The 57115-nt window shown below is 74.9% G+C and carries 44 protein-coding genes; 17 read left to right on the forward strand and 27 right to left on the reverse strand.

Annotated features, from left to right (window positions below; genetic code table 11):
- Positions 1-118: 118 nt before the first annotated feature.
- From coaE to SH587_RS21440, 3 genes are all read right to left on the reverse strand, one after another.
- The gene (gene coaE, locus SH587_RS21430; RefSeq protein WP_320672695.1) at positions 119-715 is read right to left on the reverse strand and encodes a dephospho-CoA kinase; all 597 of its coding nucleotides are present in this window, start codon (positions 713-715) and stop codon (positions 119-121) included.
- 139 nt (positions 716-854) lie between these two features.
- The gene (rpsA, locus tag SH587_RS21435) at positions 855-2252 is read right to left on the reverse strand and encodes a 30S ribosomal protein S1 (RefSeq protein ID WP_320672696.1); all 1398 of its coding nucleotides are present in this window, start codon (positions 2250-2252) and stop codon (positions 855-857) included.
- 172 nt (positions 2253-2424) lie between these two features.
- Entirely contained in the window at positions 2425-3339 is a 915-nt protein-coding gene (locus SH587_RS21440) for a DUF559 domain-containing protein (RefSeq protein WP_320672697.1), read from the reverse strand.
- Between the two features lie 256 nt (positions 3340-3595).
- Here SH587_RS21440 and SH587_RS21445 point away from each other — a divergent pair, with 256 nt between their 5' ends.
- The 3 genes from SH587_RS21445 to SH587_RS21455 all read left to right on the forward strand — a co-directional run bounded on the left by SH587_RS21445 (position 3596) and on the right by SH587_RS21455 (position 5674).
- The gene (locus SH587_RS21445; protein WP_320672698.1) at positions 3596-4849 is read left to right on the forward strand and encodes an NAD(P)/FAD-dependent oxidoreductase; all 1254 of its coding nucleotides are present in this window, start codon (positions 3596-3598) and stop codon (positions 4847-4849) included.
- A 67-nt stretch (positions 4850-4916) separates the two neighbouring features.
- Entirely contained in the window at positions 4917-5273 is a 357-nt protein-coding gene (locus SH587_RS21450; RefSeq protein WP_375341797.1) for a GNAT family N-acetyltransferase, read from the forward strand.
- Positions 5270-5674: a (4Fe-4S)-binding protein gene (locus tag SH587_RS21455; protein ID WP_320672700.1), complete on the forward strand. Its 405-nt coding sequence runs from the start codon at positions 5270-5272 to the stop codon at positions 5672-5674. The genes SH587_RS21450 and SH587_RS21455 overlap by 4 nt, the downstream gene beginning before the upstream one ends.
- Positions 5675-5684: 10 nt before the next feature.
- Here SH587_RS21455 and purT read toward each other — a convergent pair whose 3' ends face one another.
- Positions 5685-6908: a formate-dependent phosphoribosylglycinamide formyltransferase gene (gene purT, locus SH587_RS21460; protein ID WP_375341798.1), complete on the reverse strand. Its 1224-nt coding sequence runs from the start codon at positions 6906-6908 to the stop codon at positions 5685-5687.
- A gap of 249 nt (positions 6909-7157) precedes the next feature.
- On the opposite strand from purT, the gene SH587_RS21465 reads away from it, so the two are divergent.
- The gene (locus SH587_RS21465) at positions 7158-8270 is read left to right on the forward strand and encodes a coiled-coil domain-containing protein (protein WP_320672702.1); all 1113 of its coding nucleotides are present in this window, start codon (positions 7158-7160) and stop codon (positions 8268-8270) included.
- Here SH587_RS21465 and SH587_RS21470 read toward each other — a convergent pair.
- The 4 genes from SH587_RS21470 to SH587_RS21485 all read right to left on the reverse strand — a co-directional run bounded on the left by SH587_RS21470 (position 8267) and on the right by SH587_RS21485 (position 12414).
- A complete protein-coding gene (locus SH587_RS21470) occupies positions 8267-9121 on the reverse strand; it encodes an ABC transporter ATP-binding protein (protein ID WP_320672703.1) in 855 nt (284 codons plus the stop codon). The two genes, SH587_RS21465 and SH587_RS21470, sit on opposite strands and share 4 nt — an antisense overlap.
- A complete protein-coding gene (locus SH587_RS21475) occupies positions 9118-10194 on the reverse strand; it encodes a FecCD family ABC transporter permease (RefSeq protein WP_320672704.1) in 1077 nt (358 codons plus the stop codon). The genes SH587_RS21470 and SH587_RS21475 overlap by 4 nt, the downstream gene beginning before the upstream one ends.
- Positions 10191-11273 carry a FecCD family ABC transporter permease gene (locus SH587_RS21480; protein WP_320672705.1) on the reverse strand — a complete coding sequence of 361 codons (1083 nt, stop codon included), beginning with the start codon at positions 11271-11273 and terminating at the stop codon, positions 10191-10193. Before SH587_RS21480 ends, SH587_RS21475 begins: the two co-directional genes overlap by 4 nt.
- A 76-nt stretch (positions 11274-11349) precedes the next feature.
- Positions 11350-12414 (reverse strand): ABC transporter substrate-binding protein, encoded by a 1065-nt coding sequence (locus tag SH587_RS21485; protein ID WP_320672706.1) that lies wholly within the window; start codon positions 12412-12414, stop codon positions 11350-11352.
- Between the two features lie 162 nt (positions 12415-12576).
- Here SH587_RS21485 and SH587_RS21490 point away from each other — a divergent pair, with 162 nt between their 5' ends.
- The 3 genes from SH587_RS21490 to SH587_RS21500 are packed head-to-tail and all read left to right on the forward strand — an operon-like array spanning position 12577 to position 15220.
- Positions 12577-14040: an acetate--CoA ligase gene (locus tag SH587_RS21490; protein ID WP_320672707.1), complete on the forward strand. Its 1464-nt coding sequence runs from the start codon at positions 12577-12579 to the stop codon at positions 14038-14040.
- A gap of 53 nt (positions 14041-14093) precedes the next feature.
- The gene (locus SH587_RS21495; RefSeq protein WP_320672708.1) at positions 14094-14606 is read left to right on the forward strand and encodes an RNA polymerase sigma factor; all 513 of its coding nucleotides are present in this window, start codon (positions 14094-14096) and stop codon (positions 14604-14606) included.
- Positions 14603-15220 carry a methylated-DNA--[protein]-cysteine S-methyltransferase gene (locus SH587_RS21500; RefSeq protein WP_320672709.1) on the forward strand — a complete coding sequence of 206 codons (618 nt, stop codon included), beginning with the start codon at positions 14603-14605 and terminating at the stop codon, positions 15218-15220. Before SH587_RS21495 ends, SH587_RS21500 begins: the two co-directional genes overlap by 4 nt.
- A gap of 54 nt (positions 15221-15274) precedes the next feature.
- Here the strand turns inward: SH587_RS21500 and SH587_RS21505 are convergent, their stop codons facing one another.
- From SH587_RS21505 to SH587_RS21515, 3 genes are all read right to left on the reverse strand, one after another.
- Entirely contained in the window at positions 15275-18301 is a 3027-nt protein-coding gene (locus SH587_RS21505; RefSeq protein WP_320672710.1) for a hypothetical protein, read from the reverse strand.
- A gap of 26 nt (positions 18302-18327) precedes the next feature.
- Positions 18328-20064, reverse strand: coding sequence for a hypothetical protein (locus SH587_RS21510; protein ID WP_320672711.1), 1737 nt, complete (start codon positions 20062-20064; stop codon positions 18328-18330).
- Positions 20065-20289: 225 nt separating this feature from the next.
- Positions 20290-23001 carry a DNA polymerase I gene (locus tag SH587_RS21515; RefSeq protein ID WP_320672712.1) on the reverse strand — a complete coding sequence of 904 codons (2712 nt, stop codon included), beginning with the start codon at positions 22999-23001 and terminating at the stop codon, positions 20290-20292.
- Positions 23002-23140: 139 nt separating this feature from the next.
- Here SH587_RS21515 and SH587_RS21520 point away from each other — a divergent pair, with 139 nt between their 5' ends.
- The 3 genes from SH587_RS21520 to SH587_RS21530 all read left to right on the forward strand — a co-directional run bounded on the left by SH587_RS21520 (position 23141) and on the right by SH587_RS21530 (position 26853).
- A complete protein-coding gene (locus SH587_RS21520; RefSeq protein WP_320672713.1) occupies positions 23141-24289 on the forward strand; it encodes a DUF4932 domain-containing protein in 1149 nt (382 codons plus the stop codon).
- Positions 24290-24709: 420 nt separating this feature from the next.
- Positions 24710-26119: an NAD-dependent malic enzyme gene (locus SH587_RS21525; protein WP_320672714.1), complete on the forward strand. Its 1410-nt coding sequence runs from the start codon at positions 24710-24712 to the stop codon at positions 26117-26119.
- Between the two features lie 14 nt (positions 26120-26133).
- Positions 26134-26853, forward strand: a complete 720-nt coding sequence (locus SH587_RS21530) for a hypothetical protein (protein ID WP_320672715.1) — start codon at positions 26134-26136, stop codon at positions 26851-26853.
- A 10-nt stretch (positions 26854-26863) separates the two neighbouring features.
- On the opposite strand, the gene yczE is transcribed toward SH587_RS21530, so the two are convergent.
- Complete coding sequence (gene yczE, locus SH587_RS21535) at positions 26864-27535, reverse strand: membrane protein YczE (RefSeq protein WP_320672716.1); 672 nt, start codon at positions 27533-27535, stop codon at positions 26864-26866.
- Positions 27536-27637: 102 nt separating this feature from the next.
- On the opposite strand from yczE, the gene SH587_RS21540 reads away from it, so the two are divergent.
- Positions 27638-28558 carry a TIGR01777 family oxidoreductase gene (locus SH587_RS21540; RefSeq protein WP_320672717.1) on the forward strand — a complete coding sequence of 307 codons (921 nt, stop codon included), beginning with the start codon at positions 27638-27640 and terminating at the stop codon, positions 28556-28558.
- A gap of 171 nt (positions 28559-28729) precedes the next feature.
- Here the strand turns inward: SH587_RS21540 and SH587_RS21545 are convergent, their stop codons facing one another.
- From SH587_RS21545 to SH587_RS21570, 6 genes are read right to left on the reverse strand one after another with little or no spacing between them, the layout of a single operon-like run.
- On the reverse strand, positions 28730-29956 hold the full coding sequence (locus tag SH587_RS21545) for an ABC transporter substrate-binding protein (RefSeq protein ID WP_320672718.1): 1227 nt from the start codon (positions 29954-29956) through the stop codon (positions 28730-28732).
- A 7-nt stretch (positions 29957-29963) separates the two neighbouring features.
- Entirely contained in the window at positions 29964-30143 is a 180-nt protein-coding gene (locus SH587_RS21550; RefSeq protein WP_320672719.1) for a hypothetical protein, read from the reverse strand.
- 39 nt (positions 30144-30182) lie between these two features.
- The gene (gene trpA / locus SH587_RS21555) at positions 30183-31013 is read right to left on the reverse strand and encodes a tryptophan synthase subunit alpha (protein ID WP_320672720.1); all 831 of its coding nucleotides are present in this window, start codon (positions 31011-31013) and stop codon (positions 30183-30185) included.
- Positions 31010-32278 carry a tryptophan synthase subunit beta gene (trpB, locus tag SH587_RS21560; RefSeq protein ID WP_320672721.1) on the reverse strand — a complete coding sequence of 423 codons (1269 nt, stop codon included), beginning with the start codon at positions 32276-32278 and terminating at the stop codon, positions 31010-31012. Before trpB ends, trpA begins: the two co-directional genes overlap by 4 nt.
- Positions 32275-33129 carry a phosphoribosylanthranilate isomerase gene (locus SH587_RS21565; protein WP_320672722.1) on the reverse strand — a complete coding sequence of 285 codons (855 nt, stop codon included), beginning with the start codon at positions 33127-33129 and terminating at the stop codon, positions 32275-32277. Before SH587_RS21565 ends, trpB begins: the two co-directional genes overlap by 4 nt.
- A gap of 48 nt (positions 33130-33177) precedes the next feature.
- Complete coding sequence (locus SH587_RS21570; protein WP_320672723.1) at positions 33178-34425, reverse strand: PucR family transcriptional regulator; 1248 nt, start codon at positions 34423-34425, stop codon at positions 33178-33180.
- A gap of 247 nt (positions 34426-34672) precedes the next feature.
- Here SH587_RS21570 and SH587_RS21575 point away from each other — a divergent pair, with 247 nt between their 5' ends.
- Entirely contained in the window at positions 34673-35794 is a 1122-nt protein-coding gene (locus tag SH587_RS21575; protein ID WP_320672724.1) for a DUF5938 domain-containing protein, read from the forward strand.
- Positions 35795-35932: 138 nt separating this feature from the next.
- Here SH587_RS21575 and SH587_RS21580 read toward each other — a convergent pair whose 3' ends face one another.
- The 3 genes from SH587_RS21580 to trpD all read right to left on the reverse strand — a co-directional run bounded on the left by SH587_RS21580 (position 35933) and on the right by trpD (position 39094).
- The gene (locus SH587_RS21580) at positions 35933-37174 is read right to left on the reverse strand and encodes a S1C family serine protease (RefSeq protein ID WP_320672725.1); all 1242 of its coding nucleotides are present in this window, start codon (positions 37172-37174) and stop codon (positions 35933-35935) included.
- A 79-nt stretch (positions 37175-37253) separates the two neighbouring features.
- Positions 37254-38042, reverse strand: a complete 789-nt coding sequence (gene trpC, locus SH587_RS21585) for an indole-3-glycerol phosphate synthase TrpC (RefSeq protein WP_320672726.1) — start codon at positions 38040-38042, stop codon at positions 37254-37256.
- On the reverse strand, positions 38039-39094 hold the full coding sequence (gene trpD / locus SH587_RS21590) for an anthranilate phosphoribosyltransferase (RefSeq protein ID WP_320672727.1): 1056 nt from the start codon (positions 39092-39094) through the stop codon (positions 38039-38041). Before trpD ends, trpC begins: the two co-directional genes overlap by 4 nt.
- Before the next feature lie 194 nt (positions 39095-39288).
- Here trpD and SH587_RS21595 point away from each other — a divergent pair, with 194 nt between their 5' ends.
- Positions 39289-39858 (forward strand): hypothetical protein, encoded by a 570-nt coding sequence (locus SH587_RS21595; RefSeq protein ID WP_320672728.1) that lies wholly within the window; start codon positions 39289-39291, stop codon positions 39856-39858.
- A gap of 88 nt (positions 39859-39946) precedes the next feature.
- The gene (locus SH587_RS21600; protein ID WP_320672729.1) at positions 39947-40909 is read left to right on the forward strand and encodes an IS481 family transposase; all 963 of its coding nucleotides are present in this window, start codon (positions 39947-39949) and stop codon (positions 40907-40909) included.
- Positions 40910-41817: 908 nt separating this feature from the next.
- On the opposite strand, the gene SH587_RS21605 is transcribed toward SH587_RS21600, so the two are convergent.
- The 4 genes from SH587_RS21605 to SH587_RS21620 form a co-directional block, all read right to left on the reverse strand.
- A complete protein-coding gene (locus tag SH587_RS21605; RefSeq protein ID WP_320672730.1) occupies positions 41818-42504 on the reverse strand; it encodes a hypothetical protein in 687 nt (228 codons plus the stop codon).
- Between the two features lie 149 nt (positions 42505-42653).
- Positions 42654-43838, reverse strand: coding sequence for a PucR family transcriptional regulator (locus SH587_RS21610; protein ID WP_320672731.1), 1185 nt, complete (start codon positions 43836-43838; stop codon positions 42654-42656).
- 141 nt (positions 43839-43979) lie between these two features.
- Entirely contained in the window at positions 43980-47672 is a 3693-nt protein-coding gene (locus SH587_RS21615) for a hypothetical protein (RefSeq protein WP_320672732.1), read from the reverse strand.
- A 672-nt stretch (positions 47673-48344) separates the two neighbouring features.
- A complete protein-coding gene (locus tag SH587_RS21620) occupies positions 48345-48950 on the reverse strand; it encodes an anthranilate synthase component II (RefSeq protein ID WP_320672733.1) in 606 nt (201 codons plus the stop codon).
- Positions 48951-49008: 58 nt separating this feature from the next.
- Here SH587_RS21620 and SH587_RS21625 point away from each other — a divergent pair, with 58 nt between their 5' ends.
- Positions 49009-50028 carry an iron-siderophore ABC transporter substrate-binding protein gene (locus tag SH587_RS21625; protein WP_320672734.1) on the forward strand — a complete coding sequence of 340 codons (1020 nt, stop codon included), beginning with the start codon at positions 49009-49011 and terminating at the stop codon, positions 50026-50028.
- 6 nt (positions 50029-50034) lie between these two features.
- On the opposite strand, the gene trpE is transcribed toward SH587_RS21625, so the two are convergent.
- Positions 50035-51537 (reverse strand): anthranilate synthase component I, encoded by a 1503-nt coding sequence (gene trpE / locus SH587_RS21630; protein WP_320672735.1) that lies wholly within the window; start codon positions 51535-51537, stop codon positions 50035-50037.
- Complete coding sequence (gene hisIE / locus SH587_RS21635) at positions 51521-52186, reverse strand: bifunctional phosphoribosyl-AMP cyclohydrolase/phosphoribosyl-ATP diphosphatase HisIE (RefSeq protein WP_320672736.1); 666 nt, start codon at positions 52184-52186, stop codon at positions 51521-51523. Before hisIE ends, trpE begins: the two co-directional genes overlap by 17 nt.
- A 120-nt stretch (positions 52187-52306) precedes the next feature.
- On the opposite strand from hisIE, the gene SH587_RS21640 reads away from it, so the two are divergent.
- Together SH587_RS21640 and SH587_RS21645 are read left to right on the forward strand one after the other, a co-directional pair.
- Complete coding sequence (locus tag SH587_RS21640; protein WP_320672737.1) at positions 52307-54406, forward strand: hypothetical protein; 2100 nt, start codon at positions 52307-52309, stop codon at positions 54404-54406.
- Between the two features lie 222 nt (positions 54407-54628).
- A partial coding sequence (locus SH587_RS21645; protein ID WP_320672738.1) for an ATP-binding protein occupies positions 54629-57115 on the forward strand: 2487 nt, incomplete at its 3' end.

The raw sequence follows: 57115 nt of genomic DNA on the forward strand, positions 1-57115 counted from the left end.
GGCCGCGGGCGGTTGCCGCCGCGGGGGGCCGCCGGACGGGCGGCGGGACGCGAGCCGGCCGGCCGCGGGCGGCGCGGCGCCGGGCTGGCGCGGTACGAGGACAGGCGGGGGTCGGTGCTCACGGGTGCAGCTCTTCCAGGACGGCGGCGAGACGACGCTCCAGGTCCTCGACCGAGCCGTCGTTCACCACCGTGTACGTCGCCCGGGCCGACTTCTCCTCCTGCGAGAGGTGGCGGGAATTGCGTTCGTCGACCCCGTGGTGACCCCGCTCCTCGGCCCGCGCGCGGCGGACCGCCTCGGGAGCGATCACGGCGATCGTGGCGTCGTAGGCGTCCTGCATGCCCGCCTCGAACAGCAGCGGCGTCTCGACCACCGCCGCCGCCGGCCGCGGATCGGCGGCCTCGGCGTCCTGGCGGAAGGCGATCACGGCGGCGCCGACGCGCGGCCAAACCTGCGACTCCAGCCACTGCCGCTCGGCCGGATCGGCGAAGGCGAAGCGGGCCACCGCGGCCCGGTCGACGACCCCGCCAGGCGCGACCGCGCTGCCCCAGCGGGCCACGACCAGGTCGCGCAGCTCGTCGCCGGCGTAGAGCTCGTGGACGACCTCGTCGGTCGAGAGGGTGCGGGCGCCCAGCCGTTCGAGCGCGGCCAGCGCGGTCGACTTGCCGGCCGCCAGGCCGCCGGTCAGGCCGACGAAGGGGACGGTGCCGGTCACGGCCGGGCTCCGAGGGCAGCGTGCATCGTCTCGGGACGGTAGCGGTGGGCGCCGTCGACAAGCGCCGCGGAACGACCACGGCCCGCCGGATGGCGGGCCGTGTGACGGTTCCTGCGGAGCGGCCGGGTGGCCGCGAGGTTCAGGCCTCCTCGCCCGCCTCGCCCTCGGCGGCCGGCTCCTCGGTCGCCCCGGCCTCGGCGGCCTCGGCCTCGGGGGCCTCCTCGGCCGGCGCCTCGTCGGCGGCCGGAGCCTCCTCCTCGGCGGCCGGAGCCTCGTCGCCCTCGGTCGCCTCGGCGGCCGGGGCCTCGTCGGCGGGGGCGTCGGCGAAGACGTCCTCGCTCAGGCCCAGGTCGGCGTCCGAGCCGCCCGAGGTGTGGGCCAGCTCGTCGCCCTCGTCCGCGGTGACCTCGCGACGGGGCAGGATCTGACCCTCGACCCGCTTGACCGAGAGCGACAGCCGGCGGCGGTCGTCGTCGATCTCGAGGATCTTGACCTTGACGTCGTCACCCGGGTGCACGACCTCACGCGGGCTCTCGACGTGGTGCGCCGCGAGCTCGGAGATGTGGACCAGGCCCTCGACGCCCTCCATGATCTCGACGAAGGCGCCGAAGGTGACCACCTTCGTGACGGTGCCCTCCAGCTCGTCGCCGACGTTGTAGGTGTCGACGACCCGCTGCCACGGGTCCTCCTGGGTCTGCTTGAGACCGAGGGAGATCCGCTGCCGGTCGCGGTCGATGTCGAGGACCTTGACCTGGACCGTGTCGCCGATCGAGACGACCTCGGTCGGGTGGTTGACGTGGGTCCAGGACAGCTCGCTGATGTGGATCAGGCCGTCGATGCCGTTGAGGTCCACGAACGCGCCGAAGTCGACGATGTTCGAGATCTGGCCCTCGACGATGACGCCGGGCTGCAGGACGTCCAGGATCGCCTGGCGCTGCTCCTTGCGCTCCTCCTCCAGCACCGCACGGCGGCTGAGGACGACGTTGTTGCGCTGCCGGTTGAGCTCGATGACCTTGCACTCGATGATCGTGTGCAGGTACTCGTCGAGGTTCGGGACCCGGCGGATGTCGACGAGCGACGCGGGCAGGAAGCCCCGGACGCCGAGGTCGATGATCAGGCCGCCCTTGACGACCTCGATCACGGTGCCCTCGACCGGCTCGCCGGTCTCCTGAGCGGCCTCGATCCGCTTCCAGGCGCGCTCGTAGCGGGCCTGCTTGCGGGAGACCTTGAGGCGACCCTCGTCGTCCTCCTTGATGAGGACGAGGACCTCGACCTCCTCGCCGAGCTCGACCTCGTCGTTCGGATCCGCGTTGCGGCGGATCGACAGCTCCTGCTGCGGGATGACGCCTTCGGACTTGTATCCGACGTCGACCCACACTTCGTCCGGGTCGATGCGAACGACCTGGCCGGTGATCACGTCACCTTCGCCGAACGGCGGGAAGGTGGCGTCGTAGTTGGGAACAATCTGCCCGTCGACGTTCAGCAGAAGGCCGTCAGAGCCCTCTACCACCGTCGCGGGGGTCTCGGTGGTGGACATATGGACGGCCAAGGGTAGCGCGATGGCGCCACCCGATGCGGGGCGCCTGCGGTCGGCGCGGGCGACGCTCGATCGCCGTCTCGCACCGCCGCCGCCGCGAGTCGGCGATCGGCCGTCCCGGCGACGTCCGATCGCGTGCTCGCGCCCGGCGCCCGCCCCGAGACCGCGATCGTCAGACCGCGGTCCGCAGCAGCAGCGCGAGCCGCACCAGGAACGCCTCGGACTCGTCCCGCAGCTGCCGCCAGGTGACCCGGACGACGCGGTAGCCGTGGGCGGTCAGCGTGGCGTCGCGGGCGCGGTCGCGCTCGAACGCGCGGCGGCCGCCGTGGAACGCGAAGCCGTCGACCTCGACCACCACCCGCTGCTCCGCCCACAGCAGGTCGACCTCGACCCCGAGCAGGCGGGCGTTGCGCCGCGGCCGGGGCAGGTCGGGGACCCGGGCTATCAGCGCCGCCGCCCGCCGCTCGGCCTCGGAGCGCGAGAAGCCCGGCCCAGCCGCGTCCGCCAGCGCCCGCCGCAGGGCCTCGGCGCCGCGCCGGCCCGCCGACCGCCGCAGCTGCTCGGCGAGCTCGCGGTCGCGCACGACGCCGCCGGCCCGGGCGCGGTCGAGCAGCGCGCCGAGCTGCGACGGCGTCAGGCCGGCCGCGAGGTCGCGGATCGTGCGCGCGGGCGCGACGACCGGCAGCCCCGCGACCCGCCGTCGGTCGGCCGGGGGAAGCGTCGCCGCCGCGTGGCCGACGATCGCCGGTGCACGGCGCGGCGGGCCGCCGCCGACGACCGTCACGTCGACCGCGCCCGGGTCCTCGCCGAGGCCCCAGAGCTGGAGCGCGGTGCGGTGCGAGAGCAGCGCCTCGTCGGCCCGGCAGACGAGCAGCGCCGCCTGCTCGCGCGCGAGCGGCAGCGGTCGCCGGTGGCCGACGAGGTAGGCGCCGCGGAGCCCGTCCGGGAAGCGGTGCAGGCGGCCCTGCTCGAGCCGCCGCTGGACCATCTCGCGCGTGATCCCGACCGCCAGCAGCTGGCGGCGCGTGACGACGCCGCGCTGGCGGGTGGCCAGGTCGGCGATCGTCCGGTCCGGTCGGTTCGTCATCTCGTCGCTCCGTTCGTCGTGAGTTCGCGAAGCGACGTCGTGGGGACGTCGTCGCGCGGACTGGCGGGCGGCGGAGGCCGCGAGATCGCGATTGGCCGCGCGCCGCGCCCGACGGCGACGATGGCGCGGCGAACGGCCCTCGCCCGCATCCGGCACGAGGTTGGAGCAGGATCGGCACGGGGCCGTCGCGGGCCGCCGCAGCGTCGCCCCACCGCCGGCCGGCGACGGGGGACGGGCGCTACGATCGGGCGTTCAGATGCCGGTTCGAGCCACCAAGCGCGGTGACGAGCGCACGCCCATCGACCTCGACTGCGACGTCCTGATCTGCGGGGCCAGCTTCGCCGGCCTCTCGGTCGCCCGCGAGCTGGCGGGGACGACGAAGCCGGACGGGTCGCCGCTGCGGGTGGTGGTGATCGACCGCTACGAGATCGGCGAGCGGGCGACGTCGGCCTGCGCCGCGCCGCTGCCGTGGGTCGAGGCGCTGGGCCTGGGCGAGTCGGTCCGGCAGGTCTTCCCGGAGATCGTGCTGCGGACCCGGCTGAAGCGGTTCGCGTGGACGCTGCCGCAGCCGTTCTGCACCTTCGACTACCGGCTGCTCTGCCGGCTGCTGGCCGAGCAGGGCGACTTCCTGTTCGAGACCGCGAAGGTCGAAGGCCGCGTCGGCCCCGACGGGCAGCTGGTCGGCGCCGGCGCCGGCGGGCCCTCGCTGGCCGGCGAGGACGTGATCCGGATCCGCACCGACCGCGGCGAGATCCGCGCCCCACTGGTCGTCGACGCGCTCGGCTGGCGGCGAGTGCTCGCGCCCGCGCGCGAGGAGAACATCCAGCCGCCCGAGGCCTACCTGTCGCGCGGGCTCGAGGTCCATCCCCCGGGCTCGTCCGGCGAGCTGGAGCTGTTCCTCGACCCGACCTACGTGCCGGCCGGCTACTCGTGGGTCTTCCCCGCCGACCACGAGGTCCGTGTCGGCGTCGGCTCGTTCGACCCCAAGTACCACGTCAAGGACCCGACGCTGCGGCTGGCGTCCGACCTCGACTGGGATCCGGTCCGCTTCCAGGGCAACTGGATCCCCCACAAGCTCCGCCCGGCGACCGGCGACGGTCTCTTCTTCGCCGGCGACAGCGCCGGCCACTGCCTGCCGCTCTCCGCCGAGGGGATCCGGCCGGCGCTCTACTTCGGCCTCGCCCTCGGGCGCGAGCTGCGGCTGGTCGTCGAGGGCCAGCAGACCCGCGAGCAGGCCCTCCGCCGCTACGCCGCGCTCTCGGCCGAGAAGGAGCCGGCCTACACCTGGCTGCTGCGCTTCCAGCGCCTGACCGGCTGGCTGATCCCCCGCCGCCGCTCCGTCACCTCGGCGATCAGCGCCTGCTCGCTCGGCCCGGTCAACCGCCGCGCCTGGGCCCGCTACCTGGGCGCCTTCCCGCCCTCGTACGTCGACGACGGCCCCGCCCGCCCCGGCGCGACGGGGGACCGGCCGGCCGCCCCGGCCGACGCGGTCGCCGCCGCGTCGGCCTGAGGCGCCGCCTCAGCTGCAAGGGCCTGATTTCCCGACGCCGAACGGGGCCCGCGAACGCTGTGGGAGCATGGCTCGACCGGCGCCCTCGACCCCTCACCGCCGGCAGCGAAGGAGCAGCATGGCCACCGACGTCCGAGACAACCCCGACGAGCACCGCTACGAGGCCCGCACCGACGACGGACTCGCCGGGTTCGCCGAGTACCAGCTGGTCCGCGGCGACCGGATCGTCTTCACCCACACCGAGGTCGATCCGAAGTTCGAGGGCCAGGGGATCGGCAGCGCGCTGGCCAAGGGCGCCCTCGACGACGCCCGCGAGCGGGGCCTCCAGATCGTGCCGATCTGTCCCTTCATCGCCCGCTACGTGCACAAGCACCCGGAGTACGTCCCGCACCTGGACGAGCGGATCCGGAAGGCGTTCGAATGACCGCCAAGCGCTACGTCCGCGACGACGACGCCGCCACCGTCACCTTCGACCCCGCCCGCTGCCTGCACGCCGCCCGCTGCGTCAAGGGCCTGCCCGCCGTCTTCGACACCGCCAAGCGGCCCTGGATCCAGCCCGGGAACGCGGAGGTCGACGCGCTCGCCGAGGTGATCGCCCGCTGCCCCAGCGGCGCCCTCCACCTGGAGCGCGCCGACGGGACGGTCGAAGCGCCGGAGCGGCCGACCAGCGTCCGCCGTCACGGCCACACGATCGTCCTCCGCGGCGAGCTGGCGATCGAGCTGGCCGACGGCAGCGTGCTCGACGACGTCCGGGCCACGCTCTGCGGCTGCGGCCACAGCGGCAACCAGCCGTTCTGCGACGCCGCCTGCTCGAAGCGGGACTGACCCGCCCGGCTCAGCCGCCGACGCGCACCCGCGCGGCGGCGGCCGTCGCCCGCTCGCGCGCCTGGTCGACGTCGTCGGCCACCGCCAGCGCCACGCCCAGCCGCCGGCCCGGTCGCGTGTCCGGCTTGCCGAACAGCCGCAGCTCGACCGCCGGGTCGACGGCCAGCGCCTCGCCGACGCCCGCGTAGACCGGCGCGTCGTGGTCGCCGAGCGCCTCCGGCCCCAGCACCACCGCGCTCGCCGCCGGCCCCCGCAGCGGCACCCGCCCCTCGCCGTCGGTCGGCACCGGCAGCCCGAGGATCGCCCGCACGTGGAGCGCGAACTCGCTCAGGGTCTGCGAGGCCAGCGTCACCATCCCGGTGTCGTGGGGCCGCGGCGAGACCTCGCTGAACAGCACCTCGTCGCCGCGCACGAACAGCTCGACGCCGAAGATCCCCCAGCCGCCGAGGCCGTCGACGACCGTCCGCGCGACCTCCTCGGCGCGGGCCGCGGCAGCCGCGCCCATCGGCTGCGGCTGCCACGACTCGCGGTAGTCGCCGCCCTCCTGGGTGTGGCCGATCGGGGCGCAGAACGACGTCCCCCCGGCGTGGCGGACGGTCAGCAGCGTGATCTCGTAGTCGAACGCGACGAAGCCCTCGCAGATCACCCGCGAGGCCCCGACCCGGCCCGACTCCTGGGCGTAGGTCCAGGCCGCGGCCGCACCACCCGGCTCGTGGACCACCGACTGGCCCTTGCCGCTCGACGACATCACCGGCTTGACCACGCAGGGGGTGCCGAGCGCGGCGACCGCCGCCTCCAGCTCCTCGGCCGAGTCGCAGAAGCGGTAGGGCGAGGTCGGCAGCCCCAGCTCCTCGGCCGCCAGCCGCCGGATGCCCTCGCGGTCCATCGTCAGCCGCGCCGCCCGCGCGGTCGGGACCACCCGCAGCCCCTCGGCCTCCAGCTCCTGGAGCACCCCGGTGGCGATCGCCTCGATCTCCGGCACCGCCAGCAGCGCCGCGCAGGGCCGCGCGCGCTCCTCCTCCAGCACCGCCCGCAGCGCCGCCGGGTCGGTCATCGTCACCACGTGGCGGCGGTGGGCCAGCGCCATCGCGGGCGCGTCGTCGTAGCGGTCGACGGCGACCACCTCGCAGCCCAGGCGGACCGCCTCGAGCGCGACCTCGCGGCCCAGCTCGCCGCTGCCCAGCAGCACCAGCCGGACGGCGCTCGCCGTGCCCGGGGTGCCGATGGAGGTGATCGGGACAGGGGTCTCGTCGGCCATCGCGCGCGAATGATCGCGGGTCGCAAGATCCGTTGCAGCGCCGGTTCGCGCTAGAGCCGGACGACCCCCCGTTGCTAGCGTCGCACGCGTCCTGCGGTCGTTCGCCGTCCGCCGGGTCCGTCGCCGCTGCCGCCCGCGACGGAGCGCGCCGTCCGCGCGCCGAACCCGAAACGCCACTGCATGCCGCCGCTCGCTCGCCGTCGTCCCTCCCTGCGCGTCCTCGCCGTGTCCGCCATCAGCGCCTCGGCGCTGACGGTCGCCGCCGGGGCGCCGACCCCGGGCCGCGCCGATCCCGCCAGCGACCGCGCGACCGCCGCCAGCCTGCGGGCGAAGGTGGCCGCCGAGAGCCGCCGGATCGCCGCCACCAACGCCGGCCTCGCCCAGGCCGAGCAGCGGCTGGCCGCGCTCGACCAGCGGGTGAACCAGCGCCGCAGCCAGCTGACCGAGACCCAGGACCGGCTGGTCCGGGCCCGGATCCGGCTGACGACGCTCGAGCGCCGCGCCGACCGCGCGACCGCCGTCCTCTCCGAGAACCTGGTCACCGCCTACGAGAACGGCCGCCCCGACATCGTCAGCGTGGTCCTGACCTCGAAGGGCTTCGCCGACCTGCTGGAGCGGATCGAGTTCTACAAGCGGATCAGCCGCCAGAACGGCCTGATCCTCGACCGCACCCGCGACGCGCGAACCGCCGTCCGCCACCAGGCCGCCGACCTCGAGGTCACCCGCGTCCGCTTCCGCAAGCTGGCCGCCGACGCCGAGGCCGACCGCGACCAGGCCGACGTGCTCCGCAACGCGCTGCTGCGCCGCCAGGCCGACCAGCTGCGTCAGCGCAACGGCACCGCCAGCCGCCTGCGGGCGGTGCGGGCGCGGATCGCCCGCGTCGAGCGGCGCCAGGCCGCGGCCGCCGCGGCCGCCCGCGAGGCGACGACCGCGACCAGCGCCGCCCCGCGCTCGTCCGGCTCCAGCGCCCCCTCGGCGGCCGGCGGCGGCGCCGTCGCGCGCGTGATCTCGGCCGCCAACGAGATCGCCTCGACCCCCTACGTCTGGGGCGGCGGCCACGGCGGCGCCTCGGGCGGCTACGACTGCTCGGGCTCGATCAGCTACGCGCTGGCGGCCGCGGGCCTGCTCTCCTCGCCGCTCGACTCGACTGGCTTCATGAGCTGGGGCGAGCCGGGTCCGGGCAAGCGGATCACCGTCTACGCCAACGCCGGCCACGCCTTCATGATCGTCGACGGCCGCCGCTTCGACACCAGCGCGCTGCGCGGGGGCGGCACCCGCTGGACGAACGAGTCGCGCAGCACCGCGGGCTTCGTCGCCCGCCACCCGCCGGGGCTCTAGGCCCCCGCGGCGACCGCCTGCGGCGCCGTCGTCCGCTCCCCCGCCCGGCGGCGGGCGGCGGGGACGACCAGCGGAGTGCCGGTCTCGGGATCCGGGATCACCCGGCAGCGGAGGCCGAAGACCCGCTCGACCAGCTCGGCGTCGACGATCGCCGACGGGTCGCCCTCGGCCACGATCTCGCCCTCGCGCATCGCGATCAGGTGGGTCGCGTAGCGGCAGGCGTGGTTGAGGTCGTGGAGGACCGCGACCATCGTCGCGCCCTGCTGCTCGTGGAGCGTGGCGCAGAGGTCGAGCACGTCGACCTGGTGGGCGATGTCGAGGTAGGTCGTCGGCTCGTCGAGCAGCAGGATCGGCGTCTCCTGGGCCAGCGCCATCGCCAGCCAGACCCGCTGCCGCTGGCCGCCCGAGAGCTCGTCGACGGCCCGCCCGGCCAGCTCGCGGACGCCGGTCGCGCGCAGCGCCGTGTCGACCGCCCGCTCGTCCTCGCGCGACCACTGGCGCAGGATCCCCTGGTGCGGGTAGCGACCGCGGGCGACGAGGTCGGCGACGGTGATCGCGTCGGGGGCGATCGGCGTCTGCGGCAGCAGCCCCAGCCGCCGCGCGACCTCCTTCGACGGCAGCGAGGTGATCTGCTGGCCGTCGAGCACGACGCTGCCCGCGCGCGGCTTCAGCATCCGCGCCAGCGCCCGCAGCAGCGTCGACTTGCCGCAGGCGTTCGGCCCCACGATGACCGTGAACGAGCCGTCGGGGATCGTCACGTCGAGCCCGTCCGACACCGTCCGCGCGTCGTAGGCCAGGGTCAGCCCCTCGCCGCGCAGCCGCGGCCCGGGAACGTGGTCGTGGTCGCTCATGCGCGCCTGCTCCGCCACTCGTTGGACAACAGCCAGATCAGGTAGGCCCCGCCGAGCACGCCGGTCATCACCCCGACCGGCAGCTGGTGGCTGGGGAAGATCCGCTGGCCGCCGAGGTCGGCGAGCAGCAGCAGCACGGCGCCGGTCAGCGCGGCGGTGCCGACGCCCGGTCCGGTCGCGCGGGTCAGCCGGCGGCCGATCTGGGGCGCCGCCAGGCCGACGAAGATCACCGGGCCGGCCGAGGCGGTGGCGACCGCCGTCAGCCCGACCGCCACCAGCACCAGCAGCAGCCGCGAGCGCTCGACCTTGACCCCCAGCGCCTTCGCCGCGTCGTCGCCCATCTCCATCATCCGCAGGTCGCGGGCGAGCACGACCACCAGCGGCAGCAGCACCACCAGCGCCAGCGCCACCGGCCGCACGTGCTCCCAGCCGCGGCCGTTGAGGCTGCCGGTGATCCAGACCCAGGCCGCCTGCGCGTCCTCGAGCCGGGCGCGGGTGATCAGGTAGTCGGTGATCGCGGCCATCAGCGCCGCCATCCCGATCCCGACCAGCACCAGCCGGTAGCCGGCGACGCCGCCGCGGTAGGAGAGCGCGTAGACGACGATCGCCGCCGCCAGCCCGCCGATGATCGAGGCGGTCGCGGTCGCCGCCGCGCCGCCGCCGAGGACGACGATCTGGAGCACCGCCCCGGCCGACGCGCCCTGGGTGAAGCCGACGATGTCGGGGCTGCCGAGCGGGTTGCGGGAGATGCTCTGGAGGATCGCCCCGCCGGCCCCGAGCGCCGCGCCGACCAGCAGCGCGGTCAGCGCCCGCGGCAGCCGCAGCGTCTCGATCACGAACTGGGTGCCCTGGTCGCCGCCGCCGAGCAGCGTCTCGACCACCCGCCCGGGCGCGATCGGGTACTCGCCGGTGCCGATCGACAGCACCAACGCGACCAGCGCGATCACCGCCAGCGCGGCGCAGACGGCGACGGTCCGCGGCGCGACCCGCAGCGAGGCGCCGACCAGCGGCACCCGCACGATCCGGCCGAGGCCGGCCGGCGGACCGGGGATCGGGGCCTCGGCGGTGCTCACAGCTGGGCGATCCGCGCGCGGCGGACGATCGCGATGAAGACCGGGGCGCCGATCACGGCGGTCACGATCCCGACCTCGAGCTCGCCGGGCCGGTTGACGATCCGGCCGAGCACGTCGGCGCCGAGCAGCAGGATCGGCGCCAGCACCATCGAGTAGGGCATCACCCAGCGCTGGTCGGGCCCGACGATCGCCCGCGCCACGTGCGGCACGGTCAGGCCGACGAAGGCGATCGGCCCGGCGGCCGCGGTCGCGCCGCCGCAGAGCAGCGTGATCCCGACCGCGCCGAGCAGCCGGGTGCGGCCGATCCGGGCGCCGACCGCGCGGCCGGCCTCGTCGCCGAGCGCGAGCGCGTTGAGCGGCCGGCCGAGCAGCAGCGCCAGCACCAGGCCGGCGCCGATGAAGGGCGCGATCGCCCCGGTCAACGAGGCCTCGTGGCCGGCCAGCTCGCCGACCTGCCAGTGGCGGTACTGGTCGAAGACGCGCGGGTTGAGGATCGTCACGCCGTAGACGACCGACATCAGGGCGAAGGTCACGGCGGTGCCGGCGAGCGCCAGCCGGACCGGGGTCGCGCCGCTGCGGCCGGTGGCGCCGAGCGCGTAGACGAGCACCGAGGCGAGCGCCGCGCCGAGGAACGCGAACCAGACGTAGGTCATCAGGTTGGTGCTGTCGAGCAGCGCGATCGCGATCACGACCGCGGTCGCCGCACCGGCGTTGACGCCGAGCACGCCGGGGTCGGCGAGCGGGTTGCGGGTCAGGCCCTGCATCAGCGCCCCGGCCGCGCCGAGCGCCGCCCCGACCAGCAGGCCGAGCAGCGTCCGCGGCACCCGCAGGTCGTGGATCACCAGCGCGTCGTCGCTGCCGTCGGGACGCCAGACCAGGTCCCAGACCCGGTCGAGCGGGATCGACTTGGCGCCGACCGCGATGCTGAGCAGCGCGACCAGCGCCAGCAGGGCGAGGGCGATCGCCAGGCCGGTGGCGCGGCCCGTCGACGACCGGACCCGCACCGGAGGACCGGCCTGGGGGTCGTTCGTCGGGCGGACCGACGGCGCGTCGGGGCTGGTGACGGCGGCGCTGCTCACCGCTCGGGCACCCTAACAGGAAGGGCGCCCGAACCCCGACCTTCCCGGTCGGGCTTCGCCGCCTCGCCCGTCCGGCTCAGGCCGCGACCGCCCGCGCGATCCCCGGCACCAGCGCGTCGAGGGCGAAGGGGATCGCCGTCACCGAGGAGGCGGAGATCGCCATCCCCTGGTCGAGGTCGTCGACCATCACCGTGCGGCCGCGGCGGACGACGTCGAGCCGCTGGAAGATCCGCGACGACCGCATCCCGCGCTGGGCCTCGACGCCGTCGGCCAGCGCCAGCAGCACGTCGAGGTCGGCCAGCAGCTCCAGCCGCTCCTCGCTGAGGTCGACCGCGAACTCGTTGCCGAACAGCCGCCGGATCGCCGGCGGCTGCTCGAAGCCGAGCGCCTTCATGAAGCGCCCGCGGCTGTCGTCGTCGGCGTAGATCACGAACTTGCCCTCGTAGTAGGTGATCGTGGCCGCGGTGGCGCCGGCGAACTTCGGGTGCCGGCGGGCGGTCGCGGCCAGCTCGCCGCGGGCCCGGTCGACCAGCCGCTGGGTCTGCGGGCGGCGGCCGAGGGCGCCGCCGACCAGCAGCGCCATCTCGTCCCAGGGCGCGTTGTAGGCCGGGTAGCCGGCCAGCGGGGCGACGGTCGGCGCCAGCTTCGAGAGCTTCTCGTAGTCGCTCCGCTTCAGGTCGAAGTTGACCGCCACGATCAGGTCGGGGCGGGCGGCGGCGATCTTCTCGAACTCGACCTGCGGGTTGGCCACCAGCACCGGACGGGCGTCGCCGAGCGCCGGCAGCGCCCACGGCCCGACGCCGCGCTTCCACTCCGGGATCCACTGCTGGACCAGCACCGGCACGACCCCCAGCGCCAGCATCGTGTCGTGGTCGGTGAAGCCGTAGGAGACGACCCGCCGCGGCGCCCGCTCGATCGTCGTGCTGCCGTGCTGGTGGCGGACGGTGACCGGGAAGCGCGCCCCGCCGGCCGCCCCGTCGCCGCCGGCGCCGTCCCCGCGAGACCCGCCGTCGTCGCCCCCGCAGGCGCTCAGGCCGAGCGCCGCCGCCCCGGCCAGCGCTCCCGAGAGGAAGCCGCGGCGGGACGAGGGCCAGGCCTCCAGGCGGGTGAGCGGCGAGCGGGGCGGTCGGTCGTGCGGCACGGGGATCTCCGGACGGTCGGGGGGGGGCGTCCACCGGACGGCGGCGGACGAGCAACAGAGGGCACCCTAATTCATCTCCGACCGCAGAGGTCGGCTACCAGGCGCGGCGCCGGCCGTCGGCGCGATCTCCGAGAATCCGGGGACGATGCTCGGAGCCGCCCGGTGAACTTCGCCCGCGACGTCGTCGCCGCCCAGGACCCCGCCCGGCGGGCGCTGGTCGAGCGGGCCCGCGACGGCGGCCGCCGCGAGTGGTCGTTCGGGCAGGTCGCGGAGGGCTCGGCGGCCTTCGCGGCGGTCCTCGACGGGGTTGGCGTCGGCCGCGGCGACGTCGTGATGACGCTGGTCGGCAACCGCCCCGAGTGGGTGCTGGCGATGGTCGCCTGCTTCCGGATCGGCGCGGTCGCGCTGCCCTGCACCGAGCAGCTGCGGGCCAAGGACCTGGAGCTGCGGATCGCCGCCACCGCGCCGCGGGCGATCGTCTGCGACGAGCGCAACCGGGCGACGCTGGAGCAGGCGCTGTGCGGACGCGAGGACGTCGCCGTGCTGCTGGTGCCCGACGCCGCGCTCTTCGCCTCCGGCCGCCCGGCCCCGCCCTACGCCGAGCTGGCGGCGACCGATCCCTGCCTGATCACTTTCACCAGCGGCACCGCCGGCGAGCCGAAGCCGGTCCTCCACGGCCAGCGCTACCTGAGCGGCCAGCAGCTGCAGGCGCGCCACTGGCTGGCGCCCGAGGCCGACGACCTGGTCTGGTGCACCGCCGCCAGCGGCTGGTCGAAGTCGGCCCGCAACGTCTTCATCGCGCCCTGGATCCGCGGCGCCGCCGGGCTGCTGCACGACGCCCGCTTCGACCCCGCCGAGCGGCTGGCGATCGTCCGCGAGGAGCGGGTGGCGGTGCTCTGCATGGCCCCGACCGAGTACCGGATCATCGCCAAGCGGACGACGGTCGAGCCGTGCCCGTCGCTGCACGGCCTGGTCGCCGCCGGCGAGGCCCTGAACCCGGAGGTCCTGGCCGCCTGGCGCGCCGCCACCGGGCTCGACGTCCGCGACGGCTTCGGCCAGACCGAGACCGGCCAGCTGACGGCCAACCCGGCCGGCGCGCCCGCGCGGCCGGCCTCGATGGGCCGGCCGCTGCCCGGCGTGCGGCTGTGGATCGACGACGGCGAGCTGGTCGTCGACCCGGCGACGGTGCCGACCTTCTTCCTCGGCTACCTGGGCCGCGAGCCGCACGACGCCGGCCCCGGCGCGGTCCCCTGGCGGACCGGCGACCGGGTCCGCGAGGACGAGGACGGCTACCTGTACTTCGAGGCCCGGGCCGACGACGTGATCATCAGCGCCGGCTACCGGATCGGCCCGTTCGAGGTCGAGTCGGCGCTGCTGACCCACCCGGCGGTCGCCGAGGCCGGGGTGGTCGCCGCCGACGACCCCGAGCGCGGCAGCGTCGTCCGCGCCGTCGTCGTCCTGCGCGAGGGCCACGCGCCCGGCCCCGCGCTCGCCGCCGAGCTGCAGGAGCACGTCCGCGGCCAGACCGCGCCCTACAAGTACCCGCGGATCGTCGAGTTCCGCGACGCGCTGCCGATGACCACCTCCGGCAAGGTCCGGCGGGCGGCGCTGCGGGCGGAGCCCTAGGCTCGTCACGACGGCCGATCTCACGTTCCGGGGTCGGCGTCCGTCCCTCCGTCGTGCCCGCCCCCGCCCTCCCCTTCGACACCATCGTCGAGCGCCACGGCCCGGCCCTGCTGCGCTTCTGCGTCGCCCGCCTCGGCCGCGACCACGGCGAGGACGCCTTCCAGGAGACCCTGCTGGCCGCGCTCCGCCACTACGACGAGCTGCGCGACCCCGAGGCGGTCGCCGGCTGGCTGTTCGCGATCGCCCACCGCAAGCTGGTCGACGCCGTCCGGGCCCGCGACCGCGCCCCGCAGCCGAGCGACCGGATCGAGGAGCAGCCGGCACCCGCCGCGCCGGCGCCCGGTGTCGACCCGATCTGGCGACGGGTGGCGACGCTGCCGCCGAAGCAGCGGCAGGCGGTCGCCCTGCGGTTCCTGGCCGACCTCCCCCACGCCCAGATCGCCGTCGCGATGGGCACCAGCCCCGAGGCCGCCCGCCGCAACCTCCACGAGGGGCTGCGGCGGCTGCGGGCCGACCCCGCGCTCGCGCCTCACGATCCGTCCCTCCCGACCGTCTCCCGCCCATGACCGCCACCGACCCGACGATCGCCGCCCTCCGCCGCGGCACCCCCGCCGACGACGACGCCTTCGCCCGCGCCCGCGCCCGCTTCGCCGATCGCGCCGGCGAGGCCGGCCTGGTCGACGTCGCCTACGAGGACCACGACAGCCCGCTCGGGCGGCTGCGGATCGGCGCCACCGAGCGCGGCGTGGTCCGGGTCGGGCTGCCGGCCGAGGACCACGACGCGCTGCTCGAGCAGCTGGCCCGCGAGATCTCGCCGCGGGTGCTGCGGGCCGGCAACCCGCGGCTGACCGCGGCCCGCCACGAGCTGGACGAGTACTTCGCCGGCCGCCGGCGGACGTTCGACGTCGCCCTCGACTGGCGGCTGACGCGGGCCTTCCGCCGCCAGGTCCTGGAGGCGACCGCCCGGATCCCCTACGGCGCCACCAGCTCCTACCGGGCCGTCGCGACCGCCGCCGGCAGCCCCAACGCGGTCCGCGCCGCGGGCACCGCGCTGGCCACCAACCCGCTGCCGCTGCTGGTCCCCTGCCACCGGGTCCTGCGGACCGACGGCGCGCTCGGCCAGTACCGCGGCGGGGCCGCGGCCAAGCAGCAGCTGCTCGACCTGGAGGGCCGCGGCTGACCCCGACCCGCCGCGCGGCGGGTCAGGGTCGGCCGTCGGCCGGCCCGCTCGTCCTCAGGGACAGAGCAGGCCGGCCAGGTTGATGTCGGGACTGATGGTGCCGATCGTCGTCCCGCTCGGGCAGACGATCGTGCCGGCCGAGGAGAAGATCCCGGCCTGGCGGTTCTGGGCCCGGAACCCGCTCGGCAGCGCGATCCGGAACCCGTCGATGATCGGCAGGTCGGTGTCGCGGTACTCGACCTTGCCGGTCAGGTCCTTGTTGTCGGTGTCGATGAACGCGCCGCTGCTGATGCCGTCGCTGACCGCGTCGAAGGCGAACTCGCGCACGCTCAGGTTCTCGAACGTGACGAACGTCTTCCGCAGGCTCGGGTTGCGGCAGTCGACGTCCGAGTCTGGCGACATGCAGATCAGCCCGTTGAGCACGATCGGCCCGTGGCTGGCGTCGTCGTCGTCGATCGCCGCCGAGACCAGCGCGTCGTCGTCCGGGGACTCCGGCCGCTTGCAGCCCGGACCCGAGTCGAAGCAGACCTTCAGCGCCCGCGGCAGGTTCTGGAGCGTCGCGTCGATCAGCCCCAGGCTGCCGACGTTCGACTCCAGCGCGATCGTGTCGATCGCCCCGCCGGCCCCGTAGTCCAACCGCACCTGGGGATCGGTCTCCAGCTTGATCTTGGTGTCGCGCTGGGGCCGGTCGATCGTTCCCCGGAAGTACTCGATCGGCTCGTCCGGGAACTTCCGCCGCTCGATCTTGAAGTCGAACGGGTTCGGTGCGTCGGGCAGGTCGAGCGAGATCTCCGGCAGCGGATCGGTGACCACCTTCAGGCCGCGCAGGTGCGAGACCTTGGCCGTGATCGCGAAGCGGGTGTCGGTGTCCAGGTAGATCGCGCCGTCGCGGCCGGGCGGCAGCTCCTCGAAGCCACCGTCCGCCAGCTGGATCTTGATCTCGCCGATCGGATCGATCGCCGAGGCCTCGACCAGCGCCCCGCTCTCGGGCAGCTTCGCCTCGAAGTGCGCCGGCACGTCGTTGACCGCGACCCGGAAGTCGTCGGCCCGGTCGAGCAGCTCCAGGTTCTGGCCCTCGAGCACGATCCGGCCGATCGGCTGGTCGGCGTCGTAGACGATGCTCGTCCCCGCCGCCTGGTCCTGCGTCAGGCCGACCTCGACCCGCCGCGGCAGGTTCTCGATGCTGGCGTGGACGTCGAGGTCGTCACCGGGCTGGCGGACCGTCGCGTCGGCGCTGAAGGGCTTGCCCTCGCCGGCGCGCACCAGCACCTTCAGCGGCTCGGTCCGCAGCTTCACCTGCCGCAGCCCGAAGATCCGGCCGAAGATCAGCCAGCGGTCCTCCTGGTCGCGGTAGATCACGCCCTGCTGGCCGGCGGGCAGGCTCTCGGCGTGCCCGTCGGAGGCCAGCAGCTGGATCGACCCGATCGGGTTGTCGGTCACGAACTCGACGTCGTCGCCGCTCTGCTTCAGGTCGAGCTGCATCGTCGCCGGGATCCCCTTGACCGTCGCGTCCAGGTGGGTCGCGCGGCCGAACAGCGGCTTGGCGCTCTGGGCCCGGACGTTGATCTCGTCGATCCCGCTGCCGTCGCCGTCGTAGACGATCCGCGGCTTCTCCAGATCCAGGATCAGCCGCAGCTCGTGCGGCAGGTCGCGGATCGTCGCCTCGGCGTCGAGGTCGGGCGTGTGGACCGACGCCCGCACCGGTCCCGGCTGGACCGTCGCCTCGATCGTCATCGGCGACGCGCCCGAGAAGCGCGCCCGCTCGAGCCCGAGCAGGCGGGCGGCGAGCGACGTGTAGGAGCCGTCCTGGACCACCTTCACGTAGTCGCCCGGCTCGCTCTCGGTGATCGGGGCGCCGTTCTGAGCGAACGCCGCCTCGATCGCGCCGATCTTGCCGCCGCGGGTGCTGAACCGGAAGTCCTCCGGCCCGGTCTGCTCGACCGTCAGCCCCTGCGGCAGGTCGCGGACGTGGGCCTCGGCCGTCGTCGTGACGGTGTCGTACTCGGGCGCCCCCTTGCGCTTGGTGTAGCGGGCGTCGAGCGCCGCGATCGGGCTGATCGCGTCGTAGTCGATCCGCATCTGGTCGGGACCCGGCTGCGAGAACGCGATGTCGACCTGCCGCGGGAGCTGGTCGATCGAGGCCTCGATCCGGGTCTCGTCGTCGTTCTCCTGCAGCCGCGCCAGCACGTCGACCTTGGTCGAGGTGGTGGTCCGCAGGTGGGCGACGACCCGCGAGCCGAGCTCGAAGTCGACCGACGCCCGCGCCGGCGGCTGCTGGAACCGGACCGCGCCGCCCATCCGGTCGCGACGGCCGAGCCGCGACGCGTCGGGGTTGTAGATCTCGCCGGTGACCGCGACCGGACCGGTGGCGCCGGTCTGGTTGAAGTCGACGCCGAGCTTCAGCGGATCGGGCGAGCCGAAGACGTCGGTCAGCCGCAGCACCGTCTCCCACTGGGTCGGGGCGCTGGACTCCTTCGCGTCGAAGCCGTACGCGATCCGCTTGCGCGGCAGCGAGCCCTTCGAGGGGTCGGCGATGATCGCCTCGACCGAGGCCGGCAGCGGCTTCAGCACGCCGTCGGCGAGCAACGGCCCGACGCGGTCGATCTGGACCACCATCTGGTCGATCCCGAGCACGCGGATCGTGGCCACGAACTCGGCGCCCGGCTTGTCGTCGACGTCGAGGAAGGTCGGGACGTTGACGATCGCCGGGACGTTCTTCACCGCCAGCGAGCCGTCGGGCCGCCGGAACTCGGTGTGGTAGCTGTAGTCGAGGACGTCGAGGTTGCAGGCACCGGTCTCGAGGATCCCGGTCAGGTCCTGCAGACCCGGGACGCCGCTGACCAGCTCGTCGACCTCGCCGACCGGCGGGCAGAGGACGTCCTTCAGCAGGCGGCCGAGCGGCCGGCCCTGCCCGAGGTCGTCGAGCACCGGGCCGAGCCACGGGTCGGGGATGACGTTGAGCCGCTGCGCCGGGGTCGGCGCGGCGGTCGAGGACGCGGGGAGCACGACGGCTCCCGCGGCCAGGGCCGCGGCGACCAGCGCCGCGACCACGTACCGCATCGTCCTGGTGGGGAGAGCCATCGTGCGCTCCTTCGGTCGACCGCCGCCTACGGCAGCTGGTCGGCCGCCTGGCCGGCCGCGCCGTTGGCGGTGCCACCGGCCGGGCTGATGCCGCCCGGGCCGCCGTTGCCGTGGGTCAGCGTCGAGGCCGTGACGGACGCGGTCGCGCCGCCGAAGCTGGCGATCGCCGCGCTCGGGCCGCCGGCGCCGCCGCCGCCCGATCCGCCCTGGCCGCCGTTGCCGCCCTTGCCGCCCTTGCCGCCGAGACCGGTCTCGCCGTCGACGTCCTGGAAGAGGCCGCCGTCGGTGGTCAGGCCGCCGGCGCCGCCCTCGCCGCCGATGCCGCCGGAGCCGCCCTGGCCGCCGTTGCCGCCGGGCGCGCCGTCGCCGGCGATGATCGCCGAGCCGTCGACCACGGTCACGCCGGAGGCGCCGAACAGGTAGACGCCGAAGGAGCCGCCGCCGGGATCGCCGGCGAAGCCCTTGGTGCCGCGCTCGCCGCCGGCGCCACCGCCGCCGCCGCCCGCGCCGCCGCCGTCGTCGCAGAGCGCGCCGCCCTGGCCGCCGCCCCCGCCGCCGCCACCGCCACCGGAGCCGGTGGTGCCGTCGGTGCCGTTGGTGGCCGCCGCCGCGACCCAGGTCGCGCCCGCGCCGCCGAGGCTGTTGGACCCGCCGAGGCCGTTGGCCCCGTCGACGCCGTTGCCGCCGTCGCTGCCGGCCGCGCCGTTGTCGCCGCCGTCGCAGCCGTGGCTGCTGCCGCCGCCGCCGGGCGCGCCGCCGGCCGGACCGTTGCCGGTCGCGCCGCCGCTGCCGTTGTTGTCGCCCTCGCTGCCGCCGTTGCCGCCGGCGCCGCCGGTGAAGCCGAAGAGGTTGCCCCCGGCTCCGCCGCCGCCGGCCGCGCCGTCCTCGTCACCGGTGCCGCCGGACTCGCCGTTCTTGCCGATCCGGCCGTGGTCGCCGTTGGCGTTGCGTCCGCCGGCGACCGCGTCGAGCGCCCGCACCCGGGCCCGGCGGATCGTGATCTGGGAGCCGCCGAGGACCCGCAGCCCGTAGGCGCTGCGACCGGCGTCGGCATGGCCGCGCAGCTCCAGCAGCTGGATCTCGGCCGTCACGCCGCTGGCGACCGCCGCCTGCGGGGCGCCCTCGATCCGGGTCGCGCTGGGGATCGCGCTGCGGCTCCAGCCGTCGTTGGCGCGGTAGCCGCCGTACAGGTTGACCCCGTCCTTCAGCGTCACGCCCGCCGGGTTGTCGTCGGCGAAGATCGCGCTGTCCAGGTAGACGTCCTTGCCCTCGGTCGACGCCGTGTCGATCGCGGCCTGGACGGTCCGCTTCGGGGCCGCCTTGGTGCCGGCCGCGGCGTCGTCGCCGGTCGGGGTCACGAAGATCCCGGCGGCGGGATCGCCGTCGAAGCCGTCGCAGTTGCTGTCGACCGCGTTCGGATCGGGCGGATCCGGGATCCCGGGCCGGATCGCCGGGTCGTGGTCGTTGCAGTCCTCGGGCACCGGCGAGCCGTCGCCGTCGGCGTCCTTCGACGGCGGGACGTCGTCGAGCGGGTTCTGGCAGTCGGTGCCCTGGTCGAGCTCGGCGCCGTCCTTGATGCCGCCGCCGTCGGTGTCGGCCGAGGAGAGCGGGTTGCAGCCCTCCAGCAGCAGCTCCTCGAGCGTCCCGCCGCCGTCGCGGTCGAGGTCGAGCAGCCCTCGGTCGAGCCCCTGCAGCGGGTTGAGCAACGGCTGCAAGAGCGGCTTGAGGATCGTCGGCCGGGCCTCAGCGCCAGCCGGAACCATGGCCGCCGTCCCGAGGACGGCAACCGTCACCACTACGACACGCGATCGCATATCCACCCCTCCACTGGTCCGCGAGCGTGACCACCGCGCTCGCGGGCCGCATCAAACCACTTGGAGACACGCGGATGCAAGCCGATTTACCGGTGCTTCACCTTCGTGTGCCTTTCGGCGGAGCCGGGCATCAGCCACGCCGGGGAGGCGGCGCGGCTGATGCCGCAGCGGCTGCTACTTGGCGTCGACCCAGGTCCGTCCGACGCCGCCCTCGACCTTCAGCGGCGGGTCGTGCGGCCACGGGGCGACCATCTCGCGCTCGACCAGCGCGCGGACGTCGGCCATCTCGTGCTCCGGGCCCTCCAGCAGCAGCTCGTCGTGGATGGTCAGGATCATCCGGGTCTCGACGTCGGCCTCGTCGAGCGCCCGCCGGACGCCGATCATGGCCAGCTTCATGATGTCGGCGGCGGTGCCCTGGATCACCGTGTTGACCGCGTAGCGCTCGCCGAGCCCGCGAACCTGCGGGTTGCGGGCCTTCAGCTCGGGGATCAGCCGCCGGCGACCGAAGAGCGTCCGCACCTCGCCCGCCTCCTTCGCCTGCTCGATCGTCGAGTCGATGAACCGCTTGACCCCGGTGAAGCGGGCGAAGTACGCCTCGATCATCTCCTTCGCCTCCTCGCGCGGGATGTCGAGGCGGTCGGCGAGGCCGAAGTCGGTCAGGCCGTAGGCGATTCCGTAGTTGACCATCTTCGCCTTCGACCGCTGGCCGGCGTCCAGCTCCTCGGCGGGCACGTCGAAGACCGAGACGGCGGTCGCGGTGTGGACGTCGCGGTCCTCCCGGAACGCCTCGCGGAGGGTCTCCTCCTCGGCGTAGTAGGCGAGGATCCGCAGCTCGACCTGGCTGTAGTCGCAGGAGAGCAGCACCTGGCCGGGCGCGGCCTCGAAGCACTCGCGGATCCGGCGCCCGAGCGCGGTCCGGACCGGCACGTTCTGCAGGTTCGGGTCGCTCGAGTTCAGCCGCCCGGTCTGGGCCACGGTCTGCCCGAAGGTGGTGTGGATCCGGCTCTCGGGGTCGGCGAGCGCCAGCTGCGGCAGCACGTCGAGGTAGGTCTTGGCCAGCGTCGACAGCTCGCGCCAGCGCTCGATCCGGGGCACGATCGGGTGCTCGTCGCGGATCGCCTGCAGCACCCGCGCGTCGGTCGAGTAGCCGGTCTTGCCACGGCGCTTGCGCGACAGGCCCAGCTCCTCGAAGAGCACCTCCCCCAGCTGCTTCGGCGAGCCGATCGTGAAGCTGCGGCCGGCGTCGGCGTGGATCTGCTCCTCGAGAGTGGCGATCTCCGCCCGGACCTCGGAGGCGACCGCCTCCAGCCGCGGGACCGACATCCGGATCCCGATCCGCTCCATGTCGCGCAGGACCCGCACCAGCGGCAGCTCGACCTCGTGCAGCAGCTGGTCCATGCCGGTGCTGACGAGCAGCGCCCGCTGGTCGACCGCCAGCAGCGCGATCCGAGCCGCGGTGGCGCCGGCGACGTCCTCGATCGCGACCGCGAAGTTGCGCTCGTCGGCCAGCTCGTCGAGCGGGTAGCCGCGCCGCTGCGGCTCCAGCAGGTACGCGGCCAGCAGCGTGTCGTGGCGAACGTCGTCCGGCACTTGGTCGAGCGCCTTGGCGTCGTGGCAGACGATCGGCCGCTCGCCGAGCGCCGCGACCAGCGCCGCCGGGGTCGCGCAGCCGCCGACCAGCAGCTCGACCGGCTGCTGGTCGCCGTCGAGCCGGGCGACCGCGAACCGCAGCGGATCGGCGGGGACGTCGCCGTCGCTGCCGCCCTCGCCGTCGCCGAGCGCCTCGGCCGCGTCGGGGTCGAACAGCTGGCCGCCCTCCTGGGCCCGCTCGGTCGGCTCGACCACCGCCACCGCGACCGGGCGGCGGTCGGCGGCGGTCGCCGAACCGCCGCCGGGCGGGGCGTCGAAGGGCGCCAGGATCGTCGCCAGCTGGTCGAGTGCGACCTCGCGCAGCGGCAGCTCCAGCGCCTTGCCGGCGGGACCCTTGGGGCGGCCGTCGCCGTCGAGCAGCGGCTCCAGCCGCCGCCACGGGTCGCGCAGCTCGAAGCGCTGGAAGGTCTCGCGCAGGACCTGGGCGTCCGGCGTCGCCTGGAGCAGCGCGTCGAGGTCGAGCTCGACCGGCAGGTCGGTCCGGATCCGGGCCAGCTCGCGCGAGATCCGGGCGTTCTCGGCGTGCTCGGTCAGGTTCTCCTTGCGCTTGGCGCCGGAGACCTGGTCGATCGAGCTCAGCACCCCCTCGAGGTCGCCGAACTGCTGCAGCAGCTGGGCGGCGGTCTTGTCGCCGATCCCGGGGACGCCGGGGATGTTGTCCGAGGTGTCGCCCTTGAGCCCGTAGAAGTCGGGGATCAGCTCCGGCGGCAGCCCGTAGCGCTCGATCACCGCGTCGCGGTCGTAGGTCTTCGTGTCGGTGATCCCGCGGCCGGTGGCCATCACCGCGACCATCCCGTCGGGGTCGATCAGCTGGAAGATGTCGCGGTCGCCGGTGACGATCACCGTCCGCAGCCCCTTCTCGCGCGACTTGACGGCCAGCGAGCCGATCACGTCGTCGGCCTCGTAGCCCTCGAGCGAGACGTTGGCGAACCCGAACGCCTCGGCGATCGGGGCCAGGTGCGGCCACTGGGCCCGCAGCAGGTCGGGCTTCTTCGACCGCTGGGCCTTGTACGCGGGGTAGATCTCGCCACGGCCGGAGAGGCCGGCGTCCCAGGCGACGGCGGTCGGCACGTGGCCAAGCGTCTCCCGCATCTTCACCAGCATCGAGCTGAAGCCGAAGATCGCGTTGGTCGGTTCCCCGCGCGAGGTGGCGATCGACTCCGGCAGCGCGAAGAACGCCCGGTAGGCCAGCGAGTTGCCGTCGAGCAGGAGCAGGTCAGGGGGACGGGTGGCCACCGGGCCACGATATCCCCCGGCGCGGCGTGGCCGACGGCCCGTCGCCGTCGCCGCGGATAGGCTCGCCGGCGGGGTGCGCGGACGGCGGCGACGAGCGGCGGCGGGAACCAGCGGGCCGGGTCGCGGCCGGCGAGCGACGGTGCCCGTGCTGCTGGCCGCGATGGCGCTGGCGACGGCCGGCTGCGGGGGCGACGGCGGCGGCGACCGCGACCGCGGCGGGCCGCCGACGACGGCCGCGCCGACGACCGCCGACCGGACGGCGACCACCGCCACGAGCCCGCGATCGCCGACCACCGCGACCGCGCGCGAGGCCGTCCGGCGGCTGCCGGTGGCGGTCGACCGGCGGGTCGAGCTGCTGTCGATCCTCTTCCGGCTGGCCGGCGCCCCGCCCTACCCACAGGCGGCGACGCCCTACGCGCGGGCGGTCGACGGCTGGTTCGGGCGCTGGCGCGACGACCCGGCGGTGGCGGCGACCCGCGCGCTGGTGGCGGGCGGGATCGCCTACGACGGGCCGATCCAGCTGGCCGTCCAGCTCGACGACCGCGGGCGGCTGGCCGTCCCGCGGGCCGACCTCGACCCGCGTTGGCGGTCGGTCGACGTGGCGCGCTACCTGACGCTGGTGCGGCGGTTCGCGCGGAGGGCCGACCTCGACGGCTTCCTGCGCGGGCAGCGCGACTACGCCGCGGCGGTCGTCGACGCCGACCGCCGACGGCTCGCCGATCGCCCGATCCTCGACTGGTACGAGCGGCTGCTCGGCCGCCGGCCGGGGGCCCGCTACGCGGTCGCGCCTGGGCTGCTGTCCGGTGGCCACAGCTTCAGCGCCCGCGGCCACGAGGGGCAGGCGGTGCTGCTGGTGCTGTTCCTCGAGGCGCCCGACGCCGCCGGCGTGCCGCGGCCGACCGACGCCAGCGTCGAGTTCCTGGCCCACGAGCTGGCCCACAGCTGGGTCAACCCGATCGTCGCCGCGGCGACGGGGCGGCTGCGACCGGCCGCCGAGCCGGCGTTCCGGCGGGTCGCCGAGGCGATGCGGCGGCAGGCCTACCCGACGCCGCGGATCATGGTCGAGGAGGCGGTGGTGCGGGCCCTGACCGTGCTCTTCCTGCGCGACCGGGTCGGCGCCGACGCCGCCGCCCGCTCGCTGGCCGAGCAGCAGCGGCTCGGCTTCGCCTGGACCCCGGCCCTGGTCGACGCCCTCGACCGCCTGCGCCGGGCCGACGGCGGCCGCCTCGACCCCGACGCCGCCGTCGCCGCGACCGCGCGGGTCCTGCGGGCCTGGACGGCCGGCTGATCGCGGCGTACCGCGCTCCCGGCGACCGCCGCCCCACCGGGGGCGTGGCGCGCTGCGCCCGTCTGGCCGGCCGAGCGCGCCGCACCCCGACGGGCCGCCGGGGTGGGGCGCGCCTTGCCCGTCTGGCCAGCTCCACGCGCCGCACCCGTCGAGCCGCTCCGGGGTGTGGCGCCCACGCCCGCCGCCCCAGCCCCACGCGCCACACCCACCGGGCCGGCCGGGGTATGGCGCGCTACGCCCGGCTGGCCGGCGGAGCGCGCCATACCCCCGAGACGAACCATCCGGGCCGTGGCCCGTCGGGCCGCACGATGCCGTTCGCGCCAGCTTCCGGATCCCCAGTGCTCACCGGGCGGGAGGGTGTGTACTTGCATACAAGGTCGCGCCGTGGAACGGGGGTTTCCGGTAGTACGGTTCCGCCCCGTGACCGGCACTCCGTCCGCGCAGTATTCGATCGTCCTCCGCGTCGAGATCGACCACAAGCCGGGAGCCCTCGGCGAGGTCGCCTCGGCCATCGGCCAGGCCGGGGGCGTGATCGGGGACGTGGCGCTGGTATCGGTATCGGGCGACACGCTCGTGCGCGACATCACGATCGCCGCCGGCGACCAGGGCGCGTGGGACCGGATCGCCGCGGCGATCAACGAGCGGCCCCAGGCGAAGGTCGTCGCCGTCACCGACCGGACCTTCCAGGTCCACGAGGGCGGCAAGATCGAGGTCCGCGCCAAGCATCCGCTGAAGACCCGCGACGATCTGGCGATGGCCTACACGCCCGGCGTCGCCCGGGTCTGCGAGGCGATCGCCGCCGACGAGTCGCTCAGCCACGAGCTGACGATCCGCAAGAACACCGTCGCGGTCGTCACCGACGGCACCGCGGTCCTCGGCCTCGGCGACATCGGCCCCCAGGCCGCGATGCCGGTGATGGAGGGCAAGGCCGTCCTCTTCAAGGAGTTCGCCGACGTCGACGCCTTCCCGATCGCGCTGTCGACCAAGGACGCCGACGCGATCGTCGAGACGGTCAAGGCGATCGCCCCGACCTTCGGCGGCATCAACCTGGAGGACATCTCGGCGCCGCGCTGCTTCGAGATCGAGGACCGGCTGAAGGCCGAGCTCGACATCCCCGTCTTCCACGACGACCAGCACGGCACGGCGATCGTGACGATGGCCGCGCTGCTCAACGCCTGCAAGATCACCGGCAAGCGGCTGGAGGACCTGTCGGTGCTGGTGACCGGGCTCGGCGCGGCCGGGATCGCCGTCACCAAGATCCTGCTCGCGGCCGGCGTCAAGGACATCATCGGCGCCGACTCGCGCGGGCTGGTCTCGACCGAGCGCGCGGACTACCAAGACGGCTCGATGAACAGCGTCAAGCGCTGGTACGCCGAGATGTCGAACCCCGAGCACCTGACCGGCCATCCGGGCGACCACCTGGGCGGGCGCGACCTGTTCATCGGGCTCTCCGGCGCGCGGATCTTCGAGGCCACGAAGCTGGCGACGATGAACTCCGACGCGATGGTCTTCGCGATGGCCAACCCGAACCCGGAGGTCTCCCCCGAGGAGGCCGCTCCCTACGCGCGGATCATCGCCACCGGCCGCTCCGACTACCCGAACCAGATCAACAACGTCCTCGCCTTCCCGGGGATCTTCCGCGGCGCGCTCGACGCCCGCGCGAAGCAGATCACCGAGGGGATGAAGATGGCCGCCGCGCGCGCGATCGCCGACCTGGTCGCCGACGAGGACCTGCGCGAGGACAACATCATCCCGTCGGTCTTCGACCGCGACGTGGCCCCGGCCGTCGCCGCCGCGGTCGCGCAGGAGGCGCTGGCCGAGCACGCCTAGGCCGGGACGACGCCGTGAGCGGGCTGCTCGACGAGGTCCTGGCCGCCCACGGCGGCGTCGAGCGCTGGCGGTCGACGACGGCGATCGCCGCCCGCGGACGGCTGGAGGGCCTGCTGCCGAAGCGGTTCCCCGGCGAGCGGCTGGCGCGCTTCGACGTGCGGGTCGACGTCGCCGAGCCGCGGACCGTCCTGCGGGACTTCCCCCAGGTCGGCCAGCGGGCCGTGCTCGACGGCGGCCAGGTGCGGATCGAGCGCGCGGACGGCGAGTTGCTGGCCGCCCGCGCCGACCCCCGCTCGGCCTTCTCCGGGCTGCGCGGGATCCGCCGCAACCTCCGCTGGGACCCGCTCGACGTGGCCTACTTCGCCGGCTACGCGTTCTGGAACTACCTGACCGCGCCGCTGCTGCTGACCCGCGACGGCGTCACCGTCAGCGAGGGCGAGCCGGGGCCGCGGGGCCGCCGGCTGCGGGCCACCTTCCCTGCCGGGTTCGACACCCACTGCCGGCGCCAGACCTTCCACGTCGACGGCGACGGCCTGATCCGCCGCCACGACTTCGTCGCCGAGCCGGTCGGCCGCTGGGCCGCGGCCGCCCTCCACTGCGACCGCCACCGCGAGGTCGACGGCCTGGTCCTGGCCACCCGCCGGCGGGTGCTGCCGCGCGGACCGGGCGACCGCGTCCTGCCCCGGCCGACCCTGCTGGCGCTGGCCTTCGACGAGATCGCGATCGAGCGCTGAGCGCGCCGGGCTAGCGCGCCGGGGCGTAAGGGCCGACCAGCCGCAGGCCGGTCTGGACCGCAGGCCCGATCAGCAGCGCGAAGGCCGCCGTCGCCACTCCGACGGTGCCGCCGAGCAGGGCGCCGATCACCAGCACGGTCAGCTCGACCCCGGTCCGCAGGACCGCGATCGGGTGGCCGCTGCGGCGGTGGAGACCGGTCATCAGGCCGTCGCGGGCGCCCGGTCCCAGGCCGGTCCCCAGGTAGAGGCCGGAGCCGAGCCCGACGACCGCGATCCCGCCCAGCGCCAGCGCCGCCCGCAGCGGCGTCCCGTCGGGGTGGCCGACGAGGCCGACGGTGACGTCGATCGCGACGCCGATCAGCAGCACGTTGCCGACCGTCCCCAGCCCCGGACGCTGGCGCAACGGCAGCCACAGCAGCAGCACCGCGACCGAGATCGCGATCGTGGCGACGCCGATGCTGAGCCCGGTCTGCTCGCCGACGCCCTCGGACAGCACCGTCCAGGGCGAGTTGCCGAGCGTCGAGCAGACGACCAGGCCCTCGCCGGTGCCGAACAGCCAGAGCCCGGCCAGCAGCCACAGCAGCCGCGGCGGCGACGCGCGCCAGGCGGCCGCGCCGACGGCGTGCGGCGCGACCCGCAACGGTGCCGGCTCGACCGCCGTGGGGTCCGCGCGCAGATCCATCGCGTCGACCGTAGCCGACCGGCCCGGTCCACGGCCTGGGCCGGCCCGCGATCGGTGGACCGGCGCGTAGGGTGGAGGGAGAACGTCCCGCAGGAGGTCCCCATGCAGGTCACCATCACCGGCGCCACCGGCCTCGTCGGCTCGCGACTGGTCGAGCGGCTGCTCGCCCGCGGCGACCAGGTCACCGTCGTCAGCCGCGACGCCGACCGCGCCCGCCGTGCGCTCGGCGACGTCGAGGCCCACGGCTGGGACGCCGACGGCGGCGACGACGCGGCCCTCGCCGCCGCCCTCCGCGGCCGCGACGCGGTCGTCAACCTGGCCGGCGAGACGGTCAACCAGCGCTGGAGCGACGAGGCCAAGCGGCGGATCCGCGACTCGCGGGTGGCCACCACCCGGCGGCTGGTGGCGGCGCTCGCCGGGCTGCCGGAGGACGAGCGGCCGGCGACGCTGGTCAGCGGCTCGGCCTCCGGCTACTACGGCGACAGCGGCGACGCGGTCGTGACCGAGGACGCGCCGGCCGGGCCGGAGGACGACTTCCTGGCCGCGATGGCCGCCGCCTGGGAGGCCGAGGCCGGTGCCGCCGCCGAGCTGGGGCTGCGGGTGGTCGCCGTCCGCACCGGGCTGGTGCTGGCCGGCCAGGGCGGGGCGCTGCCGGTGATCGCCAAGCCGCTGCGGACCGGGCTCGGCGGCTGGATCGGCCACGGCCGCCAGTACGTGCCCTGGATCCACCTCGACGACGAGGTCGGCCTGCAGCTGGCGGCGCTCGACCACGCCGGCTTCCGCGGGCCGATCAACGCCAGCGCCCCGGCGCCGGTCACGAACAAGGCGTTCTCGAAGGCGATCGGGCGCGCGATCGGGCGGCCAGTGCTGGTGCCCGTCCCCGCGCTCGCGCTGCGGGCGGCGCTCGGCGAGCGGGCCCAGCTGGTCACCGACAGCAGCCGGATGGTGCCCGGCCGGGTGCCGGAGCTGGGCTACGCGTTCGCCCACCCGGACCTGGACGAGGCCCTCGGCGACCTGCTCTGAGGCCGCGCAGACTCAGCCTGGGTCCGCCGAGGATCGGTTGAGCGTCGGTGTGGAGGACCAAGGCTGGGGCGAGCCGACACCTGAGGTGGGGTCCTCCCCATCGATGGTGTCGGAACGAGCCAGACGCCGGTCATCCGCGGCGACGCGACCCGAGGATCGGCGGATCCAGGCTCAGCCGCCGGACAGGTTCTCGGCGACGGTCCAGCCGTCGGCGGTCGGCCGCGCCAGCCCGACCGGGGCCGGGACGACCGAGCCGTCGGGCTGCTGGCGGCCCTCGGCCGGCGGACCGGGCACCGCCACCCGCGGCAGCGCGTCGGCGACGTCGCGCCGCCAGTTGCCGCGCGCGCCGGCCGCCTTCACGGCCCGCAGCACCAGCTTGACGCTGCGCCAGCCGGCGATAGCGCCGACCGGCAGCGGGGTGCCGTAGACCTGCCGCCAGCGCTCGGCGATCCGGCGGGTCTCGGCGTCGGTCGCCGGCGCCGGGTCGTCGACGATCGCCTCGGCGGCGATCCGCGAGCGGCGCGCCAGCTCGGCCACGGCCTGCGAGGCGGCCCCGCGGGTCAGCAGCAGCGTCGCGCCGCGCAGCTCGCGGGCCAGCGGCCGCAGCAGCAGCGCCGGGTCGCCGGCGGAGGGCTCACTGGCCACCACCACGCAGCCCGGATCGGCGCCGAGCGCGCGGCGGGTCGCCGTCACCAGCGCCGGATCGACCTCGCGGACGTCGGCCGCGCGGGCGAAGCGGTCGCCCGTGACCAGCCGCACCCGGCTCGGCAGCGCCGCGCGCAGGGCGTCGGTCCGCTGGCCGCCGGCGCCGACGGCCAGCAGCACGCTGCGGCGGCAGTCGGCGGCCCGGGCGCGCCGCGCCAGCTGGGCGACGATCGCCCGGTCGGAAGCGGCCAGCCGCACGTAGAGCCGGCGGCCGCGCGGCGACTGGTCGGCGACGCTGTCCTCGACCTCGTCGCCGGAGGCGGCCACGAACGAGAGCCCGGTCTGGCCGGCCAGCAGCTCCAGCTGGCGCACGGAGACCGGGTCGAGCCCGCCGACCATCGCGATCGCGCCCTGGTCGCGGAGCGCGGTGCCGGCCTCGCGGGCGGCGCCCTGGGCGCCGACCACGACCCCGTCGTCGTTGGTGACGTCGCGGATCGTCAGCCGCAGGCTGTAGGAGCCGACGCCCCCGCCGCTGTCGTCGATCGCCAGCCGGGCGCCGTTCATGATCGCCTGGCCCTGCGGCCCCCACGGACCGCGCAGCGGGACGTTGACGTAGAGCGCGATCTTGGTGTCGAACGCCTGCTCGCCCCCCGGATCGTCGCCGCAGCCGGCCAGGCCGCCGGCGGCCGCGATCAGCGCCAGGCCGGCGGCGAGCCGGCGGGGCGAGCGGCGGGCGCTGCCGCGACCCCGCACCGGCGGGTCAGGAGTTGTTGTGGTCCGGACCACCGCGGCCCGGCAGGTAGGCCAGCGCGCGGTTGACCATCGTCGCGATGAGGATGATCCCGACGGCGATCAGCGTCGCGTCCATGATCTTCCAGCCGAGGGCCCAGAGGACCATCCAGACGAGGACGGAGAAGGTGACGGAGTAGATGAGCCCCATACGGACCGAGAATCTACCGCGAACCGCTCCCGACCGCCGTCAGCGCCCGAGGCCCGCCGCCAGGTCGGCCATCGTCGCCGCCACCGCGGCCACCGGATCGGCCTCGCCGGCCGCCCGCACCAGCCGGCTGCCGACGATCACGCCGTCGGCGCCGGCGGCGGCCGCCTGGGCCGCCTGCTCGCCGCTGGCGATCCCGAAGCCGAGCCCAACCGGGACCGTCGCGTGGGCCTTGGCCCGGGTCACGACGTCGGCGAACTGGTCGGCCAGCGCCGCCCGCTCGCCGGTCGTCCCGGTGACCGAGACCGCGTAGAGGAAGCCGCGGGCCTGGGCCGCGACCTCGGCCGCGCGGGCGTCCGAGGTGGTCGGCGCGATCAGCGGCACGTAGGCGATCCCGGCCGCGTCGCAGGCGGCGATCGCCTCCGCGGCCTCCTCGCCGACCGGCAGGTCGGGCACGATCAGGCCGCTGCCGCCGGCGTCGCGCAGCCGCTCGACGAAGCGGGCGAACCCGGGCCGCAGCACCAGGTTGGCGTAGACCATCAGCACCACCGGGACGTCGGCGGCCAGCTGCTCGCCGATCCGCAGCACGTCGTCGACGGTCACGCCGGCGGCCAGCGCGGCGGTGCCGGCGGCGTGGATCAGCGGGCCGTCGGCGAGCGGGTCGCTGTAGGGCACGCCGAGCTCGACCAGGTCGGCGCCGCCGTCGACGTAGGCCCGGGCCAGCCGGCGCGAGGTCGCGACGTCGGGGTAGCCGCCCATCAGGTACGGCATCAGGGCGGTGCCGCCGTCGCCGCTGCGGGCCGCGAAGGCGCGGGCGATCCGCTCCTCCCCCGCGCCGCCGCGCAGCGTCGGCTCGACCGGACGGCTGCTCATCGGCCCGCCTCCGCGTCGCCGCGCGGATGGCGCGGGGTGACCGCCAGCGCCTGGTCGCCCTCCAGCCGCTCCAGCTGCTCGAGCGCGTGGGCCAGGTCCTTGTCGCCGCGGCCGGAGAGGCAGACGACCTCCAGGTCGACCTCCGGCGCCGGCACGTGCAGCACCTGGTGCAGCGCGTGGCTGCTCTCGAGCGCGGGGATGATGCCCTCCAGCCGCGAGACCTCGCGGAAGGCGCGGACCGCGTCGTCGTCCTCGACCGCGACGTAGGTGGCGCGGCCGCTGTCGCGCAGCCAGGCGTGCTGGGGGCCGACGCCGGGGTAGTCGAGCCCGGCCGAGATCGAGTGCGCCTCGAGGATCTGGCCGTTCTCGTCCTGCAGCACCGGCGACATCGCGCCGTGCAGGATCCCGCCGGGCAGGCCGCTGGTGAGGACCGCCCCGTGCTCGCCGCTGTCGAGCCCGTGGCCGCCGGCCTCGACCCCGAGCAGCGCGACCGCGTCGTCGAGGAAGCCGGCGAAGAGGCCGATCGCGTTGCTGCCGCCGCCGACGCAGGCGACGACCCGGTCGGGCAGCCGGCCGGCGGCCGACAGCACCTGGGCGCGGGCCTCGTCGCCGATCACCCGCTGGAGGTCGCGGACCAGCGCCGGGTAGGGCGCGGGACCGCCGGCGGTGCCGAGCACGTAGTGGGTGTCGGCGACCTCGGCGACCCAGGCGCGGATCGCCTCGGAGGTCGCCTCCTTCAGCGTCCGGCGGCCGGACTCGACCGGGGCGACGGTCGCCCCCAGCAGCCGCATCCGCTGCACGTTCGGGCCCTGGCGGCGCATGTCCTCGGTGCCCATGTAGACGGTGCAGTCGAGGTTCAGCAGCGCCGCCGCGGTCGCCGTCGCGACGCCGTGCTGGCCGGCGCCGGTCTCGGCGATCACGCGCTGCTTGCCCATGTGACGGGCGATCAGGCACTGCCCGAGCGCGTTGTTGATCTTGTGCGCGCCCGAGTGCAGCAGGTCCTCGCGCTTGAGGTAGACCTGGCGCCCGACCCGCTCGCTGATCCGGCGGGCCAGGTAGAGCGGCGTCGGCCGGCCGCAGTAGTCGGCCGAGAGCTGCTGCAGCTCGGCCTGGAAGACGGCGTCGGTGCGGAGCGCGGTCCACGCCTGCTCCAGCTCGTCGAGGGCCGGGATCAGGGTCTCGGGGACGTAGCGGCCGCCGTAGGGGCCGAACCGTCGCTCGATCCCGACCTCGGGCGAGGGCGGCGTGCGGGGCGTGGTGCTCATCGGTCGTGGCCCTCGGCGGTCGGGGCGGGGTCAGGGGTGCCAGGCTCGGGCGCGGCCTCGGCGGCGGGCGCGGGCGCGGGCTCGTCGGCCTCGCCCTCGGCCGGCTGCTCGTCGCGGGCCGACGCGGCGGCGGCGATGAAGGCCTCGACCAGCGCCGGTTCCTTGCGCCCGGGCGAGGCCTCGGTGCCGCCGGCGACGTCGACCGCGAACGGCCAGGTGGCGCGGACCGCATCGGCGACGTTGTCGACCCGCAGACCGCCGGAGAGGATCAGCTTCGGCTGCCGCTCGCCGACCGCGGCTCGGCGGACGCGGGCCAGCTCCCAGTCGAAGGTCGCCCCGGTGCCGCCGGGGGTGCCGTCGACGTAGGTGTCGAGCAGGTGGAAGTCGGTGTGGAAGGGCCGCAGGGCGGTGACGTCGGCGCCGTTGCGGACGCGGGCGGCCTTGATCACCTTGGCCCCCGTGCGGCGGGCGACCTCGGCGCAGAACTGGGGGCCCTCGTCGCCGTGCAGCTGGACGATCGTCATCTGGCAGGCGTCGGCCAGCCGCTCGATCTCGTCCAGCGGGGCGTTGACGAAGACCCCGGCGACCTCGGCCTGGCGCTTGAGCGCGGCGCCGATCGCCTGCGCCTCCTCGACGGCGATCCGCCGCCGGCTGCCGGGCCAGAAGATCATCCCGATCGCCCAGGCGCCCGCCTCGACCGCGTGCAGCGCGTCGTCGAAGCGGGTGATGCCGCAGATCTTGACCCGCGTCGCGGGCGCGCGCCGGGCCGGCGGCGGCGCGTCGGCGGGCGCCGGCCGCAGCGGACGCGGACGGGCGGGGGCGGCGGTCAGGTCGGAGGGCGTGTCGGCCACTCCACCCATGCTACGACCCGCGCGCGGCCGCGGGCCTCCCGGCGGCGGTCAGTCGGAGCGGCCGCTGCCGAGGATCCGCTCCAGCCGCAGGGCGACCTGCAGCTCGGTCCGCCGCTGCGAGAGCACGCCGGGCAGCAGCGCCTCGGCCTGGCGGATCCGGTGGCGGACGGTGTTCTCGTGCAGCCCGAGCGAGGCCGCGGTCCCCGCCTGGGTGCCGGTCGAGAGCCAGGCCAGCAGCGTCTCGCGCATCCGCGCGCAGCGGACGTCGTCGGCGGCCAGCGGGCCCAGCTCCTCGAGCACGTACTGGCGGGCGCTGCGCTCGTCGGCCAGCAGCAGCGCCTCGAGCCGGACGTCGGCGTACCAGGTGACCGCGGCCAGCCGGTCGACCGTCGACTCGAGCGCGTGCTGGACGCGGGCGGCCCGCAGCGCCTGCTCGCGGCTGCGGCGGAAGCCGTCGAGCCCGCGGGCCGGCTCGCCGACCGCGATCCGGGCGCCGCCGGCCTGCAGCGCGCGGCGCAGCGCGGCCAGCTCGCCGTCGCCGAAGCCATCGGCGCGGCCGAGCCAGGCGACCCAGGTGCGGGCGCCCTCCTGGAGCAGCACCGAGCCGGTCGCGTGGGCCGCCTCCTGGTAGGCCGCGACCTCGCTCTCGACCCGCTGGCGGGTGCCGAGCTCGATCACCAGCGCGACGTGGGTGCCGCGCATCCGGTAGCCGAGGGTCCGGTCGAGCTCGTCCGACTCCTCGGCCGCGCGGCCGTCGAGGACCTCGGCGAGGACGGTCCGGCGCAGGTGCTCGCGGGTCCGCAGCAGGTCGCGGCGGGTGGCGTCGTGGCGCTGGACGACGACGCCGAGGACCTTGTCGACGTAGGCGAAGAGCAGCGTCGTCGGCTCGCCGAGCAGCGCCGGCAGCTGCTCGTCGCCGGGGCGGCTGGCCACCACCCGGTCGAACCACGCCTGCCAGAGCCGGGCGACGCCGACCCAGTAGGTCCGCTCGAGGACGCTGACCGGGATCCCCAGCTCGGCGACGAGATCGGCGAAGGCCAGCGCGCTGAGCGGGTTGACGTCCTCCAGCGTCAGCCGGCCCTCGAACAGCAGCACCACCGAGCGGACGTTCTCGTGGACGCAGCCGGCGAGGGTCTCGCGGAAGCCGGTGTCCTGCAGCCGGTCGGGGAAGACCTCGGCGGCGATCGCGTCGGTGACCAGCCGCGCCAGCGCCTCGGCGTCGACCTCGCGGGCGAGCGCACGGGCCCCGTCGCTGACGCGGATCCGGGGGTCGACGGCGGCCGAGGAGGGGTGCACTCGTCGACCGTAGGGGCTGCCGGAGGGGCGGTCGATGACGGATCCCGACAGCGGCCGCCGCGGCGGTTGGCGGGTTCCGCCATCGACGGCGGGCGGTCGGCGGAATCCGACAGCGCGGGCCCCGCCGGGCGCGGGGAATGCGACAGGACAGCGCCGGCACCCCGCTGCGACGGTCGGATCGTCCGGGGCGCGGAGTTCCGGACGGGCGGCCCCCCGCCGCCCGATCGCCGACGAGGAGCAACATACGATGAGCAGCAAGCCGCCCGTGGTCGTCTACGGCGTCAGCGGGTACACCGGCCGCCTGGTGGCGGAGTACCTGCGCGAGTACGGGATCCCGTTTATCGCGGCCGGCCGCGACGCCGACCGCACCCGCAAGGTCGTGGAGTCGATCCCCGGGATCGAGACCGCCCAGTACGAGGTCGTCGCGGTCGAGCACACGGTCGAGGCCCTGAGCGAGCTGTTCGACGGCGCCAAGGTCGTCTGCAACATGGTCGGCCCGTTCGCGACCCTCGGCCACGAGGTCGCCCAGGCCTGCGTCAACGCCGGCGCCCACTACCTGGACACCACCGGCGAGCAGGAGTGGCTGATCGACGCCGAGGCCAAGTACGGCGCCGCCTTCGCCGAGAAGGACCTGATCATCTCGCCCGGTCTGGCGCAGATGTACACCACCGGCGAGATCGCGGCCAACGTCTGCCTCGAGGTCGACGGCCGCTTCGACACGCTCGACGTGCTGGTGCTGTGGAAGGGCTTCCCGACCTACGCCTCGACGCAGACGATCTTCACCAACCTGCTGTCGACCCCGAACTACCTCGAGAACAACGAGTACGTGCCGTGGGAGGGGATCCGCGGCTACGAGGTCGCCGTCCCGGGCCAGCACGGGACCGCGGTGACCCTGCCGTGGGGCGGCACCTCGCACCCGGTCTGGTTCAAGAACGACCCGCGGGTGGCGAACGTCAAGGTCCTCGGCGGCGTCTTCGACCGGACCCTGATGGAGGGCGTCGTCCAGATCGCCCAGATGGTCGAGGAGCAGATCAAGCCGCTGCCCGAGGAGCAGCGCAAGCCGGCGCTGTCGCAGGCGGCGGAGAACGTCCAGTCGGGGATGCCCCCGCGCGAGAACCCGCGCGTCAACCGCTCGATCGACTCGGTCTACGCCAGCGGCCCGCTCGACTTCGCCCACACGGTGATCCGCGGCAACTGCAACTACAAGCAGACCGGTCTGCTGCAGGCCTACGGCGCCCACCACCTGATCCGCGACCGGCCGCTGCGGACCGGCTTCGTCTCGGGCTGCCAGGCGTTCGGGCACCGCCGCCTGCTGGGCGTGCTGCAGAGCTTCGGTCTCGTCGGCGAGCCGGAGGTCACGCGCGGCTGAGCCCGCACGTGGCGCGGGCCGGTCCGGCGGGCAGCCGGACCGGCCCGTACGCGGCCGCCGCGCGCGGCCGCGGGAGGAGGTGACGACGCCCCGGGAAGGCCGAGACCTTGCCGGGGCGTCGCCGTCCGGGGGCCGGGGCTACGGGGCGAAGGGGTTGCCGGAGTCCGGGCTCTGCGGGGCGTTGCCGCCGGCGTTCGCGTCGGCGTTGTCGGGCCGGCGGCCGAGGGTCACGGTGACGTCGACGTCCTTGTCGCCGCGCTTGACCTGGACCTTGACCTTGTCGCCCGGCTTCTTGCCCTCGACGGTCGAGACGACGTCGTCGGCGGAGGTGATCTTCTTGCCGTCGATCGCGACGATCACGTCGCCGCCGATCTTGATCGAGGTGCCCTGCAGCTGGACGGTCGCCTCGCCGGCCTTGATCCCGGCCTTGGCGGCCGGCGAGCCGGGCGAGACGGCCTGGACCCAGGCGCCCTGCTTGACCGACGGCGCCAGCTGCTCCGGCAGGCCGTCGGGGATGCTCATCGTGGTCACGCCGAGGTAGGAGAGGTTGGCGCGGCCGTTCTTCTTCAGGTCGGGCAGGATCTGCTTGACCGTGTCGATCGGGACCGCGAAGCCGATCCCGACGCTGCCCGAGCCGCTGCCGCCGGTGGCGATCTGGCTGTTGATGCCGATCACGCGGCCGGCCCCGTCGAGCAGCGGGCCGCCCGAGTTGCCGGGGTTGATCGAGGCGTCGGTCTGGATGACGTTGCTGATGTTGAAGCCGTTGGGGGCGGTGATCCGCCGCTGCTTGGCCGAGACGACGCCGGTGGTCAGGGTGCGGTCGAGGCCGTAGGGGTTGCCGATCGCCAGCACCGGGTCGCCGACCTGGACGTCCTTGGCCGAGCCGAGCTGGACCGGCTTCAGGTCGAGGCCCTTGGGGTCGACCTTGAGGACGGCGACGTCGGTCGACTTGTCCTGGCCGATCACCTTGGCGTCGACCGTCCGCTGGTTGCTGAACGAGACCTGGACCTTGGTCGCGCCGTCGATCACGTGCTCGTTGGTGAGGATCGTGCCCTCGCCGTCGATCACGAACCCGGAGCCGGTCGACTCGCCCTGGCCCTGGTCGGGCTGGCCGAAGAGCCCCCCGCCGCCGCTGCTCTGCTGGCGGGTCTCGGCCTGGACCAGGACGACGCCGGGCGCGTCGCGCTCGTAGATCTCGCGGGCGGTCGGGGCGCCGTCGTTGGCGGCGTTGGCGGCGCTCGCCACCGGGGCCTGCTGGAGGACGGTGGTCGTCGTGCCGTCGCCGTCCGATCCGACGCCGATGGCGCCCGCCCCGAGGGCGAGGCCGGCACCCAGGACCGCCGAGACTCCGACGATCGCCGGCGTAGGAAGCTTGCTCATGGTCGCCAGTATGCGGTGTGTTCCCTAAGCGGACGTGAAGCGCCACTACGAGGTCGCTTACAAACCGCTTCGGGTCGGGCTACGAGGTCGCGGCCAACTCGCGGCAGGCGGCCTCGATGTCCGGCTGCTTCATGAAGTGCGAGCCGACCAGGACCGCGTCGACCCCGACCCGCTCCAGCTCGTCGATCTCCTCGCGGCGCGAGATGCCCGATTCGGAGACGACGACCTTTCCGGCCGGGATGTGGCTGAGCAGGTCGAAGGTGGTGCCGAGGTCGATCGAGAGGTCGCGCAGGTTGCGGTTGTTGATCCCGATCACGTCGGCGTCGACGACGGCCAGCGCCCGCTCCAGCTCCTCGCCGTCGTGGACCTCGACCAGCACGTCCAGGTCGAGCTCGCGGGCCTCGCGGTAGAAGCGGGCGAGGTCGTCGTCCTCGAGCGCGGCGACGATCAGCAGCATCGCGTCGGCCCCGGAGACGGCGGTCTCGACCACCTGGTACGGGTGGACGATGAAGTCCTTGCGCAGGATCGGCAGGTCGCTGGCGGCGCGGGCGGCGGCCAGGTCCTCGAGCGATCCGCCGAAGTAGGGCTCGTCGGTCAGCACGCTGAGGGCGGTCGCACCGGCCCGCTCGTAGGCGCCGACGACCTCCTCGACGGTCGAGCCCTTGCGCAGCTTCTTCTTCTGGGACGGCGCCCGCCGCTTGTGCTCGGCGATCACCGAGACCCCCGGTCGCGAGGCCAGCGCCTCGGCGAACGGCCGGCCGCCGTCGCGGCCCGCCAGACGGGCGCGGAGCTGGTCCTCGGGGACCTGCTTGCGGCGTCGCTTCACGTCGTCGCGGGCGCGATCGACGATGTCGTCCAGGATGCTCATGCGCGTGCGGGGTCGGGTGGGGGCGCGGCGGCCAGCTCGTTGGTGCGGGCGACGAACCGCTCGAGGACGGCCTGGGCGGCGCCCGAGGCGATCGAGCCGCGGGCGCGCTCGACGCCCTCGGCCAGGGTCTCGGCGCCGCCGCCGACGAGGATGCCGGCGCCGGCGTTGGCCACCACCAGCTCGAGCGCCGGCCCGGGCTCGTCGGCGAGCACCCGGCGGGTGACCTCGGCGTTCTCGGCCGGCGAGCCGCCGCGGACGGCCTCCAGCGGGTGGCGCTCGACCCCCAGCTGCTCGGGGGTGACGGTCAGCGTGCGGACGCCCTCGGGGGTGACGTCGAAGACGGTGGTCGGGGCCGCGATCGAGATCTCGTCGAGCCCGTCCTCGCTGCGGACCAGCAGCGAGCGCTCGGTGCCGAGCCGGTGGGCGGCGTCCGCCATCCGGTCGATCACGTCGGGGTAGCCGACGCCGATCACCTGGCGCGGGGCGCCGGCGGGGCTGGTCAGCGGCCCGAGCACGTTGAAGACGGTGCGGACGGCCAGCTCCTTGCGGACCGGGATCACGTAGCGGGTGGCCGCGTGGTGGCGGGGCGCGAAGAGGAAGCCGAAGCCGATCTCGTCGATCACCTGGCCGACCTGGCCGGCGTCCAGCTCGAGCGCGGCGCCGAGCGCCTCCAGCAGGTCGGCGGCGCCGGACTTCGAGGTCGCCGAGCGGTTGCCGTGCTTGGCGATCGCGCAGCCGGCGCCGGCGATCACGAACGCGGCGGTGGTCGAGACGTTGAAGGTCAGCGCCCCGCCGCCGGTGCCGACGATGTCGACCAGGCCCGAGCGCGAGGTGTCGACCGTGGTCGCGTGGCTGCGCATCGCCGCGGCCAGGCCGGCGATCTCGTCGGCCGTCTCGCCCTTGGCACGGAGCGCGATCAGGAAGCCCGCGATCTCCACGTGCGAGGCGTTCCCGGCCATGATCTCGTCGAGGACCCGTTGGGCTTCCTCGAGGTCGAGATCCTCTCCGGACGCGACGCGTTCGATCGCCGGCGTGAGCACCGGGTGCGGCATGCAGTCGGAGAAGCCTAGACGACTCGGCGACGGGCCATCGGGCTCGCGCGCGAAGCGCTCCTGAAGCGCTCCCCCCTCCCCCTCGACAGCGGACAGAACCGGACGCCCCGGCCGGCGCCCGGCGGTGGCGCCCGCCCTGTTCGACCCACCTGCACTGGACGCCTTTCCGGTGCATTGGTACAGTGGGCCTATCTATGTCTCATCATCTCGACAGCGCCGACCCCGAAAAGCAGGTCGCGGACGCTCTCGGCGAGCTCAGCGAATGGGGGATCGACGCGATCATCGACATGCTCCAGCGCCCGTACGCACTGCCGGCGTCGCACGCCTTGGAGCACCACGACGGGCTCCGCGGGCTCTTCACCGTCTGGGGCGACGCCCGGGCGTGGAGCGAACTCGGGCTCGAGCGCTGCCCCCGCACCGCGCCGCTGTACATCGGCCTCGCCGAGCGCGACCCGCGGACGTCGCTGCGCCACCAGGTGCTCGCGCTCTTCGACCCCCAGCGACGCCGTGCGCACGTTCCGGCCGGGCTCCGCCAGCTGCTCGGCGACGGCGGCTCCCGCCGACCGCGCGCGATCCCCGCGAGCAGCCCGGTGCGACGCGCGATCGACACCCAGCTCGCCCGCTGGGTGCGCGATCGGCTGACGATCTCCGTCTGGTGGCCGACGCCCCGCGCACGCTCGCTCGAGCTGCTCCACGAAGCAGTGATGCTGACCTGGCCGCAGGCCCCGCCCCTCAACGCCGAGCTCGAGCTGATGGCGGCCTAGGTGTAGTTCCTAGGGAGGTTGTTCATCCGGGTGCCCTTCGAGGAAGCTGGGAGTTGCGAGACACCAAGCCAGCCCGAAAGGCACCCGAATGAACCTCCACGGTAACGCCGCGCTCTCGTTGCGCGGCAGAGAACGCGTCGTCGAGCTGCGCCGGCAGGACCGATCGTTCGCGGAGATCGCGTCAGCGATCGGAGCGAGCGATCGGTCCTGCCGCAAGTGGTGGGCACGTTGGCTGGCCGAGGGCCCCACGGGACTGTTGGACCGCTCCAGCAAGCCGAAGCGCTCGCCGAACGCCACCCCACCCGGCCGCGTCGAGGCAATCCGGCTGTTGCGCGGGCTGCGGTTCTCCGGACCCCAGATCGCCGAACTGCTCTCGATGCCGTCCTCGACGGTCTCCGCGGTGCTCAAGCGTGAAGGTCTGGGCCGCCTGGGCCGGATCGGCCTGCAGACCCCGAAGACGTTTCGAGTCGGCCGGCCGGGCGAGGTGATCCACCTCGACACCAAGAAGCTCGGCCGGATCGTCGGCGGCGCTGGGCACCGCGTCACGGGCAACCGTCGGGGCCCGGAACGCCGCCGCATCGACGCCGCCGGCGTGGCCCGCGGAACGATCGGCTGGGAAGTCGTGCACGTCGCGATCGACGGGTACTCACGGCTGGCCTACGCCGAGGTCCTGCCCGACGAGAAAGGCCCGACCACCGTCGCGTTCGTGCAGCGCGCGATGGCGTTCTACGCCACACACGGCATCACCTGTCAGCGACTGCACACCGACAACGGCTCGCCCTACGTCTCCGGCGTCTTCGACGTGTTCTGCCGAGCCAACCGGATCCGCCACAGCCGCTCACCGGCCTATCGCCCCCAGACCAACGGCAAGGCCGAGCGGTTCATCCGCACGATGCTCGAGGGCTGGGCCTACGGCCCGATCTACGGCTCCTCCGACGAACGAACTCGCGCGCTGGACGGCTGGTTGCTTTCCTACAACCACCGACGACCCCACGCCGCTCTGAACGGCAGGCCTCCGGCCTGCCGGGTCCCCCCGGGACCCGGCACCTAGCCGGAACAACCTCCCTAGCCCTTACACCTAGGCGGTCGGCCGAGCGACGGCTCCGCGCGCGCGGGACGACATCCGTCGCCCGCGGGCCGCCGCCGGCCGGACGCGCCGAGCCACCGCACTGCGCTGCTCCACGTTCAGCGGCGGCACCGGAGACCACCAGGCGACCACGCACTCCTCCAACAGGCCCAGCGGATCGCCGTACGGCTCCCCCGGCCCAGAACGCCACCGTCAACCGCGTCTCCATCCACTTCAGCAGCCGCCGGGCCGCGACCTGATCGAGCGCCGCGCTCGAGTTGCCCCGCAACGTGCCGGACACGATCCGGTCGCCCAGCAAGCCGATGAGGCGCCTGCAGCCGCGAGCGCCCGGCACCTTCGATGCCGAGATCCAGCGCGAGCGCGGGCACCGACCCGACGACCGCCCGACCGACGAACAACGGCTGCTCCCTCGCGCGCCCGCGCAACTGCAGATCGGCCCACCCGCGGTCGTCCGCCCAGACCGTGAACAGACCCGATCGACGGCCGTAACGCGTCCGCGCGACGGCACCGGGAAGGCCCTCGACCAACCCAGATCGGCGAGCACGTCCCCGATCCCGAAGTTCAACGAAGACGACCGATCTCCCGGTCCGTCCTCGAACGGTGAACGAGCTGCCAGCGTCATCCGGTTCCTCCGGCGATCGACATCGATCGACCACATCCGGCGGTCGCGAGGAGCACGCTGACGGTGGTCGTTCGCCATCCCACGACGCCCACGCTGACGAGCACGATGTTGCGGCAGCGTGAGCCGCCGCCGACGGCACCGGCGGAAGCATCGGGGCCGGTGAATCAGGCGCCTGGTGAAGCCTGGGAGCGACTCCGAGCGGGCGCTCCCAGCGGTGCGATCTACCGTCGGCCGTCGACGAAGACGCCGATCACGAAGCGGCGGCTCCGGGCTCGCGCGACGACACTCGTCGCCCGCGAGCCTCCGCCCGTCGGACGCGCAGGGCCACCGCGCTGCGCTGGTCCTCCTGATGCTCCACGTTCAGCGGCGGCGCCGGGGACCACCACGCGATCACGCACTCCTGGAGCAGCCCCAGCGGATCGCCGTGCGGCTCCCCCGCCCAGAACGCCACCGTCAGCCGCGTCTCCATCCACTTCAGCAGCCGCCGGGCCGCGACCTGGTCGAGCGCCGCGCTCGAGCTGCCCCGCAACGTGCTGGAGACGATCCGGTCGCCCAGCAGGCCGGTGAGGCGGGCCTGCAGACGCGAGCGTCCCACGCCGTCGACGCCAAGCGCCAACGCCAACGCCGGCGCCCGCCCGGTGGCGGTCTCACCGACGAACAACGGCGACTGCTTCGCCCGCCCGGGCAGCTGCAGATCGGCCCACCCGATCTCGTCCGCCCAGACCGCGAACAAGCCCGTTCGGTGACCGTACCGCCGGCGCGCCGCCGGTACGGGGATCGCCCTCGACCAGCCCAGGTCGGCGAGCACGTCCCCGATCCCGAAGTTCAACGAGGACGACCGGTCCCCCGGTCCGTCCTCGTACGGCGAGCGAGCCGCCAGCGTCATCCAGTTCCTCCTGCGATGGACATCGATCGACCACGTCGACGCGGAGAGCACGAGCCGCCGGGGCGGGGTGCCGTCGACGGCGCGGAGACCGGCGACGCGCCCTCGCCCAGCTCGTGCACGATCGCCGGAGGTCGAACCGTCCGGCGATTCCGCGTACACCGTTGATGTTGGTGATCGATCGGGCTCGCGACCCTGTGAGTTCACCCAGATCCGGCGCCCGGGAAGCTGTGGTTCGCTCCACCGCCTCCGGCGCGCTGGTCCATCCGCCGCCGCTCCAGCGCCCACCAGAGCTCGACCAGGGTCGTGAAATCCCGCAGCGATCGGCCGGTCAGCTGCTCGAAGCGGCGCAGGCGGTTGCGGAGGGTGTTCGGGTGGACCTCGAGCGCGTGCGCCGCGACCTCGAACCGCATGCCCGACCGCAGCCAGGCCGACAGCGTCGCGACGATCGCCTCGCCCTGCAGCCCCTGCGCCCGCAGCGGCCGGAGGTAGCGCTGGTCGAAGACGTCGCCGAGCGCGCCGTCGGCGGCCACCGCGGGCAGGATCGACAGCTCGTCGAAGGCGACGTGGCCGGTCAGCCGCAGCGCCGTCGCGGTCCGCATGGTCCTCGTGGCGAGGACGTACGAGTGTGGGGTCTCCCGCAGCAGCGCGGGGCCAGCGAAGGTGACGATCGTGCCGGCGATCGGGTCCGGAGCGACGGGCGCGATCGCGACCAGGTCGCCGCCGACGACCCGTCCGACGACGCCCGGACGGCCGCCGAGCGCCAGCCGGACGCGGTGCGCGAGCCCGCGCGACGAGCCGGGGTCGAGGAAGCGGACGCGGCTGGTGACGTACTGCGCACGCGGGTCGAGCCCGAACCCGCTCGACGTGATCTCGAGCCGCTGGTCGTCGAGCGAGCCGTTGATGGCCGCTTCGACGAACGCGTCGTGCCGCGCCTCCTCGTCGTGGGCGTGTCGATCGCGGAGCTCGGCGTCGGCCGTGACCGCCGCCGCGATCGCCGCGTCGCTCGCCGCGACGTAGAAGCGGGAGACGCCGAGCATCGTCGCGCTCGGGAGACCGTCCGGACCGAGCACCTCGGTCAGCAGCGCCCAGAACTCGGAGAACGCGATCTGGATCGCGAACAGCACGTCGCCGAGCGGTATCCCCTGGAGGATCCGTTCGCGGGCCGTGGTGGTCCAGCGGGCCGACTGCCCGTCCGGCGGACGCCGGCCCCGCAGCGAGCCGAGCGCTTCGGCGAAGTTCGCCTGGACGTCGGCGTGCAGCAGGCCGGGCGGGAGCCGGCGGAAGCTCGCGACCTCGCGCTCGATCCGCGCGACGATCTGGCGCACCAGCTCGGCGTCGCGCGCCTCGATCGCGCGGTGGACGGCCTCGAGCGACGCGGCCTGCACGGCGCTCGTCGGCCGGCGAGGGGTTGCTCCGTGGTCGGACTTCACCTGCCTTCTCTCGGGACGCACGACAGGACGATCCCGCCGGGAGACGGGCGCCGGCTTCGACGCCCGTCTCCCTCGCGGATCAGCGGAGTTCCCGCCCTACAGCCCCACCGGGACGCGGAGCGAGAAGGTGCGGATCTTCTTGCGCGACGCGCGAGCGCTCTTCGGGACGCTCGCGTCGGCCCGCACGATCACGCCCTTGTCCGCGTTCGGGACCGAGAACGAGGCCGAGAAGCGGCCCGTGCGCCGGTTGACGCGCGCGGTGGCGCGGGTCTCCCACTCGCCGCGGCAGTCCCCGCGCTGGACGCGGATCCGGACCGTCGTGCGCGAGCTCAGCGGCTTCGCCACCGTGCCGCTGACGCTGAACCGCGTGCCGCTGGTCTTGACCTTGGTCAGGTCCAGCCGCCGCGTCAGGTTGACCGAGGGCGAGCTCTCGCCGCCGATCAGCGCCTGGTAGCGGAGACGGCCCTGGCCGCGCCGCGGCGTGCGGATCGTGGTCCGGAACGCGCCGTTGCTGCTCGCGGTGGCGCGTCCGACGAGCTGGTCGTCGTTCACCGAGCGGATCTCGACGGTCGAACCCGCGCTCTCAGCGGCCGCGAAGCCGGAGACGGCGGCGCGGGTGCTGCTCGTGCGACGGACCTCGGTCAGGACCACCTTGCGCGACAGGCACCGGAGGTACTCGGTGCTCGTCGCAGCGTCCGGCGTCGGTGCCACCACGGGCGCGGGCGTCGCCGAAGCGGTGGCCGACTGCCCCACCGGCTTGGAGGACGTCTGCTGGAAGCCGCCGAAGAGGCCGCTGACCGTCTTGTAGATCGAACCGAGCGTGTCGATCACCGTCTTGGCCGTGTTGTAGATCGGCCCGAGCGAGTCGACCGCCGACTTGCCCGTGTCGTAGAGCGACGTCAGGGTGTCGACCGCCTTCTGGTAGATCGACCCGAGCGTGTCGATCAGCGACTTGCCCGTGTTGTAGATCGGCGCGATCGCGTCGACCGTCGACTTGCCCGTGTTGTAGAGCGACGTCAGGGTGTCGACGACCTTCTGGTAGTAGGAACCGAGCGTGTCGACGAACGCCTTGACCTGGTTGTAGATCGGGGCGATCGAGTCGACCGTCGACTTGCCCGTGTCGTAGAGCGACGTCAGGGTGTCGACGACCTTCTGGTAGATCCCGCCGATCGAGTCGGCGTACGCCTTGAGCTGGTCGTAGATCGGCCCGATCGAGTTGAAGACCGCCGTGCCCGTCTTGATGGCCTTGTCCGCGAGATCCGTGGCCCAGAGGACGGTGGACACGAAGTCCTTCGCCTGGTCCCACCAGCTCTTCGTGTTCGTGCCGCCCGCCTGCGCCTGCTTCAGCAGCGCCTCGGCGTCCGTCAGCGCCTTCTCAGCCGCGAGGACCGTGCCACCGTCGACGCCGGCCTTCTTCGCGCCGTCGATCGCCTCCTTCAGCGGATCGATCGTCGCCTGCAGCCCCGGGACGTCGAGCGGCGTCTTCGTGGCGGCGGCCGCCGTGGCGTCCAGCGCCTTCTTCAGCGCCTCCGCGGCCGCCTGCGCGGCCCCGTTCTGCTCCTGCGCCTTCTTCAGCGCCGCCTCGGCGTCGCCCAGCGTCTGCTGCGCGCCCGAGATCGCGGACGGATCGACGCCGGCCTTCTTGGCCTCATCGATCGCCTTGCGCAGCGCGTCGATCGCGGCCTGCAGCGCCGGAGCGTCGATCGGCGACTTCTTCGTCTCCGTCGCCGTCGCGTCCTGCGCCTTCTTCAGCGCGTCGGTCGCCGCCTGCGTCGAACCGCTCTGGTCCTGCGCCTTCTTCAGCGCCGCCTCGGCGTCGGCCAGCGTCTTCTCGGCACCCGAGATCGCGGACGGGTCGACACCAGCGGTCTTCGCGACGTCGATCGCCTTCTTCAGCGCGTCGATCGAGCCGGTCAGACCCGGAACGTCGATCGGCGACTTCGCCGTCTCAGCAGCGGTCGCGTCCTGCGCCTTCTTCAGCGCGTCGGTCGCGGCCTGCGTCGAACCGCTCTGGTCCTGCGCCTTCTTCAGCGCCGCCTCGGCGTCGGCCAGCGTCTTCTCGGCACCCGAGATCGCGGACGGATCGACACCAGCCTTCTTGGCGTCATCGATCGCCTTCTTCAGCGGATCGATCGTCGCCGTCAGACCCGGAACGCTGATCGGGCTCTTCGCCGTCTCAGCAGCGGTCGCGTCCTGCGCCTTCTTCAGCGCATCGGTCGCCGCCTGCGTGGAGCCGGCCTGGTCCTGCGCCTTCTTCAGCGCCGCCTCGGCGTCGGCCAGCGTCTTCTCGGCCGCGGTCACCGCAGCACCATCGACACCAGCCTTCTTGGCGTCATCGATCGCCTTCTTCAGCGGATCGATCGTCGCCGTCAGACCCGGAACGCTGATCGGCGACTTCTTCGTCTCCGTCGCCGTCGCGTCCTGCGCCTTCTTCAGCGCATCGGTCGCGGCCTTGACGGCCTGGTCGGTCGTGACGCCCTGCTTGTCGGCGAGCCCCTTGAGCGTGTCGGCCAGCTTGGTCAGCAACTGGTTGATCGCGTCCTCCTGCTTGGCGTCGCCCAGGCCCCCGGCGTCCTTCGTCGCCTTGTTGAACGCGTCGATCGCGTCCTGGAGCGCCTTCAGCGGGCCAGCCAGGTCCTGGCCGCCGGCGGCCGCGTCCTGGAGCTTCTTGAGCGCGTCGACCAGCGCGTCGAAGGCCTTGGTCTGGGCCTGCACCTCGGCGCTGTTCGGATCCTTGGTCGAGGTCTGCCCCTCGAGCGCCTTGCGCAGGCCGTCGAGCTCGTCCTTCAGGGCCTTCGCCGCGTTGGCGGTGTCGGGACCGAGCTGCTCCGTCGCGCGGGTCAGCCGGTCGATCACCTCCTGGAGCGACGACAGCGACGAGTCCTTCGCGCTCGACGTCACGCTGACGTTCGTGATCCCGGCCCAGGTGCTGGAATCGCAGGCGGCCGTCTGGAGGCCGAGCTGGCGGACGCCCTTGATCGTGAAGTACGACGTCCCGTCCGCGGACGTGTTGAGCTTGTCCCGCGTCTGGAGCGCGTGGTCGCTGCTCAGCCAGCGGTGGTGGCTGTCGATCGATCCGCCCTCCGGCGTCCCGGCGGCCAGCGACGAGCCGCTGCCCCCGTCGCCGGTCGAGCTGGTCAGCGGCACCGCGGTGGTGGGCAGGAGCACCGTCTCCGGACCGTTGCCGGCCGAGAGGAGGAAGTCGAGCGCCTGCTTGCCGGCGAAGGTGACGCCGGCGCTGTCGGTGCCCGACCCGCCCCAGAGCGGCCCGACGACCGTGTCGATGAGCTTCTTGAGAAGCCCGGTAGCGGAGTCCCAGAGGTCGGAGAGGAACTGCAACGGCCCCGGGGGGATGATCCCCAGGATCTTGCCGCCGTACCACTGGTCGACCGCCGTGACCCCGAACTCTAGATCGACCGGCCGGTCGAAGGTCCAGGCGACCAGGCAGCGGCCGTCCGCGTCCTTCGTCGTGGCGATCGGCAGCGAGCCACCGGCGTAGCGGCCGTCGGCGAGCTTCGGCCCACTGGTCTCGCTCGACGCCGACTGCCAGGTGGTGTCCCCGGCGACCCGGCGCCAGTGCACCCCGTTGGCGAGCTTGCCCTCGGTCAGCGGCTTGCTCAGCGGCAGGTCGTTGGCGCCCTCGGGCACCGGGACCGTGCTGTCGGCGGCCGAGGCGCCGGCCGCCGGTCCGATCGCCAGGACGCCGAGGACGAGGGCCCCCGCGATCGCCGGCGTCCGCCGCCCCACTCCGGTCCTGCTCCCACGCGACGTGTTCGTCGTGCGCTGCATGCTCCAGCTCCTTTTGCTGTCGCTTGTCTCTGGTTGACCCCGGTCCGAGCCACGGCACGGGGAAAGCGACTGGGCAGGCTACGGTCCAAATACGGCGTCCTCGGAAGATCGACCAAACGTCCAAACACGGTCGAGACGGGCCTCTCGCGCACCCCTCGGGGGCATCTCCGGCGGGTCCCGTGGTGGCTTCTGGACGGATGATCGACGTTGATCCGCGAGCCGATTTCCGGCCTAGGGTGGCCCGCGTCGCCCGCGTCCCGCACGGCGTTGGCGACATCCGCACAGTGCGGGCCCGGTGCCGCCCCCCTTCCCCCCGGCACCGGGCCCCCACGCCCCGCGTGATCGGGTCGTCGCCCGGGCCCGGTCAGCGCCTCCCACCACGGGCGCCGACCATGCCTCACGCGTCCTCCGTCCAACACGGCTACCACCGCGCTCGTCACCTCGGCGCGACGACGTTCCGCCTCTCGATCCTGGTGCTCGCGACGCTGCTGCCGACGCCGCTGCTGATCGGCGCCGTGCCGGTGCTGCTCTCCGGCCAGACGTGGCTGGCGCTCTACCTGGCCGGCGGCTCGCTGCTCTGCGTGGGGCTGGCGCTCGGTGGCCTCCTCCTCACCGATCTGCTGTCCGCGTCCAGCCGGCCCGACGACGGGGCCGCGGGCGACCGCGAGCCCGTCAGGTGGCCAGGTTCGCGACGCGGCCCGGCGACTCGACGCCGTCGTGGAGGAACCGCTCCAGCATTCCCATCCCCTTCGGCGTCAGCACCGACTCCGGGTGGAACTGGACGCCCTCGGCGGGCAGCTCGCGGTGACGGACACCCTGGATCACACCGCCACCGCGGGCGCTGACGACGAAGCACTCCGGCAGCGCCGCCTCGTCGAGCACCAGCGAGTGGTAGCGGCCGACCTCGACCTCGTCGTCGAGCCCGCGGTATATCGAGCGGCCGTCGTGGCGGATCGTCGCCGTCTTGCCGTGGACCGGCTCGTGGCGGACGACGCGGCCGCCGAACGCCTGGCCGAGCGCCTGGTGGCCGAGGCAGACCCCGAGCAGCGGGATCCCCGCCTCGGGCACCCGGCGGACCGCCTCGAGCGAGATCCCGGCGTCGTCGGGCGTGCACGGCCCCGGTGAGACGACGACCCGGTCGGGTCGCCGCTCCAGCAGCTCGTCGACGGTCGCCTTGTCGTTGCGGACGACGTCGACCCTCGCTCCCAGCTCGCCCAGCTCCTGCACCAGGTTGTAGGTGAAGGAGTCGTAGTTGTCGATCACGAGGACGCTGGTCATGGGCGCGGTCGCCAACGGTAGCGGGCGGGGGGCGGTCGAGTTAGTTAGGGTGCCCTACATGATTCCCCCAGCGCTCCTCCGCCGGCTGCCGCTCGCGGCGGCCCTGACCGCGATCGGCCTGGCCGCCGCCGGCTGCGGCGGTGGCGACGACGACGCGACCACGACGACGGCCAAGGCCGCGGCCGGCTCCGGGTTCCCGGTCACGATCGAGCACCGCTACGGCAAGGCGGTGATCGACGCCGCGCCGCAGCGGGTGGTGGCGCTGTCGCACGGCTCCGGCGATCTCGACGCGCTGGTCGCGGTCGGGATCACCCCCGTCGGCACCAGCCGCGACGACCTCAACCCGAGCGGGATCCCGCCCTGGCTGACGGGCAAGGTCGATCCGAAGACGACCGAGCTGCTGCCCTTCTCCAGCGGCGTCAACTTCGAGAAGGTCGCGGCCCTGCGCCCCGACCTGATCAGCGCCACCGGCAACGCCGGCAGCGGCACCGACTTCGAGCGGCTGTCCGGGATCGCGCCGACGATCGCCTACCGCGACAGCTGGTTCCGCCAGACCTGGCAGGAGCAGACGCTGCTGGTCGGCCGCGCCGTCGGCCGCGAGCAGCGGGCCAAGCAGGCGGTCGCCCGGACCGAGGCGACGCTGCGCGACGTGCTCCGCCGCCACCCCGGCCTGAAGGGCAGGACCTTCACCCTCTCGTCGGGATTCGAACCCGGCAAGATCGTCACCATCCGCGACCCCAAGGAGGTCGTGGCCCGGCTCTTCGGCCAGATCGGCCTGCGGCTCGCCCCCGGCGCCCAGAAGGTGCCGAAGTTCAGCGCCGACAACGACGGCGGCGCCGTCAGCCTGGAGAACCTGGACGCGCTCGACGCCGACGTGATGATCGTCAGCTACGTCAACCCGCAGATCCAGCGCGCGACCGAGCGCAACCCGCTCTTCCGCCGGATCGCCGCCGTCCGCGAGGGCCGCTACCTGGCCGTCGACCAGGAGACGATCACCCAGCTGCGGGTCCCCTCGGTGCTCGGGATCCCGTGGGCGCTGAAGCGGATCGAGCCGGTCCTGGCCAAGGCCGCCGGCTGATCCCGCTCAGGCCCAGTCGGGCTGCTCGAGCGCCAGCTCGACGGCCCGGCGGATCGCCCGCGACTTGTTGACCGACTCCTCGTACTCGTAGTCCGGGCGGGCGTCGGCCACCGTGCCGCCGCCGGCCTGGACGTGCGCGACGCCGTCCTGGAAGACCGCCGTCCGGATGTGGATGCAGGAGTCGAGGTCGCCCGACCACGAGAGGTAGCCGACCGCGCCGCCGTAGCCGCCGCGCTTGACCGGCTCCAGCTCGTCGATGATCTGCATCGCCCGCACCTTCGGCGCGCCCGAGAGCGTGCCGGCGGGCAGCACCGACCGCAGCGCGTCGGTCGCCGAGACGTCGTCGCGGAGCGTGCCGGAGACGGCGCTGACGATGTGCAGCACGTGCGAGTAGGTCTCGACGACCATCAGCTCGTCGACCGTCACCGTGCCGTAGTCGCAGACCCGGCCGAGGTCGTTGCGGCTGAGGTCGACCAGCATCACGTGCTCGGCCCGCTCCTTCTCGTCCTCCAGCATCCCGGCCGCGAGCTCGGCGTCCTGCGCCGGGGTCGCGCCGCGCGGGCGGGTGCCGGCGATCGGCCGCATCGAGATCTCGCGCCCGCGGACGGTCACCAGCGGCTCGGGGCTCGCCCCCACCACCTGCCAGTCGCCGAAGTCGAGGTAGTACATGTAGGGCGACGGGTTCACCACCCGCAGCCCGCGGTAGACGCTGAACGGCTCGACGTCGAGCTCGGCGCTCCAGCGCTGCGACGGCACCACCTGGAAGGCGTCGCCGGCGTGGACGTACTCGATGATCCGCGCGACCATCGCCTCGAACTGCTCGCGCGTGTGGTTCGACGCCCACTCCGGGGCCGGCCGCGCGCCGCGCGCCGGCGGGGCCGCCGGGGCCGGGCCGGCGAGCACCTCGCGGAGGCCGACGATCCGCTCGACCGCCTCGGCGTAGCGCCGCTCCAGGTCGCCGTCGGCCTCGACGTGGACCGGGGCCAGCAGCGTGACCGTGTGCTGCAGGTGGTCGAAGACGACCATCGCGTCGGTCACCATCAGCGCCAGGTCCGGGGTCCCGAGCGGATCCGGGTTCGGCGCCGCCAGCGGCTCGACCGTCCGCACCAGGTCGTAGGCGAAGACCCCGACCGCGCCGCCGGCGAACGGCGGCAGCCCCTCGACCTGGGCCACCCGCCGGCGACCGACGGCGTCGCGGGCGATCGCGTACGGATCGCCCTCCTCGCCCAGCCGCCAGCTGATCGTACTGGCCGGGCGGACGCCGAGGAACGAGTAGCGCCCGACGCGGCCCTGGTCGGCGCTCTCGAGCAGGAAGGCCGGCTCGCCCGGGTGGGCGGCGCGCAGCTTCAGGAAGGCGGAGACGGCCGTCTCGGTGTCGTCGATCGTGCGCGCCAGCACCGGTACCACGTCGTGGTCGGCGGCCAGCGCGCGGACCTCGTCGAGGGTCGGCGCGATCCGCAGCCCGAGCGCCGCGGCCCGCTCCAGCGCCGACTCAGCCGCGGCGGGCACGGAGCACCTCGACGACGTCGGTCAGGGTCCGGTCGCGGCCGCGGATCAGGGCCAGCAGGTGGTAGAGGACGTCGGCCGCCTCGGAGTCGACCCGCTCGTCCGTCTCCTCGCGCGCGGCCCGGAAGACCTCCTCCGCCTCCTCCTCGACCTTGGCGCCGGCGAAGGCGCGGTCGGCCAGCAACTTGGCGGTGTAGGAGCCCGTCGGCGGGTCGGCGCGGCGGGCGGCCAGCACCCGCTCCAGGTCGGGCAGGACCTCGTGCGGGGCCAGCCGCTCGGGCGCGATCTCGGCCGGGCCGAGGCTGCCGTCGGCGGTCGTCGGGCGGTCGGGGGCGCCGAAGCAGGTGCGGGCGCCGGTGTGGCAGGCCGGGCCGGCTGGCTCGACCAGCGCCAGCACCGCGTCGCGGTCGCAGTCGAGCCGCAGGTCGCGGACCCACTGGACGTTGCCCGAGGTGGCGCCCTTGTGCCACAGCTCCCCGCGCGAGCGCGACCAGAGGTGCAGCTCGCCGGTCTCGCGGGTCCGCCGCAGCGCCTCGTCGTTGGCGTAGGCCAGGGTCAGCACCTCGCCGGTGCGCCAGTCCTGGATCACCACCGGCACCAGGCCGGCGTCGTCGAAGCGCACGGTGTCGGTCAGGTCCGGCAGCTCGGGCACGCCGGCGATTCTGGCAGGAAGACCGCCGGACGGGACGCTGGCGGTCGCCGGCGGGCGGGCGGTTCGGGCCCGGTCCGCGCAGGCGCGGCGATCGCGATCGACCGTCTAGCATGCCCGCCGATGCGGCCGGGAGCCTACGTCCGGCGGACGCTGCTCGCCGGCGCGCTCTCCGCCCTGCTCCTCGGCTGCGGCGGCGACCGCCCCGCCGCGCCGGCGCTGCCCACCACCGAACGCGCCGACGCCGGCGACCCGGCCGCCGACGCCGAGATCGTCGCCGACCGGGCGTTCGACGCCGCCGGCGTGGTCGCCGCCCAGCGGCTGGCCGCGGCCGACCCCGACGACGCCTGGGCGCTGCCGGACGCGGTCCTCGGCCCGATGGACCGGCTCTGGGACGGCCGCCGCGGCGCCTACGTCACGCCCGACGGGCGGATCAGCAGCCGGCTCAACGCCGAGATGCTGCGGATCCACGCCGCCGCCGCGCTGACCGACCACGACGGCCCCGCCCGCCGCGACGACCGGATCGCCGGCCTCGTCCGCTTCCTGACCGGGCCTGCCTACCTGGCGACGACCAAGGGGCTGCGGTTCGGCGGCTCGCGCCACAACACCGTCCACGCCCCCGGCTGGCGGCAGTCGGACGCGGCCACGATCAACCAGCACCCGAGCATCGACGCGACGGTCGCCCGCGCGCTGCGGGTGGCGTGGCTGGCCCGTGAGCGGGTCGCGCTGCCCGCCCGCGACGCCGCCGCGATCCGCACCACGGTGGTGGCGGTGGCGACCTCGGCCACCTTCCGCTCCCCCAGCCGGCTGCTGAACCAGATCAACTGGAACGCCGACCTCTACGGCGCCGCCGCGACCGTCGGCGGCGACCCGCGGCCGCTGCGCGAGGACTACCGCGAGCAGCTGGCGTGGTTCGCCGCCCACGCCCACGTGCCGGTCCACGCCGGCCGGACGCCGAACCTGAGCGCCGGCAACGGCTTCCACTACCGGCCCGACGTGCGGCCCTCGGACCCGGTCGACCGGACCGACACCGTCGAGTACGCCAACGTCGTGCTGGGGGCGCTGCGCTACTACGGCCAGGCGCTGCAGGCGGGCATGAAGCCGCTGCCGGCCGCCCAGCTGCGGATCCTGCGCGACTGGGCGACCCACACCGTCGACGCCGACTGGACGCCCTCCGGGTACCTGAACTGGGAGACCGGCAAGGGCCAGAGCCGGATCCACCTGCGCCAGTACTGGGCGCTGGCCCTCGACGGGGCGGTGATGGCGCTGCGCGGCGGCGGCGCGGTCACCGGCCGCCCCGACCGCGACGCCGACCTGCTGCTCGCGCGCGGGGTGCGGCTGTTCCGCCAGTGGGCGGGCGACGCCGGCACGATCCTGCTGCCCGCCACCACCTTCGGCTTCCGGTCGAGCTTCGAGAACGTCCGCAGCAACCGGCTGACGGCGACCGTCCGGCTGGCCTCGACGCTGGCCGACTGGGCCGCCGGCTGCGGCTGCGACGGGCGGCTGCCGGGCCCCGACCGGGCCGCGGCCCCGCTGCTGGTCGACCTCGACCCCGGCTTCGGCCGGCTGACCGTCAACGGCCCCCGCTACGCGACCGCGGTCGCCCCGCCGACCAGCGTCCCGACCGGCGGCGGCCTCGAGCCGGCCTGGATCCTGAACGCCGACGCGGCCCCGCTCGGCGCGCTCGGCGGCGGCGGCGAGGGCTCGCTGGGGCTGGCCCTGACCCGCGACGGCACGCCGCTGCTCGACACCCAGCCGGGCGAGCGCGAGCCGGACGCCGACCTTCGGCTGCGGCCGCTGCCGGGGCCGGACGCGCGCTTCGCCGGGGTCGTCCGCGGCGGCGCGGCGCGGGTCGCCGTCCGCCACCGCTTCACCCGCGACCGGATCGTCACCCGCTACGCGATCGTGCCCGGCGGCCGCGGCGTCGAGGCGGCCCTGCGGCTGCCCTCCAACGGCCGTCGCGGCACCGTCCGCTGCCGCCGGCTGGAGCGGGGCGGCAGCGACGTTCCCGGCTGCCCGCCCGGATCCGCCTACCTGGTCCACACCGCCGCCGGCGCGACGATGATCGCCGAGCTGCACGGCCTGCCGCGCGGCGCGACGGTCGCGCTCCGCCGCCCGCCGGCGCGGACGATGGTGCCGCGGCCCGGGATCCAGGCGACGATCCGCTTCCCGGTCCGCCGGCGGCTGGTCGTCGAGCGGGTGCTGCGACCGCTCGACCCGTGAGCCGGCGCCGGGGCCCATCGGTCGTCCCGGCGGCCGTCGCCCCGGCGACGACCGCCAGGACGCCCGGCCCCCCGGCCCCCGACGGCAGCGCGGCGTCGCCCACCTCGGCCCCCCGGGGCGCCCGCCGCGTGCGGAGGGCAGGATGGCGGGCGGCCGCTCGCCGGTCATCCGGGATATCCCTCACCGCGTCCCTCGTCTCCCTCACCAGCTACGCTCGTCGGCGTGGTCGACGGGGGTGGTGGTCCGCTGGTCGCGCGGGACGCGGAACGGGCCGCGACCCGCCGCGTGCTCGCGCCCGAGGGGCCGTGGGCGGTCCAGGTCGCCGGCCCGGCCGGGATCGGCAAGAGCCGGCTGCTGCGCGAGCTGGCGGCGGACGCCGTCGCCGAGGGCTGGCTGGTGCTCGACGGCCGCGCCGCCGAGTTCGAGGGCGAGGCCCCGTTCGGGATCGTCCGCCACGCCGTCGACGACTGGCTGGCGACGCTCGACCCGGCCGCGCGACGGGCGCTGGCCGGCGCCGACGGGCCCGAGCTCGCCGCCGCGCTGCCGAGCTTCGAGCGGCCCGGCGACGCGCCGCCGGCGACCCTCACCGAGGAGCGCCACCGCACCTACGCCGCGCTCCGGCGGCTGCTGGGCGCGATCGCCGAGCGCCAGCCGCTGCTGCTGGTGCTCGACGACCTCCACTGGGCCGACCCGGCCTCGGTCGAGCTGCTCGCCCACCTGCTGGCCCGGCCGCCGCGCGGCGCCGTGCGGCTGGCGGTCGGCCTGCGGCCGGCCCAGCTGCCGCCGCTGCTGGAGCGCGCGCTGGCCGCCGCGGTCCGCGAGCACGAGGCGCTGCGGCTGGACCTGCGGCCGCTCGACGCCGCCGAGAGCCGCGAGCTGCTCGGCGACGCGGTCCCGCGGGCGGTCGCCGACGACCTCCACCGCGAGAGCGGCGGCACGCCCTTCTTCCTGCTCGCGCTGGCCCGCGCCCACCGCCACGAGGGCCGCCAGCCGCTGGCTCCGGTCGAGGACGCCGCCAGCGTGCCGGCGGCGGTCCGGGCCGCGCTGGCCGGCGAGCTGGCCGCGCTGTCGCCGGCCGCGCGCGAGCTGCTGCGCGGCGCCGCCGTGGCCGGCGATCCCTGCGCGCTGCGGGTCGCCGCGCGGGCCGCCGACGTCGGCGAGGAGCGGGTCCCCGACCTGGCCGACGCGCTGATCGCCTCCGGCCTGCTGGCGCCGACCGCGAACCCCGGCCAGCTGGCCTTCCGCCACCCGATCGTGCGCGCGACGGTGCTGGCCGACGCCGGCGGCGGCTGGCTGACCGCCGCCCACGCCCGGGTCGCCGCCCACCTGGCCGCCCAGGGGGCCGACCTCGCCGCCCGCGCGCCGCACGTCGAGCGCTCGGCCGCGCCCGGCGACCGCCAGGCGATCGCGCTGCTGCGCGAGGCCGGCGACGCCAGCCGCCAGCGGGCCCCGGCGCTCGCCGCCCGCTGGTACGCGGCCGCCGCGGCGCTGCTGCCGGAGGACGAGGCCGACGCACCCGAGCGGATCGCGCTGCGGCTGGCCGAGGCCAGCGCGGCGACCGGCGCCGGCGAGCTGGAGCACGGCCGCGACGCGCTCGGGGCGGTGCTGGCGCTGCTGCCCGCGGGCGCGCCGGAGCGGGCCGCGGTCGCCGCCGGCTGCGCCGGGGTCGAGCACCTGCTGGGCCGCAACCGCGACGCCCGCGACCGCCTGACCGCCGCCCACGCCGCGGTCGAGCCGGAGTCCGAGGACGCGGTCGTGCTGGAGATCGAGCTGGCCGCCTGCGGCGCCTACGAGATGCGCCCGAGCGAGATGCACGACTGGGCGCGGCGGGCGCTGGCGCTGGCCGACCGGCTGCGGCTGCCGACGCTGGGCGCCGTCGCCGCGGGCCAGGTGACGCTGGCCCGCTACTTCCTCGGGCTGCCGACGGACGCCACGCTCGACGCCGCCCTCCAGCGGTTCGCGGCGCTCGACGACGGCGCGCTGGCCACCCGCCTCGACCTCGGGCTCTGGGTCGGCTGGTCGGCGGCGGTGCTGGAGCGGCCGTCGGCCTCGCTCGAGGTCGGCGCACGGGCGATCCGGGTCGCCCGCGACACCGGCCAGGGCGAGACGCTGCTGGTCACCCAGACCGCGATGACCTGGTCGCACCTGCGGCTGGGGCGGCTGGAGGAGGCCGAGGCGACGCTGGTCGAGGCGCTCGAGCGCGGCCGGCTGACGCCGCACCTGTTCCTCTCGGTCTCGTTCGGCCAGCTGGCGCTGCTGCGGCTCGCCCAGGGCCGTCGCGCCGAGGCGCTGCGGGCCGGCGACGAGGCGGTGCGGCTGGCGACCGGCGCCGACGCCGGGCTGCTGCCGGGGATGAGCGGCTTCTACGCCGCCGCGCCGCTGCTGGAGGCCGGCCGCCCGGCCGCCGCCCGCGACGTGCTGCTGGCGATGAGCGGCGGCGGCGTGCCGCTCCAGACCTCGCGCTCGGGCGACGTCCCCGCCTACGAGATCCTGACCCGCTGCGCGCTGGCCGAGGGCGACCTCGACGGCGCCGCCGACTGGGCCTCGCGGGCGGTTGCCGCCGCCCACGGCGGCGGGCTGGTGGCGGAGGACGCCCACGCCCAGCGGGTGCGATCCGGCGAAGGCGACCAGGTAGACCGCCACCAGGCCGAGCGCGACCGGCAGCCCGCGCTGGCGCATCCAGGCCAGCCCGCACCAGAGCGCGGCCGC

Source organism: Patulibacter defluvii, assembly GCF_034096925.1.
GTDB classification, from domain to species: Bacteria; Actinomycetota; Thermoleophilia; order Solirubrobacterales; family Solirubrobacteraceae; genus Patulibacter; species Patulibacter defluvii.

Coding starts and splice junctions, on each gene's coding strand:
- SH587_RS21600 (WP_320672729.1), top strand. CDS start 39,947: ATGAACCTCCACGGTAACGCCGCGCTCTCGTTGCGCGGCAGAGAACGC.
- trpA (WP_320672720.1), bottom strand. CDS start 31,013: ATGAGCAGCCGTCCGGTCGAGCCGACGCTGCGCGGCGGCGCGGGGGAG.
- SH587_RS21500 (WP_320672709.1), top strand. CDS start 14,603: ATGACCGCCACCGACCCGACGATCGCCGCCCTCCGCCGCGGCACCCCC.
- SH587_RS21595 (WP_320672728.1), top strand. CDS start 39,289: ATGTCTCATCATCTCGACAGCGCCGACCCCGAAAAGCAGGTCGCGGAC.
- SH587_RS21540 (WP_320672717.1), top strand. CDS start 27,638: ATGCAGGTCACCATCACCGGCGCCACCGGCCTCGTCGGCTCGCGACTG.
- SH587_RS21470 (WP_320672703.1), bottom strand. CDS start 9,121: ATGAGCGACCACGACCACGTTCCCGGGCCGCGGCTGCGCGGCGAGGGG.
- SH587_RS21580 (WP_320672725.1), bottom strand. CDS start 37,174: ATGAGCAAGCTTCCTACGCCGGCGATCGTCGGAGTCTCGGCGGTCCTG.
- SH587_RS21505 (WP_320672710.1), bottom strand. CDS start 18,301: ATGGCTCTCCCCACCAGGACGATGCGGTACGTGGTCGCGGCGCTGGTC.
- rpsA (WP_320672696.1), bottom strand. CDS start 2,252: ATGTCCACCACCGAGACCCCCGCGACGGTGGTAGAGGGCTCTGACGGC.
- SH587_RS21455 (WP_320672700.1), top strand. CDS start 5,270: ATGACCGCCAAGCGCTACGTCCGCGACGACGACGCCGCCACCGTCACC.
- SH587_RS21625 (WP_320672734.1), top strand. CDS start 49,009: ATGATTCCCCCAGCGCTCCTCCGCCGGCTGCCGCTCGCGGCGGCCCTG.
- SH587_RS21615 (WP_320672732.1), bottom strand. CDS start 47,672: ATGCAGCGCACGACGAACACGTCGCGTGGGAGCAGGACCGGAGTGGGG.
- SH587_RS21440 (WP_320672697.1), bottom strand. CDS start 3,339: ATGACGAACCGACCGGACCGGACGATCGCCGACCTGGCCACCCGCCAG.
- SH587_RS21620 (WP_320672733.1), bottom strand. CDS start 48,950: ATGACCAGCGTCCTCGTGATCGACAACTACGACTCCTTCACCTACAAC.
- SH587_RS21510 (WP_320672711.1), bottom strand. CDS start 20,064: ATGGTTCCGGCTGGCGCTGAGGCCCGGCCGACGATCCTCAAGCCGCTC.
- SH587_RS21550 (WP_320672719.1), bottom strand. CDS start 30,143: ATGGGGCTCATCTACTCCGTCACCTTCTCCGTCCTCGTCTGGATGGTC.
- trpD (WP_320672727.1), bottom strand. CDS start 39,094: ATGCCGCACCCGGTGCTCACGCCGGCGATCGAACGCGTCGCGTCCGGA.
- yczE (WP_320672716.1), bottom strand. CDS start 27,535: ATGGATCTGCGCGCGGACCCCACGGCGGTCGAGCCGGCACCGTTGCGG.
- SH587_RS21640 (WP_320672737.1), top strand. CDS start 52,307: ATGCGGCCGGGAGCCTACGTCCGGCGGACGCTGCTCGCCGGCGCGCTC.
- SH587_RS21445 (WP_320672698.1), top strand. CDS start 3,596: ATGCCGGTTCGAGCCACCAAGCGCGGTGACGAGCGCACGCCCATCGAC.
- SH587_RS21575 (WP_320672724.1), top strand. CDS start 34,673: ATGAGCAGCAAGCCGCCCGTGGTCGTCTACGGCGTCAGCGGGTACACC.
- SH587_RS21450 (WP_375341797.1), top strand. CDS start 4,917: ATGGCTCGACCGGCGCCCTCGACCCCTCACCGCCGGCAGCGAAGGAGC.
- trpC (WP_320672726.1), bottom strand. CDS start 38,042: ATGAGCATCCTGGACGACATCGTCGATCGCGCCCGCGACGACGTGAAG.
- trpB (WP_320672721.1), bottom strand. CDS start 32,278: ATGAGCACCACGCCCCGCACGCCGCCCTCGCCCGAGGTCGGGATCGAG.